The sequence below is a fragment of the Flagellimonas sp. S3867 genome, from assembly GCF_014698935.1.
Classification (GTDB): domain Bacteria; phylum Bacteroidota; class Bacteroidia; order Flavobacteriales; family Flavobacteriaceae; genus Flagellimonas.
On record NZ_JACVMN010000004.1, the window covers coordinates 57,672 to 115,342 of the forward strand.

Consider the following 57,671-nt stretch of genomic DNA (forward strand, 5'->3'; position numbering starts at 1 on the left):
TCCTATCGATTTATCCCGAACCCTTATTCTTCTTAAACTTGATATTTCAGCTCTACTAGGATACACTGGTGCAGTTTTCAAGGATTTTTTCGGGACCAACAAAGGACTTTTCATATCCTTAATCATGTTGGTACTTTGGACAGTGATTCCAGTTTGGCGATTGGTTAGCAAAGCAAAGGCCAAAGATTTTTAAAACAACCTCCATTCAACATAAAAATTGGGGTTGACTGTCCTTGTTCTAAAGTTATTAGTCTAGAAGTTCGATTAATTTCCTATTAAATTTTATATTTTGCTGAAGTAATTCAGAGCAAATGCAAATAATTGAATCCTCCCAAGAGTATGATGTCATCATTGTGGGATCAGGTGCAGGTGGTGGAATGGCCACCAAAATTCTTTCAGAAGCAGGACTTAAGGTTGCCGTTGTAGAAGCGGGACCGTTCTTTGATCCCGCAGATCCAGACCAAATGACCCAACTTAAATGGCCCTACGAATCACCGAGACGAGGTGCCAGTACAACAAGACCTTTTGGGGATTTTGATTCCGCCTACGGTGGATGGGATATTGAAGGAGAACCTTATTCCCATTCCGAAGGAACCGATTTCAAATGGTTCCGTTCACGTATGCTGGGTGGGCGAACCAATCACTGGGGAAGAATCTCCCTGAGATTTGGACCAAAAGATTTCAAAAGAAAAGATCAAGATGGTTTGGGCGACAATTGGCCCATTGGCTATGAAGATGTCAAACCCTATTACGACAAGGTCGATAAGCTGATAGGTGTTTTCGGCACCAATGAAGGTCTTCCCAATGATCCTGATGGCTTTTTCTTGCCCCCTCCAAAACCCAGACTGCATGAGCTTTATTATATAAAAGGTGCCAGAAAATCGAATGTTCCGGTATATCCTTCCCGAATGTCCATGCTTACCAAAAAAATAAATAATGAAAGGGGAGTTTGTTTTTATTGCGGTCAATGTTCAAGGGCTTGCCAGGTGTACGCAGATTTCTCGGCCGGTACCTGTCTTATCTTCCCAGCCCAGAAAAGTGGAGGGCAGATAGATCTTTTTGTGAACAGTATGGTTCGCGAAGTGACCACAAATGATGAAGGCAAAGCTACCGGGGTATCGTATATCAACAAAGAAGATAGAAAAGAATATAAACTAAAGGGAAAAGTGGTTGTTTTAGCTGCTTCTGCCTGTAGTTCTGCCCGAATATTGCTGAATTCCAAAAGCAAGCAACATCCCAACGGATTGGGCAATAGTAGCGATGTAATCGGAAAATACCTGCACGATTCCACAGGAAGCAATCTTATGGGGTTCATCCCTGATTTAATGAATCGGGAAACCTATAATGAAGATGGTGTTGGTGGCATGCATGTGTATACCCCATGGTGGTTGGAAAATAAAAATCTCGATTTTCCAAGAGGTTATCATATTGAAATGTGGGGCGGTTTGGGCATGCCCAGCTATGGCTTCGGTTTTAATCCAAATGCGATGAACCAATTTTTTGGTTTACCCGTTGGAGGTTATGGCGATAATCTTAGAAAAGATGTCAAAAAATATTACGGTTCCACAATCGGTATGGCGGGCAGAGGAGAATCAGTTCCTCAAGAGAGCAACTATTGCGAAATCGATCAAACCAGAGTGGATGAATATGGCATTCCCGTTTTAAAATTCAATTATGAGTGGACCGAGCATGAGGTAAAACAGGTTAAGCACATGCAGGACACCTTTGAAGAGATTATCCATAATATGGGTGGTCAAGTAATTGGTGAAAAAGCTGGGAAAGATAAAAATTATGGCATTTTGGCTCCAGGTGAAATTATCCACGAAGTGGGAACAACGCGCATGGGGGACAATAAGAAAACCTCCGTTGTTAACCAATATCAACAATTGCATGATGTGGACAATGTATTTATTGTCGATGCTGGACCTTTTGTGTCTCAAGCCGATAAAAACCCGACATGGACCATTTTGGCGTTGGCCTGGAGAGCCTCGGATTACATTGTTGAAGAACTTAAAAAGCAAAACATTTAGCCATGGATAGAAGGAAAAGTCTAAAATCGATTTTACTAGGTGGCGTTGCCAGCGGATTAGCTGTTCATGGATGCAAGCCAAAATCCGAATCCATAAATGAAGAAGTCGTTCCATTTAAAAGTTATGCCTACGGTAGAACCCCAAAAGAAATGGAACGCGACCAAGAACTATTTGAGGAGGTCTTTTTTAATGAACATGAAACAGAAACTATAGCCATCCTCTGTGATTTGATTCTACCGGCCACCGCAGAGCATGGTAGTGCTACAGATGCAGAAGTGCCTGATTTTATTGAATTTATGGTCAAAGACATCCCAGAATTTCAAACCCCATTGCGAGGTGGTTTAATGTGGCTGGACCATAAATGCAATACCGATTTTAATACGATATTCAAATCTGCAACTATGGAACAACAAAAGGCCATTTTGAACACCATTGCATTTCCTGACCCAGAAATTGCTGAGCAGGAACAACCTCTAGAGATACAGTTTTTTTCCACCCTGCGCAATTTAACGGTATCGGGATATTATACCACCAAAGCAGGCATTGAGGAATTAGGCTATAAAGGCAATATGCCCAATGTATGGAATGGTGTGCCAGATGATGTTCTTGCCAAACACGACGTATCCTATGATGAGGAATGGATTGCCAAATGCGTGGATCAGAGCAAAAGGGCCGTAATTGCGGAATGGGATGAAAATGGAAATCTGCTGACTTAACCCTTCCGTCATTTCAAATAGTTTGCAAAACCCTATTGGAACAAATTAAATTTTAACGATATTTGCCCGCAAATTCCGAAACGCCCACGTGGTGGAATTGGTAGACACGCTACCTTGAGGGGGTAGTGTTCGAAAGGACGTGCTGGTTCGACTCCAGTCGTGGGCACAAAACCGCAATCATTGCGGTTTTTTTTTGCTCTTTTTTATGGTGAGGGATCTCGTTCACACCAAAACTTCATCCCAATTTGCAACGCTTCTTCTTAAATTTTATGATAATAAATTAGGTCAGCTCCGATTAAATTGTAAATTTGTTTAACGTTTACACTAAAAAGATGAACAATGTAAAAGCTTCCTTTAGTATCCGTGACATGGAAAACTTGTCTGGAATAAAGGCACACACCATTCGAATCTGGGAAAAAAGATACAATCTGTTTACCCCTGAAAGAACAGATACGAACATCAGAACATATAGCATTGGGAGTCTTCAAAAGTTATTAAACGTTACCCTGCTTTACAATAATGGATATAAAATTTCCAAAATAGCCAAGATAGAGGAAGGTCAGATACCAATAATGGTGCGGGAAATTGTCTCCAATACCAGTGAAAAAAGCCATGCCATCAATGCTTTTAAACTAGCTATGGTCAATTTTGACCAGACGTTATTTTTAAATACCTATAGCAGCTTACTCTCTGAAAAATCCTTTAGAGAAATCTTTTCAGATGTTTTTATTCCATTATTAAACGAGCTAGGGCTGCTCTGGCAAACTGATACCATAAGTCCTTCGCATGAGCACTTTATCACCCATCTGATTAAACAAAAACTGTATATCAATACAGAAAAGCTTCAAATAGCGGAGCCTACTAAAAAAGATAAAGTTTTTGCTCTCTTTTTACCCGAAAATGAAATCCACGAATTGGGATTGCTTTACATAAATTATGAAATAACCCTTAGGGGTTACAAGTCCATTTACCTCGGACAGACCATGCCCATTGAAAGTTTGGAAGACTTGTTGAAATATTATGACAATCTGACCTTTCTTTCCTATTTCACGGTTTCACCCACCAAAGATAATTTGGCTTCCTATTTCGAAAAATTCTCTAAGACATTGAACGCTGCAGGAAATTCAAGTTTATACGTTTTGGGCCACCAAATACAATACATCGATGAAAGTAGTTTACCCAGCAACATTAAAGTATTCGATTCCATAGAAAAAGTTATACGTACCTTGTAAAAGCCTCCCAAATCAAAAAAATGAAAAAAGTAATTGTCATAGGTTCCGGCTTTTCTTCACTCTCGGCAGCCTGTTATTTGGCCCAGGCAGGTTTTCAAGTAGCTTTATTTGAAAAAAATACTACAATTGGCGGAAGAGCAAGGCAATTCAAAAAAGATGGATTTACCTTCGATATGGGGCCTAGCTGGTATTGGATGCCCGATATATTTGATAAGTTTTTTGCAGACTTTGGCAAAAAAACCTCTGACTACTATCAACTTGACAAGTTAGATCCGGCGTACAAAGTTTTTTTTAAGGACGATGTAATGACGATTGGTGACTGTATGGACAAAATTTGCCAAGAGTTTGAACGTATTGAAACAGGTAGTGCTGTTCAACTCAGAAAATTTATCAGCAAGGCGCAGAACAATTATGATATTGCCATAAATAAAGTGGTACTTCGTCCCGGATTGTCCCCATTAGAATTGGTAACCAAAGAAACTGTACTTCAGGTGGACCAATTTTTTAAAACCATTAGTCAAGAAGTGCGAAAGCGGTTTAAAAATCCTAAGTTGATTGCCGTATTGGAATTTCCGGTACTTTTTTTAGGGGCAAAACCTAGTAAAACGCCTTCCTTTTATAGCTTTATGAACTTTGCGGATTTTGGTCTTGGCACTTGGCACCCTAAAGGTGGAATGTACCAAATTATTAAGGCAATGACAGATTTGGCCGTAGAACTCGGGGTGCAAATGCAAACGGATAGCCCGGTTGACAAAATATTGGTAGAAAATAGCAAAGTCAAAGGAATTAAGTCCAAAGGACAGGATCACACCTCCGATATGGTTGTCAGTGGGGCAGATTATCATCATTCCGAGAATTTATTGTCCGAAAAGCATCGACAATACTCCGAAAGGTATTGGGACAATCGCACTTATGCGCCATCATCCTTACTTTTCTATATCGGTTTCAGTGAAAAACTAAAAAATGTAAAGCATCATAACTTATTTTTCGATACAGATTTTAACCAACACGCCAAAGAAATTTACGATAACCCCCAATGGCCAAGCAAACCATTGTTCTATGCTAATTTTCCATCAGTAACCGATGCTACGATGGCTCCTAAGGGCTGTGAAACAGGATTTATATTGGTTCCCATCGCTCCAGATTTACATGACACACCTCAACTCAGAGATCAATATTTTGATATTGTGATGGATAGGTTTAACCAGCATACACGTCAAGATGCCAAAAAATCCATTATCTTTAAAAAGAGCTTCTGTGTTAAAGACTTTATTGAACAATACAATTCTTATAAAGGCAATGCCTACGGTTTGGCAAATACATTAAGTCAAACAGCCTTTTTAAGACCCAACCTCAAAAGTAGCAAAGTAGAAAATTTGTTTTTTACAGGCCAGCTTACCGTTCCGGGTCCTGGAGTTCCGCCAGCATTGATTTCAGGAAAATTGGTATCTGATCTGATAACTAAAAAAACGTAAGCCATGAAATCTATTTTTGACCGTGTTTCCTATAATTGCAGTAAAATTGTAACCGAAACCTACAGTACTTCTTTTGCCCTTGCCACCAAAATGTTATCCGTATCAATTCGAAAGGACATTTACAACATTTATGGTTTTGTACGCTTTGCAGATGAAATTGTGGATACTTTTCACGATTACAACAAAAAAGAGCTGTTTGAAAATTTTGAAGCTTCTTTCGAAGCGTCCATTGAGAACAAAATCAGTTTAAATCCCATTTTGAATTCTTTTCAGCATACCTATCATAAATACGACATTCCGCATCACCTTGTGGAAGCTTTTATGAAAAGTATGCGAATGGATTTGACCAAAAAGAAGTATAACACCTATGAAGAATACAAAGAATACATTTATGGATCAGCGGATGTTGTTGGTTTGATGTGTCTTTGCGTTTTTGTCAATGGTGATAAAGAAAAGTATGAAGAATTAAAAGAGTCGGCCATGGCGTTGGGCTCTGCATTTCAGAAAGTAAATTTCTTACGGGACCTAAAGGCCGATTATGAGGGTTTGGAGCGTTCCTATTTTCCCAATACCAATTTAATGGAGCTGGATGAAGTCTCCAAAAAGAGGATTGTTGATGAAATCACTGCGGATTTTGAGCTTGGTTATTCAGGAATAGTGAAACTTCCGGAGCAAGCCAAATTTGGGGTATATACCGCATATCGATATTATAAAAAACTATTGCAAAAGTTACAGAGTACTCCACCTCTAGAAATAAAAAATACTAGAATCCGTGTTCCAAACTATCAAAAGTTTGGGCTTTTGGCAGAATCTTATGTAAACTATAAACTACAACTTCTTTAGATGAAAATTCTTGTTTGGATATTGATTTTTCTTGGCACTTTTTCCATCATGGAATTTATGGCTTGGTTTACCCATAAGTATGTAATGCATGGCTTTTTATGGAGTCTTCATAAAGACCATCACAACAAGGACCATGACTCATGGTTTGAGCGCAATGATGCTTTTTTCATTTTTTACGCGATAGTAAGTATGATTTGCTTCTATTCGGGAGCTGAAACTGATTTCTGGTACGGTTGGCCACTTGGGTTTGGCATTTTAGCTTACGGAATTGCATACTTTTTGGTGCATGATATTTTTATTCATCAGCGTTTTAAATTATTCCGAAATGCCAATAACTGGTACGCCCGGGGAGTTCGTAGAGCCCATAAAATTCATCACAAGCATTTGGGAAAACAGGAAGGGGAATGTTTTGGCATGTTGGTAGTGCCCTTTAAATATTTCAGAAAATAAATCTTAAACCTTTCCATAAAAAATATAATGTCAGGTAGAGCGGAGTCGAGACCAAATATCAACCTCTAGACTGTGCTCGAGGGGACATAAAGCTTTATTGTTCCAATAAGAGTTGATCTAGAAGTGCTCTTGTGCTTTCCGAATTCCAATTGGCTGCACCTTTTTCATCCACCACTATTTTTCCAGATTTACTGATGATATAGGTGGCAGGGATGCTCCTGGAAACCAGTTCTCCAGGAGTTTGTGACTTTTCAAAATAAACGGGTAAGTCGTATTTTTTTTTCTGAAGGAATTCTGAGACTTTCTCAGGAGATTCATTTGTGACCAACATAAACCTCACCTTGTTTCCATAATCTTTGTACAACTTTTCAATACTTGGAAGTTCAGCCACACATGGCGGACACCAGGTAGCCCAAAGGTTTACCAAAACCACCTCTCCTTGGTTCGATTCAAAATTTAAGTGGTTTCCATCCAGATTATCCAATTTCCATGCATAACTGGCCAAGGTTTTCTGTTTGCCTGTTTCAACGATATCTGCACTGGTTGCAAAAAGTTTTCCCACCAAAACGCGGGCATGAAAGCCCACTGGGGTAAACACAATTAAAATAATGGCCAATATCCAAAAGGCATTGACAAGTTGGTCCTTAGAAAATTTCATTCAATTTATTCAGCAATCAATTCATCCAAAAGATTATACACCTTGGTCGTGCTCCAGTCCGCAATCTTTCTTTTGTAAATCACAATATTTCCAGATTTATCAATGAGATAAGAAGAAGGCACCTCATTAGGATTGATCGGTGTTTTTTCACCTATGATCAAATAGGTGACCGGGAGTGTGAATCCGTTTTTAGCCATAAACTCTTCTACTGGTGGTCGATTTTCATTAGTAATGATATAGAAATCCATTTTACCCTTGTACTTGTCGTACATTTCCTGAATACTCGCCAATTCAGCTTCACTTGGCAATCGCCACGAGGCCCATAAGTTGATGAAAATGACCTTGCCCTTTGATTTTTCAAAATTGAAAAAGTCCCACTCCGCATCTTTTAGTTTCCAATCGTAATCCGTGATTTTTTCTCGTTTAGACTCTTCGATTATTGGTGGTGAGGAAGCAAAGACCCTATTTAGTAAAATTTTGCCATAATGCCCCATAGGAGTCACGAAAAAGGAGAGCACGAAAAGAATAATGACAATATTAAAAACGGTCTTCTTGCTGATTTTCATTAAGTTAGGATTTGGTTAAAACTAAAAAACTCCTGATACAATATCAGGAGTTTCTTTGAATTATCCGAAAGGTATTTTATGCATTCTCTTTTTTGATCACATTTAAGGCCGAACCTTCATTAAACCATTGAATCTGAGATTCGTTGTATGTATGATTTGCAATAATGGTATCCTTGCTTCCATCTGCATGTACTACTTCCAACGTCAACGGTTTACCAGGAGTAAACTCTGTGATGTCAACAAAATTGAAGGTATCATCTTCCTGAATTAGGTCATAATCGCTCTCATTGGCAAAAGTCAAAGCCAACATTCCCTGTTTTTTCAAGTTGGTTTCATGAATTCTGGCAAAAGATTTGACCAATACTGCTGCAACACCCAAGTGACGAGGTTGCATCGCAGCATGTTCTCTTGAAGAACCTTCTCCATAATTGTGATCTCCTACTACGATGGTTCTTATTCCTTCTTTCTTATAAGCACGCTGTGCATCTGGAACAGCTCCATATTCTCCGGTCAATTGATTTTTGACAAAATTAGTCTGTTTGTTAAAAGCATTGACGGCACCTATCAGGGTGTTGTTGGCAATATTATCTAAATGTCCACGATATCTCAACCATGGCCCAGCCATAGAAATATGGTCTGTAGTGCACTTACCAAAAGGCTTTATCAAAAGTTTTACACCTTGAAGACTTTCTGGAGAGATTGGAACAAAGGGCTCCAATAATTGAAGTCGTTCGGAAGTTGGTGAAACCACAACCTGTACTCCACTGCCATCTTCCATAGGCGCTATAAAACCAGCATCTTCTACTGCAAAACCTTCTGGAGGCAATTCGTACCCTCTAGGTTCGTCCAGCATTACTTCCTCTCCATCCTCATTTATTAGTTTATCTGTTACGGGGTTAAAGTCCAAGCGTCCCGCAATCGCGATGGCTGTAACCAACTCAGGTGAACCTACGAAAGCCAAAGTATTTGGGTTTCCATCAGCACGTTTGGCGAAATTTCTGTTGAAAGAATGCACAATGGTATTTCTTGGCCCATCTGCTGCCTTATCTCCATAACGGTCCCACATTCCAATACATGGCCCGCAAGCGTTGGCGAATACGGTAGCTCCAATAGCATCAAATGTATCAATAAATCCATCTCTATCAATGGTGTAACGAACTTGTTCTGATCCTGGAGTTATGGTAAATTTTGATTTTGTTTTTAAGTTTTTATCCGTAACCTGCTTTGCCAAAGAAGCAGCTCTGGAAATATCTTCATATGAGGAATTTGTACAAGAGCCTATTAATCCTACCTCAACGTTCAACGGCCAATCGTTTGCTTTGGCAGCTTCGCTCATTTTTGAGATTGGAGTTGACAAATCTGGTGTAAAAGGTCCATTTAGGTGTGGTTCCAAATCATTTAAGTTGATTTCTATCACTTGATCAAAGTATTGCTCAGGATTGGCATACACCTCGGCATCGGCAGTTAAATGTTCCTTTACTTCAAGTGCAGCATCGGCAACATCTGCTCTATCTGTTGCTCTAAGGTAACGATCCATGGATTCGTCATAACCAAATGTCGATGTGGTTGCGCCAACTTCGGCCCCCATATTACAAATGGTACCTTTTCCTGTGCAGGACATTGAGGTTGCTCCTTCACCAAAATATTCGATGATCGCACCTGTACCGCCTTTAGCTGTAAGGATGTCGGCCACCTTCAAAATCACATCTTTGGGTGCTGTCCAACCAGATAGTTTTCCAGTTAATTTTACCCCGATCAATTTTGGGAATTTTAATTCCCATGCCATTCCGGCCATTACATCAACGGCATCGGCACCTCCAACTCCAATGGCCACCATTCCCAATCCACCGGCATTTACGGTATGTGAATCGGTACCTATCATCATTCCCCCAGGAAAAGCGTAATTTTCAAGTACCACCTGATGGATAATTCCAGCTCCGGGTTTCCAAAAACCAATGCCATATTTGTTGGATACAGATTCTAAGAAATCGAAAACCTCATTGCTGGTTTCGTTGGCTCTTTTTAAATCAGCACTCGCACCAACTTTCGCCTGAATAAGGTGATCACAATGTACCGTTGTTGGAACTGCCACCTTGGGTTTTCCGGCGTGCATAAATTGCAAGAGTGCCATCTGGGCGGTAGCATCTTGACATGCCACTCTATCGGGTGCAAAATCAACATAGTCCTTTCCCCGAGTAAATTGATTGCTAGGAGTTCCCTCCCAAAGGTGTGAATACAATATTTTTTCTGCAAGGGTCAAGGGTTTCCCTGATAGTTCACGGGCTTTTTCGATACGCTCTCCCATTGAAGCGTAGACACCCTTGATCATGTCAATGTCAAATGCCATTCTAGATTGGATTTAAGATTTTTACAATTCCGCTAATTTACTAAAATACCTACGATTTAGTAATTAGAATTTGGCAAATAAGTCGTTAGGATTTTGTATTTATAACAATTCTGAAATAATTTTTTCTTCAGAAATGCCTTCGGCCTCGGCTTTGTAGTTTTTTAATATCCTATGTCTTAATATTCCCATGGCAATTGCTTTGACATCTTCAATGTCCGGAGAGAACTTTCCATGGATTGCTGCATGGGCCTTTGCGCCCAACACCAAATTTTGGGACGCTCTGGGTCCAGCTCCCCAATCTACATAGTTATTTACAAAATCTAGGGATCCTTCCATACCAGGTCTGGTTTTGTTTACCAGTCTTACCGCATAATCAATTACGTTGTCAGGAACGGGTATTCTGCGCACCAGGTGTTGCACCTCAATAATTTCTTCAGCGCTAAACAAGGTATTTAGTTCAACCTCCTCATCGGTCGTGGTTGATTTAACAACTTGTATTTCTTCTGCAATGGATGGGTATTTCAATTCGATGGCAAACATAAAACGGTCCAATTGTGCTTCTGGTAGAGGGTACGTTCCTTCTTGTTCAATTGGATTTTGGGTAGCCAAAACAAAATAGGGCATGCTCAACTTATATTGCTGTCCCGCAATCGTTACTGCCTTTTCTTGCATGGCTTCCAAAAGAGCAGCTTGTGTCTTTGGAGGGGTTCTGTTAATCTCATCTGCCAAAATAATATTCCCGAAAACCGGACCCTTTATGAACTTGAAGTTCCTGTTTTGATCTAGAACTTCGCTACCCAGAATATCACTGGGCATTAAATCGGGGGTAAACTGAATTCTTTTAAAGTCAAGTCCCAAGGTCTGGGCAATGGTATTTACCATCAAAGTTTTAGCCAAACCGGGCACACCTATCAACAAGGAATGTCCGCCGGTATAAATGGAAAGCAAAATCTGTTCGATTACCAAATCCTGTCCAACTATGACCTTGGCAATCTCATTTTTTAGGGTTTGATGTTTTTTTACCAGGTTTTCAACTGCACTAACGTCTGACATGCATTTAGTCCTTTACCCATTTATTTGCAAAATTGCAGCCCCTGTTTTCAGTATTAACGTGGATATATGTGTCTTCTATATGATCGTTCATCCACTCTTTAATGGCATTAAATTGCTTTTCTCTCAAGGCCAATTCTTGAATTTTGATATAGTCTTTTGCAAAATCTGCTTTATGCTCATCATAACGGTTGGAGATCTTCATGATCTTGAACTTGGGTGCCCCTCCTCTTTGATCATCCTCACGGATAGGTTTTGAAATCTCCTCATCTTTTAGGTTTCTAACCTGATTGTATAGACTTGGGTCCATTTTTGTCAACTCAAATCGTGAATCAAAGTTGATTGGATTACGAAGCAATCCTCCATCAAATTTGGTTTCTTTTTCTTCGGAAAAGTTCAACGCCGCATCCGCAAACGTGTACTTGCCATCTAAAATATGTTGACGAATACTATCAAGTTCTTTAACAGCATTTTCCATAGCAATTTGTGGTATTTCAGGGATTAAGAGGATATGTCTTAAATCTAACTCTTGTCCTCTAATCTTTTCCACATAAATGATATGGTATCCAAAATCGGTTTCAAAAGGATCAGAAATTTCTCCTTCTTGTAAACTAAAGGCCACATCTTTAAACTCTTTTACAAAGGGAGTTTCCCTGGTCATGCTATAAAATCCGCCCTTAGATTTAGAACCTGGGTCCTGAGAGTAGAGAATAGCCTTTACATTAAAACTGGCATCGTTATCTTCAACGTCCTGTTTAATTTGATTTAACCTATCAATTACTTTTCGCTTTTCTTCTTCAGGAGCTGTTGGTTGTTTCACAATTTGTGCAATTTCAAGTTCTGCACCGAATACCGGTCTTTCATTTTCCGGAATCTTATTGAAAAATTGACGTACTTCCTCAGGTGTCACTTCAATTTCCTCAACAATTTTGCCCTGCATTTTCTCGGAGAGCATACGGAGCTTATTGATTTCAAAAAGTTCGGTCCTAAAACTTTCAATATCCTGTTTTTTGTAAAACTTCAGCACCTTTTCAATAGATCCGACTTGAGCCGTAAGTTGCTGAATTTGTCTGTCACTTTGTGCATTTACCTGATCATCGGAAACCAAAAGACTGTCCTGCACTGCTTGATGGGCATACAAACGGTCTTCCATCAACTTTCCTAGAACACCACATCGGGTAAAATCTGCCGTGGAAGCTCCCTGACTTTTTAAATCAATGAATGTTTTTTCGATATCGGATTCGAGAATTACATAATCCCCTATTACTGCCGCAATACCATCCAACTTCACCTTTTTGGTAACTTTGGTGGTATCCTTTTTTTCCAACGCCACCTGATCGCTTTCTTGGGCGCTAACCACCCCAACTGTGGCAATCAATGCCATCGCAAACAGTTTCTTACTCATTTTTTTCATATACCTCAAATTCGTTCTTCTTTGTTGCTTCGTCAATAATTTCGGTTTCCAACTTTCTCACATAATCCAACCTTCGTCGATTTAAGATAAGTTGTTTGATGTCTGGTGAAATATATTCAAAAGGTGCTGTGTCATTGATTTCCAATACCTCTCTCACCCTACCCAAATATACCCCTAAGGAGTCTTCCAATTCAAAAAATTGTGATTTTTTTAAGTAGTTGGCCTCGTTCAAAGACGTTAGGGCCGATATTTCTTCCATGACCCTGGATGCACTTACCCAGATAGAGTCGTTGAAATGTATTTTATTAAACTGCACGGCAATCGAGTCAAGATATTGTTTGTCCTCGTCCTTCCAATCTTTCATTTTTGCGATTACCTGGTCCTTGTCCAAAAATTGCGGAGGTAAGGCCACAAACCTTAACTGCACCAATTTCTCGTTTAATTTAAAGTTTTCCTTCTCCTGCTCGTAATAAGACCTAAGTTGTGAAGTGGTCACCGCTGTATCTCGTGCCTGAAGTACCAAGGCCTCAACATAGGCACGGGTGTACAGGTCTGCCCGGTAATCTTCTACCAAACGGTCGAACGCGGTCAATTCTTCCTCTGGAAGGTTTATTTTGGACTTGGACAATAGTAATTGTTTTGATGCCCAATTGTTGATATAGTTATTTACAAACAATGCACTATCCTGTGCCGACATGTCATCTCTTATAAGTGCAGCAACATCATCTTTATAGAGATAAGTATCCCCAACCCTGGCCAAAGGTTCCTTTTCAGCCTTTTCCCGAAAAATGGAACCGCAAGAGCCCAGAAATGCGAGAATAATCAAGCCTAAAATGGGCTTTGTATTTTTTTGTAGCATAAGCATTCCGCAAAAATAACAATTACATCATGCCTCGCAAGTAGGTTGCATTCTCATTAACAGATTTTTAGTATGATTCTTAAATGGTGAAATTTATTACATTAGTGCAACCACAAACCAAACTAACATGGAAAAAATCTTGGACAGAAAAATAAAACTGATTTGGGATTTTCGAGGGCCAGGGGCGCGTAAAACCGCTGAGCACTATAAAAAGCACCTGGAAGAGTTCATAATTATAGAAGAATTGAAATTCGACATTACCGGAGTAAATCACTTCAGCAGTACCCACAGCATCGCTTATATGGTGGTTGCCGAATTTGAAATGGAAGAAGCCAAAGAAATTTTAAAACCGCATAGAGGTGAAGTGTATTTAGATGATCTTTTTAACGACCTGCAGTCAGATGCCTAAGTACCTTTTCATTTTTAGCATAGTTGCCGGATGTGTCTTGCTTGGGTGCCAAAAAGAGGAACATTTAAACCCCTTGGAGAAAGCTCTAGCATCGGAAAGCCCTCTGATTAGGCAGGTCATGGATAGTGTTGACCTATTCGAAGTGCAAATTCGGTATACTCAGATCAACAGAAACAATGATAGTGTTCGTTTCACGGATTTTGATTTTCAGGTTGACAAGGATAACTACTTCTACCCTGCCAGCACCGTAAAATTTCCCGCTGTGGTTGCCACCTTGGAAAAACTCAATGAAATTGATTCGCTTTCCATGAACACCCGATTTTATATTGAAGGGGATTCTGTTGAGACTACTTTTGCAAGGGTTATTTCAGAAATATTTGCTGTATCGGATAATGCAGCCAATAATCGTCTGGTGGAGTTTTTAGGTCAAGATGCACTGAATAACAGAATGTTGGATAAAGGAGTGGAACCTATTCGAATAGCACATCGCCTTTCTACACCTGATGCGGACAATGTTACCACAAAACCCTTGATCATTTATTTGAACGATTCAACTACGGCAACCAGCAGTCCAACAATTAACACCTACCCATTTGAACTTGATTTAAAAAGAACTAAAAAAGGGAAAGGGTTTTATGAAGATGAATCAATACAAAATGGGCCATTTGATTTTTCATTAAAAAATTATTACCCGGTCCAAGCACAACACGCCTTGTTAAAGCGTATTATTTTTCCTGAAGCGTTTCCTCCAAGCCAACAATTTAATTTGAGTATCGCTCAGCGTAAATTCCTTCTTGATGCCATGTATACGCTACCCAAAGATTCGGGGTATGCTAGAGAGGTGTATTATGATAGCTATGTAAAATTTTTAATGTTCGGCGATTCATCGGAGCCCATGCCGGAGCATATAAAAATTTACAACAAAGTGGGTTATGCCTATGGCACCTTAACAGATTGCGCCTACGTTCAAGATGAAAAGAACGATGTGGATTTTTTGGTCACAGCGACTCTTCTGGTCAATAAAGATGGTATCTTTAATGATAATGTGTATGAGTATGATGAAGTTGGAATACCCTTTTTAGCGGAATTGGGGAGGCAATTGTATAATCACGAATTAAATCGAAAGCGATGAGCAAACTAACTTTTGATTGTTTTACGAAGAAAATCTACATAAAAGCCACAAGAGAAAAATTGTATTGGTGTTGGGGTACCTCAGCAGGAATAACCTCTTGGTTTTTAAGTGAAGCTGATTACGTATCAACCACCGGAGAAAAAAGAGCCGTAGATGAAAACATTCAATCCGGTGACAACTATACTTGGAAGTGGCACAATTGGGATGGAATGGAGGCCGGAAAAGTCCTAAAAGCCAATGGCAAGGATTTTTTAGAGATTTCGTTCGCCGACAGCAAGGTTTCCGTTTCAATTGAAGAACACGATAATGCTGTATTGCTGATTTTAAAACAATACGAAATCGCCACAGATGAAGAAAGTAAGCTTAATATTCATCATGGTTGCAGCAACGGTTGGACATTTTGGTTGACCAACCTTAAAGCGTATTTGGAACATGGTATATTACTCAACGAAATGGACTTCGACTTACGGAATATACCACTTTCGGGCTACGAGTTCGTAAATATGTAAGGGAACGTTATCCTTCCAAAACTTCTGTAGGCACCTTCCATTTTCCATTAAAAAGCAAAACTTCATCAAAGTTTACGCCCTCAACTGGTTTCAGTACCTGATTTTCAGAATCCCATTCAATTCTTTTACCCAATTTCCATGATAATCCGGCCATATGTGCCGATATAGCTTCTTCAAAACCCTCTTTAATTCCACAGCTCACCTCACCACCATTTTTAATCACACTCAACCATTCTCTCATGTGCAAAAAGGTTGAGTCTACTCGAACCCCATCAATATAAGTCCACATTAGTCCTTTGTCCGCAAAATATTGCGAAGTGGCAGAGGATATGGCATCAGGAACATTCGCTGCCGGGTTGTATTGGTAAATGGGGATATGTGGTCTCATTTTTTCAGTTTCCAACATATCGGCATACCTTGTGGATGCAACATCTGGCCAAATGGTAAGCTTGTTCCCCAATTCCATAGTGGCATCGTGTCCCATTAAAATGGTGGGTCTATTAAACGAATTTCCAAGGGAAGCGCTATAGCAAAAGGTCATTCCCTTTTCTTTTCCCTTAGACTGGCTACTTCCTGTGGAAAATCCAGGAAATTCCATATTTACTTGAAGTACATCAGGAACATTCCTTCCATCGTTATGCGTATAAATACCTCCTGAGGCGGATACGGCATCTGGAATACCCATATTGAGTACGCAATTCAGACGGTCGTAATCGTGGGTCAACAAATCCCCTGAAAGCCCTGAACCATAGGCCCACCATTTACGCCATCTAAAAAAATGGTTTTTGTTGAATGGAACCTTGGGAGCGGACCCCAAAAATTGGTCCCAATCAATGGTTTGGGTATTTGCTTGTTCATGAATGTCATAATTCCAAGCTCCATTGTCATCATTTCTGTTGGTGTTGGTCTGAATCAGGGAAACATGACCTAAAGTCCCTTTTTCAACAATATCCCTTGCCGTTCTAAAACTTAAGGTTTGTCTATGTTGATGTCCAACTTGTAACGTAGCTTTAGAATTTTTGGCGGCCTCTCGTAATAGATAGGTTTCTTCCACTGTATGAGTCATGGGTTTTTCCACATAAACATGCACATTGTTGTTCAATGCCTCGATGGCCATGGGTGCATGCCAGTGGTCTGGAGTTGCAATAACTACAGCATCTATTTCTCCACTCATGATCATATCTTTATAAGTGGAATACCTTTTAATTTTGTTCTCTGGGGTTGAAAATGACTGAAGTGCTTTCTCAGCTCTAACATCGAAAACATCGCAGATTCCCGCCAAATTCACGTTGAGTTTGTCTTGTGCCAAAAAATCTTCCAATGCTTTGTTATTGGGGTCTTCTTCTGCTGCTAATTTCATTTCCTCTTTCCACTCCGATGTGGCAAAGCCCAATGACCTGCAAAGTTGTTCTCCTCTAATCCCAAAACCAATGATTCCAACTTTAACGGGGTCACCACCAATTCCTGGAACCGCATGAGGTAATGATGGACTAATGTTCAATTGGTTTAAAATTTCTGATCTTTTCTTTTTACGGTTGACCACTGAAGCAGCTCCTGCCCACCAAACGGCCCCTAATATGGGAAGCCCTCCTAAACCTTTCAATAAATCTCTTCTAGTCCAGTTCATAACTATTGTTTTTTGGTTAATTGTCCTTTTCTAAAATGACCAAGCCCAAAAAAGCGGGCAGTCGGATAATTGTAAATTACAATACAAGCTACTAGTTCAATCAGGTTTTTATTTACCAACCAGTAATTACCCTCTACGTTAATTTGTTGAATCCCAGGTAAGGAAGGATGGGCCAGATAGTACAGACTTAAAAGACCAATGCCGACCAGGGCTCCTTTTTTCTCAAAGATTCCAAGAATCAAGGTTATACCCACAACCAAGAGTGCCGTTACATTTAAATTATCTACCCAATCTATAAGGGATGGGCTGGTTAATGAGTGAAAAATAGATTTGAACGGCCCTTGGGCGGAGGCTAAATATCCAAATGAAGTCCATTCTGGATTGTACAATTTTACGATGCCCTCGTACAAAAAGTGCCATCCAATTAAAATTCGTAAGAGTGTAATGCTGATTTTGACCCTACGGTCGTGAACTGCAGTGACCATAATTTGGTGTTTTTGATTAGTATTGAACCCACCAAATCTACAACAAACTCAAAAATTCAAATATGACATTTGTCAAATGTATCTACCTACAGGCTAGAACCTGATGGAATACCGTATAAATCAAAATCGGAGGCATCGGTAATTTCAACGGTTGTGAACCCACCAACTTTTACGTAATGTTTGGTTGCATCGATAAGCACCTCATTATCTACATCGGGTGAATCGTATTCTGTTCGTGCCACAAAATGATTGCCTTCCTTGCGATCGACGATACATTTAAAGGTCTTGCCAATTTTTTCTTGATTGAGTTCCCATGAAATTTGGGATTGCAATTCCATAATTTCGTTGGCTCGTTCTTGCTTTATTTCCTCTGGAACATCGTCGGTAAGCGAATAGGCATGGGTATTTTCTTCATGGCTGTAGGTAAAGCATCCCAATCGCTCAAAACGCATTGCTGCAACCCAGTTTTTTAAAGTTTGAAAGTCTTCTTCGGTTTCACCAGGATATCCAACAATCAAAGTGGTGCGTATGGTCATTTCAGGTACTGCAGTTCTGAAATCTTGTAACAACTTGGTTGTTTTTGCTTTAGTGGTCCCTCTTCTCATGCTTTTTAAAATAGGGTCAGCAATATGTTGCAAAGGGATATCGATGTAATTACAAATCTTTGGTTCATTTTTCATCACATCGAGTACATCCATGGGAAAACCCGTCGGGAACGCATAGTGCAATCGAAGCCATTCTATACCTTCAACCTTTACAAGTGCTTGGAGCAATTCGGCAAGGTTTCTTTTTTTATATAAATCTAATCCGTAGTACGTTAAATCTTGCGCAATCAGAATCAATTCCTTTACACCTTTAGCAGCCAGCTTTTCAGATTCTGCCACCAATTCTTCAATAGACTTGCTTTTATGTTTGCCGCGCATTAACGGAATGGCGCAAAATGAACATGGTCTATCACAGCCCTCTGCTATTTTTAAATAGGCATAATTTTTTGGCGTAGTGGTCAAACGTTCACCTATCAATTCATGCTTATAATCCGCACCAAGTGCTTTTAGGAGATTAGGCAGGTCGCTAGTTCCAAAATACGCATCAACATTTGGAATTTCCTTTTCTAAATCTGGTTTGTAGCGCTCACTTAGGCAACCTGTCACAAAAACCTTGTCCACATCCCCAGTTTCCTTTTTCTGAACATACTCCAAAATGGTGTTGACGCTCTCTTCCTTGGCATTGGCAATAAATCCGCAGGTATTGATGACCACTACATTACCCTCTTCTTCGTGGGCCACCTCCTTGTTATTGGCCTTTAATTGACCCATAAGCACCTCCGAATCGTAAACATTTTTGCTACAACCAAGGGTAACCACGTTAATTTTGTTCTTTTTGAGGGATTTAGTCCGCATAATTCCTATAAATGGGGTGTAAAAATACAAAAGTTAATCCCATTGTGACCATAAGGTCAATCCTTATATTCTTTTGGAATTTTACGTGCTTTGGTCAATGTTTCAAATGCCTTGCCCAGCGCATATAATTTTCCTTCTTGGTATTGTTTTGCTATAAAGGTCAGATTCATCGGCTCACCAGAATCCTTATAGCCCAATGGCACCGTTAAAGCAGGGAATTCAGCCACGGCGGCAGCTCCAGCATCATAGTTGTTTATGGATAAAATGGCATCCAATCGATGCTCATTCATAGGAGTATTAAAATAAGTACGGCCGTTGTTCTTCAATCGTTGTTTAATAAGTTTTAGACCATCGGCAGATGTTGTATCTGCCAAAATACCATCAAAACGTGCTTGCCCGTATGGAATTCTAATCAAACTATCCTGCAAATTAAATTCAACTACATCTTGCACATCTTTTATACGAAGAGTGTCCCCATTTCCTATTTGGGTATTGATATAATGGGGCAAATCGTTTTTCATATCAATGTTTAGGATAGAAAGGAAACCATTAAACTCAACTTCGGGCGGTTCAAATTCAATTATTGTTGCTCCCGCTACCTTCAATTTCTCCATAGTTATCCGGTAAATGGAATCGCTTTCCATATAGTTTTTGAAAGCTCCAAACCGTTTTCCTTTCAGGTTTGTCTCCTCTGCATACCAATTTTCTGGCCAGTTAGCCTGAACTGATTTTGCATCATTTTCATCAAAACCGCGCATGGCATCCAACAAAATACCGTTGTCTGTCACATTTTTGGTCATTGGTCCCGGGGTATCCAAAGTGCTTGAAATGGGAACAATTCCTGTACGACTTAAAAGCCCGATGGTAGGTTTCAACCCCACAACCGAATTTTGTCCTGATGGGGACAATATTGAGCCAGATGTTTCTGTTCCCACAGCCGCTACGGCATAATTTGCCGCTACTGAGGTTCCACTACCCGCACTAGAGCCTCCCGTATCAAAAACACGTCGGCCATAAGGGTTCAAGGTTTGTCCGCCAACTGCACTTTGTCCATTAGGACATTCACAAATAAAATTGGCCCATTCACTCAAGTTTACCTTACCCAGAATTAACGCCCCATTTTCTTTTAGCCGTTTTACCACAAAAGCATCGTCGGTTTTATTTTCTTGCAATGCAATGGCTCCCGCAGTGGTATTCATGCCAGCGGCTCCTATATTGTCTTTCAACAATATGGGCATCCCATAAATGGGATGGTGTCCCTTGGAATTCTTGTCAAGGTTTCTTGCTTGCTGCAAAACATCCGGATTCAATGCTATAATAGTGTTAAGTGTGGTTTCATTGGGTAATTCGTAAGTATAAATGCGATGCAGATAAAAAAGGGTCAAATCCAAGTAACTGAATTTTCCTTCGGAAATATGCTTTTGAATGCTTGGAATATTCTGCTCCAAAACCAAAGGTTTCATCATTCTATAGGTTTCATCTGTAAACTTGACAACTTCGGCATGCAGCGGTCTAAAAACCTTATTCTTGTCCAAGACCTTGGATTGAATGAATTTGTAGCGCATCCGTTCCTTTTCGTGGTTAGCATTCTCAGCAATTTCTGCTGAATCATTATAAGAAATCCAAAGCGGTTCTTTCTTTTCAACTTCTTCAACATCCTTCTCTACGGCTGCCACAGATGGGCCTTTCTTTTGTTCAGGTGTACGCTCCTTTTCCAGAAAATGGCAAGATTGTAGGGTAAAAAGTAGTAAGACAGTCCCCCCAACAAATTGATTTATTTCCCTTTTCAAACCATTTCTATTTTAGTTGTTTCTCCCACTTATCAACGTTTTTTTGGTTCATCCGAACAAATTCATCTTTTCCAAGTTCATTGGCTATCTTTAATGATCTTTTGGCGGATGCGATAGCAGCTGTATATTCACCAAGTGCTGCTTCTACCAAGGACTTAACTCTATAAAAGTAATAGGTGTCACCACCCATTTCCAGGGCCTTGTTTAAATAGGTCAGCGCTATTCTATAATCGACTCCCTGTTCTTGTAGATAACGAGCCGCCTCATAATAGGTTTGTGGGGAAGGGTTTTCCGATATCTGTTTGGCTATTTCCATTTTCATGAGGAAATGGGTATCGGTTTCAAATGGGATTGTTACCATAGTGTCAGCCCAAATCAGCCTCATTTCGGCCTTGTTATGGGTGATAGAATCAAAAGTGATTAAAAAATTCTCCTGGTGACATGGTGTTTTTTGGGGTTTGACCGAAATACGAAATAAATCTTCATTCGGATTATAGTTTTTTCTGCCATCCCCCCAATGGGTTGTATTGGTATGAAATGCTATTTCCCACCTGCCAGGTTCCGGAAAGGCATATAACGCATAAGTCCCTTTCGGCAAGGTATTGCCCATAATTTTCATATCGGCATTGACCGTAATTTTTGTGCTCTCATTGGCTCCAACGCGCCAAATGCGACCATAAGGCACCAATCCGGGTTGACCATCGCTTCTATTGCCAAAAATATGTCTATCTCTGACTGCCGGTCGTGAATACTCCGCTGTGATCTTGGAAAGTCCCACTTCTTGTTCCACAACTGAAAAAGGACTTGCCTTGGGATGATTAATCTGAGCATTGCTTTGCACATAGCAGCAAACGAAAGTCAGTACCAAAAACCGTAATACCATAATTATTTTTTAAAGTCAGTCTATATTTATTTCCCAATCATCAGTTCGGAAGGCAGAAGCTGGCAAACCTTCACCGTTAAACAAATTTGGAAGTGCTTTGTCATAAAATGCAAACCTAACCGCCACAGGCTTTTTTACATTGGTTGAAAACACTTGTACCGTGTTACCTTTTATTCTGGCTTTGGCTTCATAAAACTGCTTGTCCGTTCCGGCAATATAGAACTCTTTTAATTCTTTACCCTCCATTTTTAAGCCATCGGCATGATCAAAGGTCAATATGATTTTGTTTTTTTTGATTTCCATGTCCTTATAAACCGGTCCACTATAGGGAATATCTTTTACACCATAGGTTTTAGCCAAGGCCCAAAGGGCCAATCGTTTGCCCACTTCTTGTTTGTTGGTGGGATGAATATTCTTTAAATTTCCAATATCGTTGGTAACGGCCATTCCTGTATTTGGTACGTTCAACATGGTGTACAATTGAGCATCCCGAACCACTGCAGCTTTAATGTCTTTAGTATCCTTTTCGTAATCAAAGGGGGCAATTTGGGCAAAGTAAAATGGAATGTCCTTCTTCCATAGATTTCTCCAAGATTCAATTAATAATGGAAACGATTTGTAATAGGATTTTGAATTTGCGCGATTGGATTCACCTTGATACCAAATAGCACCTGCAATATTGAATTTTAACAATGGATGGATCATGCTATTATATGTCGTTCCAGGTAGATGAGGCCACCATTCGTATTCGGAAATTTGTTTTGCTGCTTCTTTTAATTCGTTATCCTCAGTTATCGCCTCTTCTGGTATCCAAACCTCCACGGGAGTTCCTCCCCAATTGGAACTGATCAAACCAATGGGTACTGAAAGATCTTTATGTAGTTTTCTTCCGAAGAAATAGGCTACAGAACTAAAATTCTGCATGGTTTCTGGCGAACAAGAAAACCATTCTCCAGGTGTGTCATCTTGAGGTGTAAAAGATTTACGCTGCGGCACCTGAAAGAAACGGATATCTGAATAGCTGGCATTTATTATTTCTTCCTGTGCATTATCCAATCCCATATTTGGTGTCCATTGCATATTGGATTGACCGGATGCGATCCATACCTCACCTATCATGACATTGGAAAAGGTGATTTCTTCATGTCCTTTTATGGTCAGTGTATATGGGCCACCTGCCACCGGAGTCGGTAAATATGCAGACCAAACTCCTTGATGGGCCATGGCCGTAACTTCAATATTGTTCCAAGATCCAATAATTGTAATGGTCTCGCTAGTAGCAGTGGTCCAACCCCAAATCATAGCTTCAGATTGTTGTTGCAATACCATATTATCCGAAAGGATTGTAGGTGTCCATATTTTGGCAAAACTGGTATTGGCCAGTACGAAGAAAATTAAAAAGAATAGTTTTTTCATGACTTCAGGTTTTTACGGTTTGGTGATTTTTTCAAATTGTTCTCTAATATATTTTGCCCATGTTTCATATCCCATAGGTTGAAGATGGATTCCATCTCTACTGAGTTCGTCTTTTTTAAGGATTCCATCTTCGTTGCTAAAATTTTGTTCCAAATTGTGATATTGAGTATTCTTGGAATAGTCAAATGTTGCTAGTATTTTGTGTATTTCTCTGTATTTCTTTCTTCTGTCCGATGTTGGATCCAAACCTGTTGGAAGGGGGCCAAAGAAAAGTATGGTTGATCTTGGAAATTTTTTCTCCGCTATACTCAATGTTTTTTTTAGTCCTGCAACAATCTCATCAACTGAGTTATCTGTAAAATTATTTACTCCTATGGCCAAACTGACCACTTTTGGATTACAGAATTCATATTTACCTTGTTCCAACCGCCAAGCGATATGCTGTGTGCGATCTCCCGAAATTCCGGCTCCAATCCATTTTAGGCCTTTAAAATATACTTCGGTTGCTGGCTGCCCAGGTTTATGGGTAACCCAGTTTCGAGGACCACCCCAACCTTGGGTAATGGAGTTGCCAATCAACAACAAATCTATATTATCGGTAGCTTGGCACAACGAATCAATTTGTTTGGCCTGTGACCACCAGCCCTTACCTTCCGCCCATCCCGCAGCGGAACGATATTCAGAAGCGGGGGCAGAAATTGCAGCAAAATTAGTTTTATGCCCTGTTGACCGTAAAATGAAATCAACAATTACCTTCGGGTTTTCCAAACTATGCGGATGGTGACCTACTCCTTCTTTATAAATGGTTTTGATATTTCCACCTTGCTCTTTAACCTCCTTTTCAAACATCCGAGTATTTTCAGCAACCGGAACTACCTCATCTGCATCTCCGCAAACATGTAGCAGGGGTATCCCAGATGTTGCAAAAAGTTCAGATTTATGTATCGGCCATCCTTTAAAATCAGCTGGAAGTGTGTCAGAAGTCAGCCCATATTTTATTTTAACCTGTTCCCAATCATTAGGACTTCCCTTGCCTTTGCCAAATCCACCAGGCCAGCTTTGTGCATCCAACACAGGTGCATCGGCATAAATGCATGCTACTTTATCCAAATTTTCCGCAGTCCAATTGTAAACAATCAAACCTCCCCTACTCATTCCTTCGAGGGCTGGCTTGGGGTTTAGGCCTGCTGTTGTCATAAGCTCGTAGCATTTGTTCCAACGATCAACTGCTTCAGAATTGCCGAAGTAGGCTCCAACTTCACAGTACACAACATGATACCCTCTTTCCAATAAGGCAATGTCGGTCTGCGGTTCATGTCCAAAAAAACGCGCCCTCCACACCCAAGGTTTATCTTTCAACGACTTTTTGGGTTGTACAATTTTTAGTTGGAGTCCTTCAATATCAAAATCATATTGGTCAAAGCCATTAAAATTTGATTTTTCGGCATTTTCAATTTGTAGTGCATGAATCAAATCAAAAGAGTAGGCTTCTTGTTTTACCGCTTCATAAGCCCTTTTAGCTATCATTGTAGCTCCTAATGAAGAAGGGTGTATTTTATCAGGCAGCAAATCCGGATTATCAGCAAACAATTGATATAAATCAATAGTTTCCAAATTCAGGTCATAGGCTACCTGTTGGGTCTTGGGAATGATTTCACCCTTGATTATCGAATTCCAAATACTGGTACTATCATTATAGAAAGAGGGGACCGGAAGCATCAGTACAATTCTTGCGTTCGCATTTTTCTCTTTAAACGCGGCGGCTAGTGATCTATAGTCTGATTCAAATTCATCCAAGTGTTCCCGATTCTGTTGTTTGGTATCGTTGGTGCCCAACTTTATCAGAACTACATCCGCATTGTAATCTAATGCTTTTTGATATTCTTCGGTTTCCCAATAGGGAAAATCTCCTTTTTTGAGCAGGGTTCGACCGCTGACCCCAAAATTCTTCACCTCATACGCATCATCTAACATGTTTTGAAGTTGCCTTGGATAGGCATTGTTCTCCCGGTCTGCCATCCCAGCACCATAAGTAATACTGTTACCTACACAGGCTATCTTTACAATCTCCTTTTCAAGGACTTGGCTTTTTTTATCCCCTTTGCAACCAAAAATGGTCATTGCAAGGATAAAAAGGATGGTAAATCTTCTCATTGTTGCCTGTTTATTTTGGAGTTCCCAAAAGGTATAACACCACACCAGGACCAGATTTCACCCTTTCAATTTCCCAATTATAAGTGTCTTTGTTTTCCAGTTTGTTCACCAATGCATTCATTTCTGTTACAGAGTAGGTGCGCAAGGATGAAACCACACCATCCCAAAGTACAAATAGTGGGACAATGGGAATCAAATATGTAAAAATCAACCTTCCAATTTTAAAAGGTTTTATGAAAGGAGTGGTAAATACAACAGAAATGGGCGAAAAAAGCATTGCCAAAATACTGAGTACACTTCGCTCCTGGGCTTCAAAAATGCCTATAGCGCTTTTGGCATCGACCGCATTTTGCAATATCTGCCGGGCATCCTTGGGTTTAAAATGATGTAAGGATAAGAATTGGGTACGAAAGCCTTTAAGGCTTTCCGGTACTTTCCTTGCATCAATGGATGTTGCTATAAATTCAAAATTATCTGCCTGTTTCTGAGTATATACAAAAGCTTTTAGGTTAGGATAATAATCGGTCAGCACAATTTTTAAATCGGGATTGGTCTTTCTCAGTTCGGAGTTCAACCAAAGTAATCCTCCACCCCCACCTGAACCCAAATCCACAATCTGATTTGTTCCACTTTTTTTCAGACCCTTAGCGATTATGGGGACAACGGGTTTGTAGAGTTTGGTTTTGTTGGATAAAAATTGAAGGAAATCTGTACCATAGTCCCGTAGAAATCCAGGAAACCATTTTTGGTCCTCAAATTCGAACAGATGTAGTCTTCCCATGGTGTAGTGCTAGGCCGACTAAATTTAGGGAATATTTGGCTAATAGGGACAGGGTGACCCTGATGTTAAATCTTGAAGAACGAATCGACAAATTCATATTTATTGAAGACCTGAAGATCTTCAATCCCTTCACCTACCCCTATATATTTGACCGGTATTTGAAATTGGTCTGAAATACCTATGACCACTCCACCTTTTGCTGTACCGTCCAATTTGGTGACGGCCAAACTGGTTACTTCGGTGGCCTTGGTAAATTGTTTGGCCTGTTCAAAGGCGTTTTGGCCGGTAGAACCATCCAAAACCAACAAAACATCGTGCGGGGCATCGGGAATCACCTTTTGCATTACACGTTTTACCTTGGTAAGCTCGTTCATCAGGTTCACTTTGTTGTGCAATCTGCCTGCGGTATCAATCAAAACAACATCGGCATTGTCTGCCACCGCCGAATTTAATGTGTCGAAAGCCACAGAAGCCGGGTCGCTTCCCATTTTTTGCTTCACAATAGGAATATCTACCCTTTCGGCCCATACTTGCAACTGATCTATAGCGGCTGCCCTAAAGGTATCACCAGCTCCCAAAACAACTTTTAAACCTTGGTTTTTAAATTGATGGGCCAGTTTACCAATGGTGGTGGTTTTGCCCACTCCATTGACACCGACTACCATTATCACATAAGGTTTTTTATCGGATGGAATAGTAAAATCTGAATCTTCACCTACATGGGTCTCGGAAAGTAATCCTGCGATTTCCTCGCGTAGAATTGTATTGAGTTCTTCGGTGCCAAGGTATTTATCTTTGGAAACACGTTCTTCAATACGCTCAATGATTTTTAGCGTCGTATCCACGCCAACATCAGAGGTTACCAAAACTTCTTCCAAATTATCCAAAACTTCATCATCTACTTTGGATTTTCCGGCGACAGCCTTGCTTAGCTTACCAAAAAAGCTGCTTTTTGATTTTTCGAGACCTTTATCCAAGGTCTCTTTCTTGTCTGAAGAAAATATTTTTTTAAAAAGGCTCATATGCATTCGTCATCAATCGCCAAAGATAGAAAAGTAAGGGGAGTTATGTTAAACCCAGTTTAAGTTTGTTCGTATTAAGATAGGTGGTAAAACAAAAAAGCCGCTATAAAAGCGGCTTCTAATTTTGTGTAAGAAAATCTTATTTCTTGTTCAACCAGTCATTTACCCTTTCAGGGGCCATAACGGATTCTACAAATGTATAAGCTCCAGTTTTGGGAGATTTTACCATTTTGATGGCCTTGGTCAATCTTTTTGATGATGACTGAAGTGTTGCTACTGTTTTCTTTGCCATGGCTTACTATTTTGAATATTTGACATTTTCACTCAATGTGAAAATCTCTAATTACTTAATTTCTTTATGAATGGTCATACGCTTAAGGATAGGATTGAATTTTTTGATTTCCATTCTATCTGGCGTGTTCTTTTTGTTCTTAGTTGTGATGTACCTTGAAGTACCGGGCATGCCAGAGTCTTTGTGCTCTGTGCACTCTAAAATAACCTGAATTCTATTTCCTTTCTTTGCCATTGTATCGTACTTAAAATCTTATCTAACTATTTTTTGGAATTGATTTCCTTTAAAACAGCAGAGATTCCTTTTTTGTTGATGATCTTTAAACCTCTTGATGAAACGTTAAGGGTAACCCAACGGTCTTCCTCCGGAATGTAAAATCTCTTTTTGGAAATATTTACATCGAATCTTCTTTTGGTTTTATTGATAGAGAAGGAAACATTGTTTCCAAACATCACTTTTTTACCTGTTACTTCACAAATCTTAGACATCTCCCTAACTTTTGAGTGATTTTATTGAGGCTGCAAATTTATGGCAATTTAATTGGATGCACAAAATTCTTTTTTAGAAATTTAAAATTTCTTTAGCCAATAGTTCAAACGCTTTGTTTACAGACTTTTGAACAATACGTTCTCGTTGATTTCCCATAGTAAATTGCTGCGCAAAAGTATGTTCGGGTGAGCTAATGGCGATAAAGACTGTTCCTACCTCTGCATCCGAATCTCCTTTTGTGGGCCCTGCATTGCCCGTTGTGGCTATTGAAAAATCTGCTTTAAGGATTTTACGTGCGTTTTCTGCCATAGAAATGGCCACTTCCTCACTGACCACTGAATGCTTATCAATTACTTCTTTTGGAACATTCAAAAGATGTATTTTGGCTTCGGTCGCATAGCTGACCACACTTCCCTTGAAATAAGCAGAGGCTCCAGGAATAGATGCAATGCGTTGCGCTATTTTACCCCCCGTAAAACTTTCGGCCGTTCCCAGGGTCATTCCTTTCTTGGTCAATAGTTTCCCAATCTGGCCTTCAATGGAATCTTCCTCATCTTCACCATAAATGATATCTCCAATCAATGGGTACAACTTTTTTACTTCAGCATTAACGGCTTGGGTTAAAACCTCCATATCGTTCCCTTTTGCGGTCAAACGAAGTCGTACCCGACCCAAATTTGGTAAATAGGCCAATCGTACAAAATCGGGCAGTTTATCTTCCCACGTTTCAATTTTTTCTGCAATTGCACTCTCACCGAGTCCGTGGGTAAGTATTGTTTTATGCAGAATATGGGGACGTTCATATTCTGTAACAATTTTCGGAATCACCTGATCGCGAATCAAATATTTCATCTCCAATGGAACTCCGGGCAAGGAAACATAGACCGTATTCCCATTTTTAATCCATAGGCCTGGCGCCGTTCCATAGGAATTTTGTAAAACCGTTGCCTTTGAGGGTACTAATGCCTGCTTTCGGTTTAAATCTGAAATTGGGGTCGAAATATACTTTTTGAACAATTCCTCTATATGCCCAAGTACATTATTGTCCATGACCAATTCATCTTGAAAAAACTCACATAGGGAATGTTTGGTCACGTCGTCCTTGGTAGGGCCCAATCCCCCAGTGATAATAACAAGTGGTGACCGTGCACCGGAAATGGTCATTGCTTCCAAAATATGTTCACGTGTATCTTGTACCGACGTAATTTGATACACCGAAACTCCTATCTTGTTCAGTTCCTTGGAAATGAATGCAGAATTGGAATCCACTATCTGACCAATGAGAATCTCATCCCCAATGGTTATGATCTCGGCCTGCATTTACAGATTAAAGTCGTTTTTTAACTCGGACACCACTTGAAGCACATCTTTTTTGAGTAAAGGAAATTTTTTCTCAATTTCATCGATGCTAGTAGTTTTTTTTCCAAGGGTCTCAATTTCGAGTGCAGTGGCCCTTGTTTGTTCCATACCCAATAAATCCACATTGGGCTTTATCTTATGGGCTAGCTTGTAAACATTTTCATAGTCCCTAGCTTCAATCGCTTTTTCCAAGCTTTCCAAATCCGTTGGGACTTCTTCTAAAAATACCGAAACTACAGAGGTTATAAAGTCCTGGTCACCTTCTGCCATTTCATTTACTTTGTCGAGGTTGTAAATCATTATCTCACAGTAATTTCAAACATATTCTCTCCTTCCAGTGTACCTGAAAGGTAATCATTTGGTCTAACTTTACCAACCCCGGCAGGTGTACCTGTGAACAAAATATCGCCCTTTTTGAGCATAAAATAGGTAGATACATAGGCAATAAGCTCGTCTATCTTCCACAACATCAAGGAGGTATTGCCGTTTTGTACATTTTCCCCATTTTTTAACAAGGAAAATCCCAGTTTGTCTATATTTTCGTACTTATTTTTTTGCAACCACCTACCCACCACGGCCGAGCCGTCAAATCCTTTGGCTTTTTCCCATGGCAAACCTTTGGCTTTTAATTGGGCCTGAACATCTCTTGCCGTGAAATCTATTCCAAGTCCAATTTCGTCATAATAGGTATGGGCGAATTGCTTTGCAATATGTTTTCCAACTTTTTTGATTTTCACCAAGACCTCTACTTCATAATGTATGTCATTCGAAAACTCTGGAATGTAAAAATCCTGCTCTTTAGGTAAGATGGCAGAGTCTGGTTTTATAAAAACCACCGGCTCATCGGGTCGTTCATTTTCCAATTCTTCAATATGGGCAGCATAGTTTCTACCGATACATATCAGCTTCATCATCAATTATTTTAATTGTTATTAAGAAAGTTTGTTATTAAGCTTACTCAGCTTGATCTGGGTTAGCACCTTTTTTGTGTATAACGGAAAGTCGGCGTTTAATATCCATCCAAAATACCCCGGTTCCGATTTCATAACCTCATCAACGGTCTTTCCTTTGTGTTTTCCGAAAGAAAAAATGGGCTGTTGATTTTCATCCACACCTATAAATCCGGCAAAATCCAATGATTGCTTTCTTGTGGTGAACTGTGATAGCTTTTTTACATTATTTTCCAATTCAGGATAGCGGTCCAATTGAGCTTTGAGTACTTCATAGGTCGCATTTGTATCGGCTTCGGCACCGTGGGCACCTTCAAGGTCTTTATCGCAATAGAACTTATAGGCCGCTCCCAAAGTTCTTTTCTCCATTTTATGAAAAATGGTTTGCACATCTACTGCCATCATATGTTTCATGTCAAAATCAACATCTGCGCGTAACATTTCCTCTGCCAATAATGGAATATCGAACCTATCGGAATTAAACCCGGCCAAATCACTATCCTTGATCATTTTATAGATTTCCTTGGACAATTGTTTGAAGGTAGGTTCATTGGCCACTTTTTCATCGGAAATTCCATGCACTGCTATCACTTCTGGGGGAATCGGCATCTCAGGATTCACCAACCATGTCTTGCTTTCTTTGTTTCCGTTGGGGAGAATCTTTAAAATTGAAATTTCAACAATCCTATCCTTGGCAACATTGGTACCTGTTGTTTCCAAATCAAAAAAACAAATTGGTTTTGTAAGCTGTAATTCCATGTATTTTATTTCGATTTAGAGAATAACCATGCTAATAATTCTGGCTCTGCAAAGGCATTGTCCCAACTATTATGTCCAACTCCTTCATACACAGAATACTCAATATTGATTCCTTTGGCTTTCATGGCTTCCACCATTTGGGATGAATACTTTTCGGGCACCACTTGATCAGCGCTACCGTGAAAAACCCACCAATGTGGTTTTTTAAGTTTATTTGAGATTTCGGGGTTTGCTCCTCCACAAATTGGGAATGCGGCCGCAAAAACCTTAGGGTTTCTTTTGACTAGTTCAAAGGTTCCCATTCCACCCATGGAAAGTCCTCCCACGTACATTCGCTTTTTGTCCAATTTGTATGCCTTTTTCAGATGCTTCAACAGGCCTTCCAATAGAATCATATCATTAGTGGCCTCGGCATCTTTATAAAATATAAATTCCCGATTGGGGTGGTCTCCTTCAGTATCCAATTTGGCCCATGAACTTTGAGCTTTGCATTGCGGAAAAACAACAATGGCTTTGTAGTTATTCCTTACTTCATCCTTCAAGAACAAGCCAGACCCATGTACCAGTTGTGCCTCGTTATCATTTCCTCGCTCTCCCGAACCATGCAAAAACAGAATTAGGGGATACTTTTCAGCGGGGTTATAATCTTTGGGCAAAAGAATACGATAGGGCATACTTTCGCCATCTTTTTCAAAGGTTTTCTTTTGATAGTCGGAAAGGTCCTGAGCCAGCATTGAACCACTAAATAATAATAGAAAAGCCAGTTTTATAGAGGCAAAATATTTCATTTAACAATGAATTGAATTAAACCTCTAAGGTAACAATAGTGAAAAGAAAAAATCACATTTCCCTATCAGATTTCCCGATTTATATCCCAAGCTTCGAGATAATCGGCCACTGTCTTTACAAACATTCCACCCAAAGCGCCATTTACGACTCTGTGGTCATAACTGTGTGATAGGAACATTTTACTACGGATACCAATATACTCGCCTTGGTCGGTCTCAATGACCGAAGGTATTTTTCGAATAGCACCCAATGCCAGTATGCCCACTTGTGGCTGATTGATGATCGGGGTTCCGAAAACACTTCCGAAGGAACCTACGTTTGTAACCGTATATGTTCCGTCTTTGATCTCATCAGGTTTCAGTTGATTATTTCGTGATCTATTGGCCAAATCGTTCACGGTTTTGGCCATACCCACCAAATTAAGTTGATCTGCGTTTTTGATCACCGGGACAATCAGGTTGCCGTCAGGTAGAGCGGCGGCCATTCCAATATTGATATTTTTCTTTTTAATCACCTTATCACCATCCAAAGAAATATTAATCATGGGATATTTCTTCAAAGCCACTGAAACGGCTTCCATAAATATGGGTGTGAAGGTCAGTTTTTCACCTTCTCTTTGCTCAAATTCTTTTTTTACCTTATTTCTCCAGTTGACCACATTGGTCACATCAACTTCTACAAAACTCTGAACATGGGCTGAGGTAGACACACTATCAACCATATGCTGGGCGATAAGTTTACCCATTCTGGTCAACGGAATAATCTCATCTCCTTGGGTAACCGGAACCGGTGTTGACTTTGGGGCTTCTGGTGTTATTTTAACGGCTTCCGTTTTAGCGGGCGCTTGGACCGTTTTGTCCTCAGCTGGAGCAACAGTTGATGACGCACTTCCATTAGAAGAGCGGTTTTTTAGGAATGCTTTGATGTCATTTTTTGTAACCCTACCTTCTTTTCCTGTGCCGATTATAGATTCCAACTCATCCATTGAAACGCCTTCTTCTTTGGCAATATTCTTAACCAAAGGGGAATAAAAACGCTCTGAATTTGAAAAATCCTGAACTGGACTGGAAACAGATTCTGTTACCTGAGTCATTTGCTCTTCTAACACGGCAACAGGTTCCTCAACGTCTTCAATTTCCTCAACAGAGTCTGTACCATTGCTTGTAGCTTCTGGTGCATCGCCCTCCATTTGGATTACAGCTACGACCTCGCCCACTTTGATGACATCGTCGATATTAAATCGCTTTTCCAACAGCACTCCTTCTACCTCGCTGGGTACTTCGGAATCCACCTTGTCGGTTGCAATTTCAAAAACGGCTTCGTCCAACTCAATGGTATCTCCAACTTCCTTCAACCAAGTGGTCAATGTTGCTTCGGCAACACTTTCTCCCATTTGTGGTAATTTCAACTCAAACTTTGACATATTCTTATTTAACGAGGTAATATCGACTTGTATTTTGCAAAAATACTAAAGAAATCCTCTTATTTTTAATTTATATGTATTATTTCGTTCAAATTCAACTGGCCTTAATTGAATTTTCGAACGGAACCCTATTCAATATACTCCTTCCTAAAGTTACCTCATCTGCATACTCCAATTCGTCACCCACGGAAATTCCTCTGGCTATTGTGGACGTTTCCACATCCAATCCTTCCAATTGCTTATAAATGTAAAAATTGGTTGTGTCACCTTCCATGGTGGAACTCAGCGCAAAAATAAGCTCTTTAACATCTTCTTCCTTTACGCGCCTAACTAGTGAACCTATATTTAAATCTTGCGGGCCTACACCTTCCATTGGCGATATTTTACCGCCCAACACATGGTAAAGTCCATTATACTGCGAAGTATTCTCAATGGCCATAACATCCCTGATATCCTCCACAACGCACACCAAGTTCCGGTCTCTTTTGGTATTGGCGCAAATCTCACAAATCTCCGTATCGGAAATATTGGAACAGGTTTTACAAAAATTGATTTCGCTTCTCAGTTTCAAGAGGGCCTCAGCAAGTAAATTGGTACGTTCTTCCGGCTGTTTAAGTAGGTGCAACACCAATCTTAATGCTGTGCGTTTGCCTATACCCGGCAATTGCGACATTTCATAAACAGCATTTTCCAAAATTTTCGATGAAAACTCCATACCTCCGATTGTTTGGCAAAATTACGATTTTAGAGTTACCGATTAACTTTTGTATTTTGCAAATCAAATACAATCTATGTCTGCCACTCAGATTCTTTTGCTCATCGGCGCTTATTTTTTGGTGTTGATGATCATTTCCTATTTCACGGGAAAGAATGATTCCAATTCAGATTTTTTTAAAGCAGGTAAACAGTCACCCTGGTATTTGGTGGCCTTTGGAATGGTGGGTGCTTCCCTTTCGGGAGTTACTTTTATTTCGGTTCCGGGATGGGTCGAAGCTTCACAATTTGGGTATATGCAAGTGGTTTTGGGTTACTTGGTAGGCTATTTTGTGGTAGCTTATGTACTCTTACCCTTATACTATAAGTATAACCTTACCTCAATTTACGAGTATTTATTGGACCGGTTCGGTACCGTAAGTCATAAAACAGGGGCTTTTTTCTTTTTTGTTTCAAGGGTATTGGGAGCAGCATTTCGGTTATATCTCGTCGCCATAGTGTTGCAACAGTTTGTTTTTGATGATTTGGGTATTCGATTTGAATTTACCGTAATCATTTCCATAGCCCTTATATGGGTTTATACCAACCGTGGAGGGATAAAAACGATTGTTTGGACAGATACTTTGCAAACCTTGTTCATGATTCTTGCTGTTGTTTTGTCGATAATTTTAATCAATAGAGAGCTTGACTGGAGTTTTGGTGAGTTTTTGGCTTCGGAAGAATTAAAGACCTACAACAAATTTCTTTTTACAGATAGTTTTCTTGACAGAAACCATTTTATAAAATCTTTTGTTGGAGGGATGTTCGTAACCATATGCATGACAGGATTGGATCAGGATATGATGCAAAAGAACCTTACCTGCAAAACCTTGAAAGATGCACAGAAAAACATGGTGTCCTTTAGTTTGGTGTTGGTGGGCGTGACCTTCCTTTTTATGTTGTTGGGGGCCTTATTGTTTATTTATGCCGGTCAAAATGGCATTTCCATTCCTTTGATGGATGGCTCGCCAAAATCTGACCTTCTGTTTCCTGAAATTGCATTGAACAGTGGTCTTGGACTTACTTTGGCCGTTACATTTATGTTGGGACTTATTGCAGCCGCATATAGTAGCGCTGATAGCGCTTTGACTTCTTTGACAACATCTTTTTGTGTGGATTTTTTAAATGTGGAAAAACAAGCAGAAGAAAAACAAAAGAAAACCAGAAAGCGAACCCATATTATAATGAGTTTAATGCTCATCTTGGTTATTATTTCTTTTAAATATATTTTGAACAGCAATGTGATAGACAGTCTTTTGACCGTAGCCGGATATACTTACGGTCCACTTTTAGGCTTGTTTGCATTTGGAATTTTCACTAAGCATCAAATAAAAGATAAATATGTTTGGATAGTGGGACTACTTTCGGTGCTTATTATCTGGACGATAGCCAATATTCCGTCAGAATACATAGGAGGTTATGTGATGGGATACGAACTACTCCCTTTGAATGGGGTATTGACATTTTTCGGGGTATGGTTAATTCGGACCAAAAACAATAGTCTTAATACTGCCCAGTAGCCAACAAAACTAAAGTGCAAGCATTCTCGACCTTAATGCCTGCATTTGAAAGTATTTCTGCGAATTCTGGATTCTCGGTTCCAGGATTGAAAATGACCCTTTCTGGTTTAAGCTCAAGAATTTTATCGTAGTATTCTTTTTGTCGTTGCGGATTCAAATACAAAGTAATGGTGTGTATATTTTGAATATCAGCAAGGTTGTTCGTAATTTGTATACCAGAAACAGTTCCCTCGCGTACCCCAAACGCAACGGTTTCCTTTTGGTTTTCAACCAATCTGTGTATTGCCAGATTACTGTATCTACCTGGATTTAATGATGCTCCAAAAACAAGTGTGTATAACATTTGTTAATTTATGTGTTAAACTAAATCAAAGATTGTAACTATTCAAAAAAAAAACCGTCTATTGTACATAGAAAATTAATCATTGGTAAGTCTGTATTTTTTATAGTTAATGGTTAGTGTTTAGTATAGCTTATCAATGTAAAAACCCTGGCGTTTCGATTATTATCGGGAGTCAGGGTTTATCTTTTGTACGTCTTTTCCCCGTTATCTTACACAGCAAGGTTTAGAAGACCTTTGTTAAAAAATGTTAAAGGGCATTTCAGATGTAACATTTTAGAAATACCATCGTCTTGTAGACAACATCAATCAATCAAAAAACGATCTCATGAAAAGAGTAATTCTACTTTTCGCGCTGTTCTTATGTGGCGCACATTCTACAATTTTAGCAACAACAAATGATAATGAGCCTCCAATAGGATCCATTTCTGGAGTTGTTTTGGACAATGCTTTAAAACAACCTGTTGCCTACGCAGCAATTGTAATAAAATCTGAAGATGGTACCCAAACCATTACAGGGGGCATAACTAATGATGACGGTACTTTTGAAATCAAAAAATTGCCGGAAGGTTCTTTTGTGCTGGAAGTTCAATTTATTGGTTATAAGACACATTCACAAAAACTGGTCATAACAAAAAGGAACCGCAAAGTAAATGTGGGCACTATCACACTAATGGAAGAAACTTCGGAACTTGAGGGGGTTGAAGTGGTTGCTGAACGTACCACAATAGAGCAACGCGTAGACCGTAAAGTTATCAATGTGGGCAAAGATTTGACCACAGCTGGCGCTACGGCATCTGATATCATGAACAACATTCCTTCAGTTAATGTCGATTCTCAAACTGGAGATATTTCAATGCGTGGTAACTCCAATGTGCGGGTCATGGTCGACGGAAAGCTATCCAACGTGCCAGTAGCACAATTGTTAAGACAAATACCTTCAACATCCATTAAATCCATTGAGTTGATCACCAATCCTTCCGCCAAATACAATCCGGAAGGAATGAGCGGAATCATCAATATAGTCTTGTACAAAAATGCCAATATCGGTTTCAATGGAAGCATTACAACAGGGCTTACCAAAGGTATTGAAGCTAAGTTCAACTCTTCTATCGACATGAACTACCGTAACGGAAAATTCAATTTTTATGGAAATTATGGCAACAACATTGGTAAATATGTAAACGATGGTACCATTTTGAGGTTGGATGAAAACTCGCTTCAAAAATTTGACTTTTTCAATAACAATAAATCGCACTTGTATAAAGCCGGTGTTGATTTTTATTTGAATGATAAAAACACCATTTCAGTATTCACCAATCAGAACATATTTGATGGAGATGGAGACGGTATAACAGCAGTTACATATAATAATGATCCAGCAAGAAATGTGACCCAGTTCTTTAACGATGTTAGTGACAACCGCAGCGAGCAGTATAACTTTGATTATAAGTTAGATTTTGAAAAAGAGGGCCACAACATTGAGCTTGAAGTGGACCACAACCAGTTTAAAAGTGGTCAGGATGCCAATTTTAGAACCTCAGGAGCGTCATTATTCCCAGATTATATGGATTTTGTGGATACCGAGCGCACACAGACCATTGCCAACCTGGATTACGTAAACCCTCTTGACAGTATTTCCAAAATTGAAGTTGGCTTGGAAACCAGAAACTTTGAGACCGATGTGGATTATTCGTCCACAGGTCTCTCATTTAACTCCGTAGGAGATTTAATTCCAACACCGAGTACTGATTTTATCTACAACATGGATATTTATTCCGCTTATGCCACTTTCAGCCAAAAAAGAAATAAGTGGTCATATCAAATCGGTGTACGTGTCGAAGATGTCGAGGTCAAAGCTGATACCAATACCGTAAGGTCGTTTACCGACAAATATACTCAGGTATACCCATCTGCCTTTCTTACGTATGACCCAAATGAAAAGGATCAATGGCAGGTTAGTTATAGCAAGCGGGTAGATAGACCTGGTTTAGGTCAGGTTAATCCCATTAGGGAATGGGCCACACCACTGATTTCCTCTTTCGGAAATCCAAGCTTGGTGCCTCAGTTCACAAATTCATATGAGGTTAACTATACCAGAAGAATCAAAAATGGAAGTATTACGACCGGAGTTTTCTATAGATCCATATCTGATGAGATCAACAGGGCTGTTTATGTAGATAGATTGGATTTCAACAAGCTGATTTTAACTTTTGATAATTTCGATAACACCTCCGCCTATGGTTTTGAACTTTCCACAAATTATAAGGCCACAAAGTGGTGGAGCATCAATGGAAGTTTTGATTTTTATTCACAGACACAGCGCGGAATCACTGAAAGCTTAGATCCGGATGCTATAAATCCCACCGAGGATGATATCACCGTCGAAAATGTAGAAGTAGATAACACTGCATGGAATTTACGGATGAACAATAGCTTCAAAGTAAATAAGAAGCTCACACTTCAAGCATTCGGTTTTTATCGAGGCCAAAACAGAACCCTTCAGTTTGAAATAAGACCTATGTATTTTGTAAATCTTGGTGCACGATACAGTTTTGCCCAAGGTAAGGGAACATTGAGTTTTAACTACAATGATATTTTCAACACCATGCGATTTGGATTTGATGGTCAGCGCCCATATCTACAAGAAGGTGGATTCAACTGGGAGAGCAACAATGTATATGTTGGGATGAACTATCGCTTTGGAGGCGGTAAATACAGAGCAAAACAACGTAAGAGAAGAGATAGCAACACCAAGCAATCTAGTGGAGGAATCCTATAAATTGTATTTGATATTCCTTGAATAGAGTGTTGGTTGGTTAGTCTTTCAAGGTTTGTCATTTAAAAACCCCGATCCTTAAAGGATCGGGGTTTTAGTTTATTCTCAATTTTCAATGGGAAGGCCATCCAAGCTAGTGCTGTTTCTGGTCTTCCAATATTTTTCTAGTCCATCGCCGCCTTGTTTTTCGGCCCAATCTAGCAGCTCTTGCCGTTGATGTTTGTATTCCATGATTGGTACGCCCATTCCACAAGAAATTTGTACCATCTCAATTTTAATATCAATTAACTGTCTTCCTCCTTTTATATTCGGGAACAAATCGATGTGCTCCTTCCAAAATGTAGATGCAAAGGAGTACGTTTTTGCGGTACCATACAGCCTAAGAATTATAGGGTCACCTTCAAACGCACAAAACATAAGGGTAATTCGGTCTTTATGGTTTAAATGAGCCGCTGTCTCGTTGCCACTTCCAGTCAAATTCAACCAGACCACCCTATTTTCATCCAAAATACGTAACGAATCCAATCCTTTTGGTGATAGGTTGATAGAACCTTCTTCCATAGCGGTGGCAACAAAAAACACTTTTTGTTTCTGAATAAAATCGATCAGAAGTTCATTCAGTTTATCCAGTTTTCTGGCCATACATTACCATTTTATGATTACACTACCCCAGGTAAACCCACTTCCAAAAGCAGCCAGCACCACAACATCTCCTTCCTTGATTTTTCCTGATTCCCAAGCTTCCGTTAAAGCTATTGGGATTGAAGCAGCCGTAGTGTTTCCATATTTCATTATGTTGTTGAATACCTGATCATCGGAAAGTCCAAACTTTTTTTGCACAAACTGGGAGATACGCAAATTGGCCTGATGAGGAATAAGCATATCAATATCTTGTGGACCTAAATTATTGGTTTGTAAGCCTTCCATAATTACTTCACTGAATCGAACAACCGCATTTTTAAATACAAATTGACCATTCATATATGGAAAATACGAAGTATCCTCAGGGTCTTCGTCATTGATAATATCGGTCACCCATCTTTTTCCCATTCCTGGCGCAATCAACGAAAGCTCCTCGGCATGTTGCCCTTCTGAATGTAAGTGGGATGATAAAATTCCTTTTGAGGTATCTTCTTCTCGCGTAAGCACGGCTGCGCCAGCACCATCACCAAAAATAACTGAGACTCCCCTACCCCTAGTGGTCATATCCAACCCATGCGAATGCAGTTCGGAGCCAATCACCAAAACGTTTTTATACATTCCACTTTTTATGTATTGGTCGGCCACGGAAACTCCATAAACAAAACCGGAACATTGGTTTCTAACATCCAATGCTCCTACCGTTTTAAGACCCAAATCGCGCTGAACCAAAACGCCTGGCCCTGGAAAGTAATAATCGGGACTCAGGGTAGCGAAAACTATAAAATCAATATCATCTTTGTCAATGCCTGCTCGTTCAATGGCAATCTTTGCTGCCTTGACCCCCATAGAGGTAGTGGTGTCGGTTCCTTTGACAACATGTCTTCTTTCCTTAATTCCCGTTCGTTCCTGAATCCATTCATCACTCGTTTCCATTTTCTTGGACAAGTCATCATTGGTAACCACATTTTCAGGTACGTAAAACCCTAGACCTGTTATTTTTGAATTGTACATATTAATTGCTTTAGGTAATTACTTACAAGCCTTCGGCTATACATTGGAAAAGTAAAAAATAAATTCAACTAAGTATGAAGATAGCATAAAAATAGTTCAATTGACTTTCTGTCTGGTGGTCTCATTTGATGAATACATTTGCCCCAACATATTGGTTTATTAGTTCCCACAACTCGGTTAAATTCAAATTTTTGTTTAAAAATAATGAAATCTGTCTAAACAATGATACAACCAAAAAATAGAAAACGCATTTTCGAGTGAAAATGCGTTTTCAACAACCTAACCAATAAATAAACAAACTTGTTGTAGCATGATTCAATTTCATAGCAATTTCTACAACACTTCAAATATATTCATTTTGTTTAATTTATTCTATTTTTTAATAAACAAAATATTGTTAAAATTTGGATTCAGCCATTTTAAGCATGTAAAATGCCAGTTTGTCATATAATTGACTCTGGTATTTTTTTTGTCATTACATAGAAAAACAAAAGAAAACTAGTAAACCATGGCAACAGGTAAAATCAATGTTTCTGTAGAGAACATATTTCCTTTGATCAAAAAATTTCTATATAGTGATCACGAAATCTTTTTGCGTGAGCTTATTTCCAATGCAACAGATGCAACCCTAAAACTCAAGCACCTAACCTCTATTGGTGAGGCCAAGGTTGAATATGGTAATCCATTGATAGAGGTCAAAGTGGATAAAGACAAAAAGCGAATCCATATAATTGACCACGGTATTGGAATGACGGAGGAAGAGGTAAAAAAATATATTAACGAAGTTGCCTTTTCTGGAGCTGAAGAATTCTTGGATAAATACAAGGATAGTGGCAAAGATGCAGGAATCATAGGTCATTTTGGACTTGGGTTCTATTCCGCATTTATGGTTGCAGACAAAGTAGAGATCATTACCAAGAGTTTTAAAGATGAACCTGCGGTGCATTGGTCTTGTGATGGTTCACCTGAGTTCAGTTTAAAAGAAGCCAAGAAAAAGGACAGAGGTACTGAAATCATACTTCATGTAGCGGATGACTCCACCGAATTTTTGGAAGATGCTAAAATCAAGGAGCTTTTGACCAAATACAACAAGTTCATGCCAATCCCTATAAAGTTTGGCACTAAAACTGAAACACTTGAGAAGCCTGAAGGAGCAAAAGAAGATGACCCAGCCCCAACTCAAGAAGTGGATGACATCATCAACAATCCTACCCCAGCATGGACAAAGCAACCAGCAGACTTAAAAGATGACGACTATAAAGCATTTTACAAGGAATTATATCCCATGCAGTTTGAGGAGCCCTTGTTCAATATTCATTTGAATGTGGATTATCCGTTCAATCTTACGGGAATTCTATATTTCCCAAAGTTGACCCATGACCTCAACATTCAAAAAGATAGGATTCAACTTTATCAAAACCAGGTTTTTGTCACTGATAATGTAGAAGGTATTGTACCAGAATTTTTGACCATGCTTCGTGGAGTAATCGACTCACCGGACATTCCATTGAATGTGTCAAGGTCTTATTTGCAGGCAGATGGTGCGGTAAAAAAGATTTCTTCCTATATCTCCAGAAAGGTAGCTGACAAATTGAATTCCTTGTTCAAGAACAATCGCGAAGATTTCGAACAAAAATGGAATGATATCAAAGTAGTTATCGAATATGGTATGCTCTCTGAGGATAAATTCTTTGAGAAGGCTGACAAATTTGCACTTTACCCTACGGTTGATGGTAACTATTACACCTACGAAGAACTGGAAAACAAAATAAAGGACAACCAAACCGACAAGGACGACAAATTGGTAGTGCTTTATGCATCGGACAAAGAAGCACAGCACAGTTATATTGAAGCGGCCAAGGCCAAAGGTTACGAAGTACTCTTGCTCGATTCGCCCATTGTACCACATTTGATGCAAAAACTGGAGACATCAAAAGAAAAATTGTCGTTTGCCCGGGTAGATGCAGACCATGTTGACAATCTTATCAAAAAAGAAGATGAGGCCATTTCGAAGCTTTCAGATGAAGAAAAAGAAAAGCTCAAAGTCAATATTGAAGAGGTAATCCAAGAGAAAGGTTTTACCATTCAACTGGAGGCCATGGATAGTTCCGCATCACCATTTATTATTACCGAACCGGAATTTATGCGCAGAATGAAAGAAATGCAGCAGACCGGGGGTGGCGGTATGTTTGGAATGGGCAATATGCCAGAAATGTACAATCTGATCGTGAACACCAATCACGAGTTGGTAAGTGAAATATTGAACACAAAAACTGCTAAAAAGCGTGAGCGATTAATCAATCAATCATTGGATTTGGCGCGATTATCAAAAGGGCTTCTCAAAGGAGAGGAATTGACCAGCTTTATAGCACGTAGCTATGAAATGATCAAATAAAAACACCTGATTTAATAAAAAAGGCCGGTTATTTACCGGCCTTTTTTATTTGCTGAATTTAAAGACTTAAATAACCTGTCGATTGAAGAAACGTTTTAGCAACATGGCTTGGAAATATATCATAATTACAAAAGCACCGGTCATATAAATTATTTTTCTGGATAATTGAAATTGGGGTAATTTATCAGAAAACCAGCTGTTTGCTTCGGAAATCGCAGATAAATAATTTCCAATATTAGCATTGAACGAACTATCCAACGAGGCCAGATAAAAAGTTAAACCTCCTAAAATAACGGCCCATAACAAAAACGTTTTTTTGGTAATCAACGGTCTGAACATCAGTTTGGAACTTTTCAATTCTTCGACCCTTGCAACAACCATATCTGTAAAGTTGTCGGAAGGAGTTTCTAATGGAGCCTCTTCCATTAAACTATTGATCAGTTTTTCTAAATCTTTATCCTCATTCATAACTTCTTATGGTTTCGGGTTTCAATTGTTCTTTCAAAATTACGGCCAACTTCTTCCTGGCCCTAAATAATTTAACTTTTGCTGTGCTGACACTCAATTTTAAAGCGCTGGCCAACTCAATCAAACTTTGTTCTTCAAAATAAAAGAGCGTAAGAATTGCTGCATCAATCGCAGGCAATTTTTGAATACACTCTTGTATCATTGCTGATTTTTCTTTTTGCATCATTAGGTCCAAGGCGTTGTCCATTTCTGCTATATGATAACTCCCGACCTCTTCTATCTGTTTCGTTTGTTGGTCCTTCTTATACTTTTTTATTCTGTCCAAACACGTATTATACGCTATTCTGTATATCCATGTGGACAATTTGGAACCACCTTGAAAGCTTTTAAGCGACCTAAATATTTTAATAAAAGAATCTTGGGCGACCTCTTCGGCCTCCTCCTTGTTTTTAAGCATTCGCAAAGCAATGGTAAACACCAAATCCTTATAGTCATCCACAAGTTTTGAAAATTCTTGTGAATCACCACTGACGATTGCAGCTATATCAGGTTGGTTTGCTCTGTGCTCCATTTTATGGTTAGACGATTACATCCTTTTCAAGGTTACATTAAAAATAAAAAATATGATACAAGTGTAACCTAAATGAAAAAACCGTCGTCTTAGTTAGCAAAGAGTTTATTAATCAATTAAAAAACAATCGAAAATGGCAGAAGCAATATTAATTCCAATCAGTTTTTTCTTGGTAATCTTTGCAATTACCTATTTATATTTTTCAACCCGAAACAAGGAACGTCTTGCTCTAATAGAAAAAGGCGTGGATGCAAGTATCTTTTTCAAGGGTAAAGGGGAGCACAACATCCCTACATGGAAGATTATTTTAATAAACTTTGCTGTATTATTGATGAGCGTAGGTACAGCAATATTTGTAGCATCCGTGTTGGTAAATGCCTTTAATTTAGACGAAGAAGTTGCTTATCCTGGCACTATTTTCCTAATGGCGGGAGCAGGTCTTCTTGTGGGTTTCAACATGACAAAGCGATTGGAGAAGCAAGATTAGAAAAACTTTAAAATCTTCAAGGAAACCACCTTTTTCAAGGTGGTTTTTTTTAGTTTTATACCATGAAGATTATCTCCACCAACATAGGCAAACCCACCGCTATAACCTGGAACGGGCAAGAAACCACAACAGGAATTTATAAATATCCGGTCAGCGAACCCCTAACCTTGGAAACGGAAAGCGTTTCAAACGATAACATAAGCGATAGAAAAGTACATGGTGGTATCTATAAGGCCTGTTACCTTTTTTCTTCGGCCCAATATCCATACTGGAAGGAAAAATATTCAAATTTGGAATGGGATTGGGGCATGTTCGGTGAAAACCTCACTGTAGAGGGATTAGATGAAACCAAATTGAAAATTGGTAGTATTTATAAATTGGGTACAGCCTTGGTTCAAATTACCCAACCCAGGGAACCGTGTTTTAAGCTTGGAATCAGATTTAACAATCAAGACATATTAAAAGAATTCATAGACCATGGCTTTCCCGGCACTTATGTTAAAGTATTGGAGGTTGGTCAAGTTGAGAAAGGTAATGTTCTTGAATTGGTAGAAGAGTCGTCAAATACTCTAACAACCCAACAGTTTTATCAGCTATTATTCTCAAGGACAAAAGCTAAGGACATACTGGAAATGGCTATTAAAAATGAGGCTTTGCCTCCGCATAAAAGAGAACGGTTGAAAAAATTCCTTTAAAAACTTCCATGCAACTCTTTTCCGAAAAAATAAATATGGATTTACCGGATTGTGATATCTCCTACTTTCCGAATTTATACTCCATAGAAACGGCAGAGGGGTATTTTCAATCCCTAAAAAATTCTATTCCTTGGCAACAGGATAAAATCAAGGTTTTTGGGAAAATCTATAATCAACCTAGACTTACCGCCCTGTTTGCCGATAATTTAAATTCTTATTCTTATTCAGGTTTAACTATGCATCCCCACCCATTTACTGGGGATTTAATTCATATAAAAAAGTTGGTTGAAAAGACGGTAGATATAAAATTCACCACATGTCTGCTAAACTATTATCGCGATGGAAAGGACAGCAATGGTTGGCATTCTGATGATGAAAAAGAACTTGGAATGAACCCAATGATTGCATCAGTTTCTTTTGGTGCCGAACGTTTTTTCCACTTAAGAAACAAAGCGGATAAAACACAAAAACATAAAATTTTGCTTGAAAATGGCAGTTTGTTGCTTATGAAAGGAGAAACCCAACACTTTTGGCAGCATCAAGTACCCAAGACCTCAAAACCCATTGGAGGTCGTATAAATCTCACTTTTCGAATTCTTCAATAATCAATCAAAAAGGTCGTTCAACACTTTGGCCAAACGTAAGCCACCCTTTTGCAACTGACTAAAAAGCACCTTGTTGTATTTGTAGCTGTACTGATAGCCCAACTTTTCACCAATTTCTGCCGACCCATAGATTTCCCCACATATTTCATGCGATTCTTGAACCCAGTCGTAAATGGTACCTTCTTGAATTTTTTTGCGTTCTTTTCTTGAGACCTGGTCCAATTCATCAGCTAGTTCTGTATAGGTCATTCCATAAGATAGTATCAAGTTTTTGTCCCATATCCTATGCAGATTTGTGCCTTCTCCAAACCATTGCACTTGGATATCATTACCCCCTTTGTCCTCCACCCTGCTGGCGTGCATGGGCTGGTGTAAATCTCCTATCAAATGAATGAGCATTTTAAGATAAAAAACCCTGTCTTCTCGTGAACTCTTTTTGTCTTTTATGATTCGGATACATTCCTCAATACCCATAACAACATCACCAAATTTGCTTTTCTTCGAATCCTCGTAGCGAACATCCAATGGATAATTCACAAAATGCCATGAAAAAAATTTAGAGAACGATCTATCTGCTTTGATTTCATCCGCAAAAGTGGACGCAAATGCAAGACTGTGCCCGTCCAATAGGTCTTTCAGCGCTCGCTTTGCCTTTCCGGTCAAATGGTTTTCCGCTATATGCCCAGTAACTCTATGGCCGGTTTTTCCCCAGTAATTTGCCGAGACAAAAAAGGGTACAAGCAAAAATAACAATAGGGTTTTTCTCATAATTTAGGATTTGTTCAAAAGTAGAAAACTGACCTCATATACGGTATATATTTCATCTCAAATTATCAATAAGATGTTTGGAGAAAAATGATGAATTTATTAGCATCTTTTGGGATTTTTTTAACGAATCTTAACCTTAAATTTGGACAGCTAACTCAAATTTACCCATGACGAAACTTCGTTTTGTACTCGCTGCATCACTATTTCCATTCTTGTTTTTTGCGCAATCACCCAAGAAGTCCTTCGTAGTCAAGTATATAGACCAACCTATCACCGTAGATGGGGTACTTGATGAATCCGTTTGGGAAACTGCAGGAAGTGCGCATGATTTTCAACAAAACTTTCCATCCGATTCAATTTTGGCTACTCAAAAAACAGAAATCAAAATGCTTTTTGACGATACCACACTCTATATCGGTATTCGACAAGATGCCGAAGGAAAAGATTACCTCACCCCCTCTTTACGACGTGATTATAGAGCGGGTAACAGTGATAACATAAGCTTGCTTTTTGACACCTTTAACGATGGCACAAATGCATTTTTATTTGGAATAAACCCGCTTGGAGTTCGAAGAGAAGCGCTTATTTCGGGAGGTGGTAACGACATCAGTGGTTTTGTAACCTCTTGGGACGTTAAATGGCGGGGTGAATCAAAGATTCATGACAACTACTACATATCGGAATTGGCTATTCCACTAACCTCTTTTAAATTCCGGGAAGGTGAGACCAAATGGAGATTCAACAGCTATCGATTTGATATGCAGACCAATGAGCGTAGCACCTGGATCAGGATACCACAGAATCAGTTTATTGTAAGCTTGGCCTTTATGGGTGATATGGTTTTTGAGAAGCCATTGGGCAAATCGCGAACCCCATTGGCCATTATACCATACGTAAACGGGATTTCTGGAAGGGATTTTGAAAATGATATTACCACCAATAATGTAAAGGTAGGGGGTGATGCTAAAATAGCCGTGGGCAATGGAATGAACCTTGATATTACCCTTAATCCCGATTTTTCACAGGTCGAAGTAGACAATTTCATTACAAACCTTACCCGTTTTGAAGTTTCCCTACCCGAGCGACGTCAGTTTTTTATTGACAATAATGACCTTTTTGGAAATTTCGGTGGACGCAGGGATGCCAATCCTTTCTTTTCCAGAAGAATTGGGATTGCAAAGGATACAGCCGATAACACTATTGAAAATAGAATTATTGGAGGTGTTCGTTTGAGTGGGAAGCTAAATAATAACCTTCGACTTGGGTTTTTAAATATTCAAACCGAGGAAGATTCAGCCAATGAAATAGCGTCCAATAATAATATGATGTTCTCATTGCAGCAGAAAGTATTCTCAAGGTCAAACATCGGGATGTTCTTTATTAATAGGCAGTCTTTTAACTCTCCCGATTTTCTCGATGAAAGTGAGGAGTACAATCGTGTGGTCGGGATAGATTACAATTTGTCCTCTGCAAATAACGTCTGGCAAGGCAAGGCATATGGGCATAAATCATTTCAACCTGGAGATAAGCAAGGAAATTTTTCAGGTGGTGCCACACTGGGGTTTAATACCAGAAATTATGGCTCGTTTATAGATGCTGTTTTCATCGATGAAGAATTTCAATCGGATCTTGGTTTTATTCCGAGAACAGATATTTTTAAAATTGCAGGAAATATTAGACGTAGCTTTTGGCCAAAGAAAGGCGCCGTTAACAATCATGGTTTAGAAGTATTTTCCATTTTCACATGGCGACCAAATCTAGATTATCAAAACACGGATCATATGATCAACGTTGAATGGGGTGCTGAGCTCAATAATCTTTCAGAACTCCAAGCCTCCTATACCAATCAATTCATCTTTTTAACCGATGAATTTGAACCCACTGGTAAGGATGATGCGCTTGCTTTACCGGGCAACACCGGATATTACTTCAATTCTTTTGAATTGGAATACAGATCTGATCGCAGAAAAGTATTTTCATATGGTCTTGAGCCCTCTTTTGGAGGTTTCTTTAACGGAACCAGATATTCTATGGAAGCATTTTTCAATCTAAGGTTACAGCCCAAGGTCAACATGTCCATGAATATGAATTATGACCGAATAGAACTTCCCGCGCCATATGCACAGGCCGATATTTTACTGATAGCACCACGGGTAGACATCACATTTAGTAAATCCATATTTTGGTCAACCTTGGTGCAATACAGTAACCAACGTGATAATTTGGGCTTTAATTCGCGCTTACAATGGCGTTTTGCCCCACTTTCAGATTTGTTTTTGGTCTACAACGATAATTATTTTGTGAATACCTTTATGCCAAGAAATAGGTCCATCAATTTAAAGCTGACCTATTGGCTAAACATCTAGGATGAATTTTAAAATTCTTTGTTCAGATTTGGACGGAACCCTACTGTCCACAAAAAACGATGTTTCCGAATTTACCATTTCCCAAATCAATCGAATAAAGCATCGAACCCGTGTTATTCTGGTTTCCGCAAGAATGCCAAAGTCCATTACTTACCTTCAAAAACGAATGGGTATTGAAGAACATCCCATAATCTCGTATAATGGAGCGTTAATATTAGAAAAAGGCAAAGTACTTCACAATACCACTATTCCCATAGCAAAAACCTTAGCACTACATACGATTTGCATGGACCAAAATATTCGGTTGGGACTTTACAGGCATGACGATTGGTTTGTTTCAGAAACATCTGAAAGGGTGGAAAAAGAAATCTTTAACACCAAAGTCAAACCCACTTTTGAACCGACTCAGATCACATTAAAAAAGTGGCAAAACGAAAATTTAGGAGTACATAAAATTATGCTCATGGGCAGTAAGGAGAATATTGATGGACTAAGTTTAATTTTGGATACCGATTTTTCATCTGAGATGAATTCTTACCGGTCCAATGACACCTTGATTGAAATTGCTCCAAAGTCTTCCTCAAAATTATCTGGTATAAAGTCAATTTTAAAACCAGAGGAAACCTTAAAAGAGGTAATCGCCTTTGGCGATAATTATAACGATGTTGAAATGCTGCGGAGTGTAGGTTTTGGTGTAGCAGTGTCCAATGCCCGCAAAGAGGCCAAAGAAGCTGCAAACAAAGTAACCTTAAGCAACAAAGAACACGGCGTGGCCCAATTTATCAAAGACCATCTGTGATTTTCCTATATTTGAAGCTACCGCTATTTAAAATTTTATGAACCAACTACCATTTACCGAAGACACCGTAATCTTCGGTCTCCTTTGTCTTTGTTTAGGTTTTGTTTTTTATACTTCTTCCATAAAAAGAGGTTTTTGGAAAAAGTTTTACGCCATTGTTCCCACGGTGCTCATGTGTTACTTATTGCCGGCAATCCTTGCAAGCACAGGGATTGTAGATGAAACCAAATCCCAAACCTATTATATTGCGAGTCGATATTTACTGCCTGCGGCTCTTATTCTAATGACGCTGAGTATCGATTTAAAAGCCATTGCGAACCTTGGTTCCAAAGCTTTGATCATGTTTTTGACCGGTACGGCTGGAATTATTATTGGAGGTCCAGTTGCTATTCTCATTGTTTCCATTTTTTCTCCGGAAACAGTCGGGGGAAATGGTTTCGATGCTGTTTGGCGCGGACTTTCCACAATCGCTGGTAGCTGGATAGGTGGCGGGGCAAATCAAGCGGCCATGTTAGAAGTCTTCCAATACAACCCAAAAGAATTCTCAAAAATGGTGCTGGTCGATATTGTAATGGCCAATCTATGGATGGCCATTCTTTTGTTGGGAATAGGTAAGACCAAAAAGATTGATCGTTGGCTCAAGGCCGACACCTCTTCTATTGAAGAATTAAAGGAAAAAGTGTCTACCCATACAGCAAAAATTGCCAGGGTAACTTCGCTCCATGATTTTATGATGATGCTTCTATATGCTTTTGCAGGAGTAGGAATTGCGCATTTTTTAGGGCATCACTTTGCTGGATTTCTGGAAAACAATTTTGAGGTTATCCGAAACAAAGAAAAAATATTGTCATCCTTAGGCTCTAAATTTCTATGGATGGTTGTGTTTGCTACTGCCATTGGTATTGGACTTTCCTTTACAAAGGCTAAAAACTACGAAGGAGCTGGAGCCAGTAAAGTTGGCGGCATGTTCATTTATATTCTTGTGGCGACCATCGGAATGAAAATGGATTTAGGCCGGGTGATGGAAAACCCAGGTTTAATAGTGGTCGGACTTATTTGGATTACTATACATGCAGGTCTTTTGATTTTGGTTGCCAAACTCATAAAAGCACCTTACTTCTTTCTTGCCGTCGGAAGTCAGGCCAATGTTGGAGGTGCAGCTTCAGCGCCTGTTGTAGCAGCCGAGTTTCACCCGTCTTTGACATCCGTGGGCATATTGCTTGCAGTATTTGGTTACGTGGTTGGTACGGCCGGGGCCTATTTATGTGCTTTACTGATGGAAGTGGCTTCAACAATGTAGATGTAACGGCAAATACTTATCATTTTCGTCGATTCATCAACCCAAAACCGGCTTACATAAAACGGCCGCCTATATGAATTGAGTCTTGCCATACCTTGGTCAATAATGACAAATTGCAGCTAAACGTTTTAGCAACGGCAATTTCCAATATTGGTCCATGGAAAGCGGCAAATTCATATCAAATAATAACAAAGGAATAAGTTTGCTTTTATTTTTGTTCTATGTTCTGTCTTGTGTGATTTATTATCTATTTTCAACAAACACCTCTCCAACGGATAATACTTGGATAGATTTTTATAACATGTCCTCCAAAAATTCCCTCACCTATACCCATGCAGAAGATTTGTTGAAATTGGCACTTGATCATAATCCAAATAATGAGCAATTACATTCCAATTTAGAAGCGCTGCAAAACCTACAGCGGGCCTCACAAGTTTTGGAGCACCATCTTAGAACTGCTTGCCAACAAGAACCGAACAATCTGCAATATCTAAACAATCATGCAAGGTTTTTGCTTACAGAAGGCAAGTATTCAGAAGCTGAAGAACATTTGATAAAAGCAATTGCTATTTCTCCCGCTTTTGGTGAATCCGAAAGTTTATTGATGGAGGTCTATCATCAAACACAGCATTGGGAGCAACTTGAAAAACTGGCGAAAGAGGTAATACGAAGTAAAACCAATATCGACCATTCCCTAAAGTATTTAGAGATTGCGCAGAGAAAGAAAACCGTTCTCACAATCTTAGAGGAAGAAACCAGAAACAATCCTTCAGCCACAAATCATCTTAAGTTAAGTAAGGAGCTCTACGTTCAAAAAAGATATGCCCAAGCTTTTCATCATACGAGCACGGCAATTCAAAAGCAAGAAAACCTTCCGGATGCCCAGCTACAATTAGGATTGACCTATTATAAACTTGGTGAATCGCAAAAAGCCATTAAAACCATAAAAACTGGATTGCATTTGGATTCAGATTTCCAATCAATTCGAAAAAGTTTGGCTCTTTTGGAAGATTATCAATTGGAATCTGAAATAGCATACCATCCTTTATAGGCGAAAAAACAATTATGAAATATCTTTTTATCTTTTTAATGGTCACTACCCAAATTTGGTTTGTAACCGATAACACTTATAACCAATTTGCAGGAAAGTGGGTTGCAGAAGATCATGTAAAAATTGAATATTTCCTTTTTGACGATAATGGATATGCCGAATTTGCAGCAAATGGGCAGATTTTTGGGGGAAAAGAGTTTCTTTTTCGTGGAGAAAAAGGAAAAATGACTTATGAAATTTCCCATAACATTGATGACACTTATTATCTTGATTTTATAATTACAAATATTGAAACTGAGGAGAACGCCAAATTGCTATGTATATTAAAGCTAATAGATAGGGACACAATACTGATAGGCACCAACTTTGAAAATATCAGACCAGAGGAGTTCAACTCAAAAAATTCGATAACACTAAAAAGAGAAAAATGAGACACATAGCATAAAAGAGATTCCTAAAACATAAGAGTCTCTTAAAAGTATAAGCTAATAAAAACACTAGATTTTCCTTATTGGAATTATTTTCGGTTATATAATCCATAAATATTTTTGATATTTGCCTCGCTAAAATTATAAAATGAAGAGGATTTTATTTCTATTGGGTATCACAATATTTGTTGCTTCATGTGATTCAAACACTGGCAATACCATGACCGTGTCAGGTAATATCAAAGGGCTTAAAAAAGGTACTTTGTTTTTACAGCATTTTCAAGATTCTGCATTGGTTGCCTTGGATTCGTTGGAGATTGAAGGTGATGGCAACTTTGCTTTTTCCGAAGAAGTGGAAAGTCCTGAAGTATTTTACCTCTACCTAAAAAAACAGGACAATAACGACATCAATGATCGTATTATCTTTTTCGGGGAATCAGGGGAAATTACCATCAACACATCCTGGAATACCTTTGATATTGATCCTGAAATATATGGTTCTGAAAGTCATGAAAAGTTTGAGGAATTCAATGCTATGATTTCCAACTTCAATATCAAGGAATTGGAGCTTATCCAACAAGCTCAGTCTACAGAGAATCCGGAAGAATCAATTTCACTGGATTCATTGCAAAAAACAATAGATCGCAACATTATCTCACGATATCGATACATCCTCAATTTTGGTTTAAACAATGGAGATTCTCATGTGACGCCTTATGTGTTATTGACACAGGCTAATGATGCCAATCCGAAATACTTGGATTCGATTTATGGAACCCTGTCCACAGAAGTAGCTGCTTCCAAATATGGAAAAGCCCTTAAAAATTACTTAGGTAAATAAATTGAACTTAGTTGGAAAGCTTGTTCAGCTGTTCAATTAGCTTCGTGGCTTTGTCTTCCAGTTGAACCCGTATATCCTTAAAATGCGCTTTACTGTTGTCCACATCCTTCTGGTGTATTTTACCCATAAGATCATCAAAAACGGAAATGGCTTTGTCTATAAGAGCATTCCCTTCTTTTGAGTTAACATTATTGGAGCCTGCTTCCCAAAGGTAAACCGCTTCAATGATATCTCCCAAAACAAAATTGACGTCTTTTTTTAGATCACGAATACTTGCCATACTGAAATTTTTTTCAAAGGTAATATTAAATGGTAACTTCTAAAAGTTTTGCACCATTGGTGCTTATTTCAATGAAGGTGCTTGAAGCAGCCACCAAAACGGTTTGACCTTTTTTAATCAACGTTTTGCCCCAATCGTTTTTAATTTCGGCTTCTCCTCCCACACACATGAAAATTGTAAATGAATCACGCTCAGATATATCTTGGTATATGGATCTTGTAAGGTCTAAAATATTGGTTTTAAAATACGGGCAGTCTACCATGGTATTGACCTGGTCACTTTCGGTGGAGTATTTTACCTTGAAGTCGTCCTTTTTAGAATAATCTATAGCATCTATCGCAAGCTGCGTATGCAATTCGCGCAAATTACCCTCCTTGTCACGACGATTAAAATCGAATACTCTATACGTAATATCGGAAGTCTGTTGAATCTCCGCCAACAAAACCCCAGCACCAATAGCATGAATTTTACCTGTGTTGATGAAAAAAGTATCCCCTTCGATAACTTCTTCATAGTTTAAAAGGTTGAGCAGGCTGTCATTTTCCAAACTCTCCACATATTCTTTTTTGTCAACATCCTTATTGAAGCCAACAATCAGTTGTGCCCCAGGGTCTGCATCCATTACATACCACATTTCAGTTTTTCCAAAGGAATCGTGCCTGGTCTTGGCCAATTTATCATTTGGATGAAGTTGTATGGAAAGGTCTTGTTTGGCATCTATAAACTTGATAAGAATTGGAAAATTGCTTCCAAAACGTTCCACTACGCTTTTTCCCAATAAATTTTCTGCTTCAGTTGCTATCAAAGTTTTTAATGAAGTTCCTTTGAGCTCACCTTCCGAGACCTCAGAAATATCACCACTCACTCCTGAAAGCTCCCAACTTTCGCCGGTAATATCACTTTCTATTGGTTTTCCAAGAACATCTTTAAGTTTGGTTCCTCCCCAAAGGCGTTCCTTTAGGATAGGTTGAAATTTTAATGGATATAGGGTCATTTTTTAGCCGGAATAGGTTACAAAGTTACGAGGTGTTTCATAAAGCACCACCTCCAATTTATTGGTTTGTTCAATATGGGGTCTAAGTTTATCCCAGATGACCACAGCAATATTTTCTGCAGTCGGATTTAAATTCTTAAACTCGGGAACATCCGTATTAAGATTTTTATGATCTAATGCTTCCTCCACATGTTCCTTGATCAAGTCCTTGAGTACTTTCAAATCCATCACAAATCCGGTTTCCTTATCTATCTCTCCCTCTACGCTTACAATAAGATCGTAATTATGACCATGGTAGTTGGGATAACTGCATTTTCCAAACACCTGTTGGTTTTTTTCTTCATCCCAATCTCTTCGGAATAACCTGTGCGCGGCGTTAAAACTCGCCTTTCTGCTAACCTTTATGCTCATATTTTCGAATTGGCGTTGGTTATGTGATCATAAAAGCGGTCAAAAATAATTTTGAACCAAGCGGTATACTGATTTGGATTTACGGTAATGTCGTTTTTAATATCCGATGGATACATCCACTTCCATGCCTCAACCTCTTCTATGTTTATCTTTGGAGAATCTTCATAACTCCCTAGCATTACATGATCCAGTTCATGTTCGGTAAGACCATTATCAAAAGGTGCTTTGTAGATAAAAGAAAATAATTCTTTAAGTTCGGTTTGAAAGCCCATTTCTTCTTGTAACCGTCTTTTTCCTGCTTCAATATTGTTTTCTCCTTCTCTTTGGTGACTACAACAGGTATTGGTCCATAACAAAGGGGAGTGATATTTATCTTTCGCTCTCTGTTGTAACATGGTCTGCCCTTTGTGGTTCATAATAAACACGGAAAAAGCTCTATGCAAAACCGCTTTTTCATGGGCTTCCAGTTTTGGCATTACACCAATGGGCTCATCGGCTTCGTTGACCAAAATCACATTTTCCTCTTCCATGGAGCAAAAATATGACGTTTGTCAGGAATTATTTGGATGTGTAGGCTAAAATGTTCTTAAACTTGGGAATTCTAAAAGAATCGAGGAGATTTTAAATTACCCACATTCTTAAGAAAATCGTATCTCAATATAATTTCAAAAGACCCATCGTTGAAGGTTGCTGCTCCTAAATCCGTGATTTCACGATCATAGGCAATACCAATGAACATTTCGTCGGATAATCGGAACCCAACTAGACCACTAAATGCAGCATCCCAACGGTAAGCAACTCCCCCGACGAACTTTTCGTTGAGCATAAAATTGGCAGATATATCTGCCTGCAAAGGAGCTCCTTTCACCATTTTTGTCAATATCGTGGGCTTAAATTTCAAGAACGGATTCAAATCCCACACATATCCCGTAATAAAATATAAATTTATCTGCTCTGTCGCTGTAGATATGGAAGCTTCATCAAAATGCGTGGTTTCCAGTAATCGTGGCACCGAAATTCCGGTATAAAATCGTTCAGCGTGATAATAGACTCCTGCTCCAATATTTGGAGAAAACTTGTTTTGAATATCCTGTTGTGACTGCAATTGTGGATCTATATCAAATTCATCGAGTTCAGAGTATCGGATATCCAGCATATGAGCGCTTCCTTTTAATCCGAAACTAAGTTTCCCATCTACTGAAGTGCGGATGGTATATGAAAAATCAACATCAAAGTAAGTCTCAGAAGTTGGTCCTATCTTATCATTTACCACAGAAATCCCCAAACCAACACCTCTATAACCCAAAGGAGTATGTATGTTCAAGGTCTGCGTTTCAGGAGCTCCATCCAATCCCAACCATTGGTTGCGATATAACCCTGCAATGCTTAAATGCCCTCTTGAACCGGCATAGGCCGGATTCACACTTACGGTATTGTACATATACTGGGTATATTGGGCATCTTGCTGTGCTTGGACCATAATTCCAAAACCAAATACCACTATTGATATCAGTAATCTAATTTTCTTTGCCATATCCCTTCTTTCCACAGTGCAGTAATCTTTATCTGTTAATGTATAGGTAACCAGAAAGTTGTTTCATGTTTCCGTTGGGGTCTTCATAATCTATAATATAGAAATATGTACCCACCGGAAGCTTGTTGTCTTTGTTAACCGTTACCCTTCCTTCGGAAGTGCCGTCAAAGACATTTCCGCTGGTGTTGTAGGCCTTGGTCATATAGACCTGCACACCCCACCTGTTATAAATTTTTACTGTGTTGTTTGGATAATCTTCTAAATTTCTGATGGTGAGCACATCGTGTATGCCATCACCATTTGGCGTTATTACATTTATAACATCGATTGGATCTACTTGCGTTGGCCCTAGGTCTGGATCTAGATAGTTTGGTATTCCATCTTCGTCAGAATCATCATTGGCGTAGTTTCCATCGAGATCTATGTCTTCGTCTATAGTTTCAATACCGTCATCATCGTCATCTGAGTCTCTATAATCCAATTCACCATCGGAGTCAGTATCCATTAAGTTGGTGCTTGGGTCATCAATCTCATCATTGACATCTATGTCGATTACAGTACTGCCTTCATAGGCGTCATCAAGACCGTCATTATCTTTATCCGAGCCAATAATAGTTACATCTGCTATTCCATCTTGATTTTGGTCATGTCCTTCTATATTATCAGGAATATTGTCATCATCACTGTCTAGATCAACATAATCTGGAATCCCATCACCTTCGGTATCAACTGGAATCAAACCAATATTTCCACCATTTTCATAAGCATCGTCAAGTCCATTATCATTGGTATCCACCAAACTTGGTGCAATATATCCGATTGTGGGTTGAGCTTCCACATTATCGGGGATACCGTCATTATCGCTATCAATATCCAGGTAATCAGGAATTCCATCTACATCGGTATCGGTAGGGTTGGTCGACGGATCATTGTCGTTATCAGTATTTAAATCTTCAAAACTGTCAACAATACCATCGTTATCGGCATCCAAGTTGACTGACGGAACGTTCACCAATATGGTTACCGTAGCTGTACTGCAATTTCCACTAGTATCACAAATCGTATAGTCAAAGGAATCCGGTCCTAAATACCCAGGATCCGGAGTATATGTTATAAAATCGTCAGATGGATTGCCCGGCGTGCCATTATCATTGATTACCAAAACACCATTTGTTGGTGTAGTTGATGTCAATGTTCCAGCAGTAGGAAGGTCATTATCGTTGGCCAAAATATCGATATCTATTGGAACATCTTGATCTGTGGCCACTGAGTCATCCAATGCATCCACTATAGGAAGTACATCAACTGTTACCGTTGCTGTGCT

General features: G+C 39.2%; 59 protein-coding genes and 1 tRNA gene (2 of these 60 cut by a window edge). 23 read left to right on the forward strand and 37 right to left on the reverse strand.

Annotated elements, in window-relative coordinates:
- From IAG46_RS16365 to IAG46_RS16400, 8 genes are all read left to right on the forward strand, one after another.
- A protein-coding gene (locus IAG46_RS16365) for an ABC transporter permease (protein ID WP_190811476.1) crosses the window boundary here: on the forward strand, positions 1-193 show its 3' end. The gene continues 590 nt to the left of window position 1, outside the view; the window shows 193 of its 783 coding nt (coding positions 591-783); its start codon lies beyond the left edge, outside the window; the stop codon is at positions 191-193.
- A gap of 118 nt (positions 194-311) precedes the next feature.
- Positions 312-2,030: a GMC family oxidoreductase gene (locus tag IAG46_RS16370; RefSeq protein WP_190811477.1), complete on the forward strand. Its 1,719-nt coding sequence runs from the start codon at positions 312-314 to the stop codon at positions 2,028-2,030.
- Between the two features lie 2 nt (positions 2,031-2,032).
- The gene (locus IAG46_RS16375; protein ID WP_190811478.1) at positions 2,033-2,746 is read left to right on the forward strand and encodes a gluconate 2-dehydrogenase subunit 3 family protein; all 714 of its coding nucleotides are present in this window, start codon (positions 2,033-2,035) and stop codon (positions 2,744-2,746) included.
- 82 nt (positions 2,747-2,828) lie between these two features.
- Positions 2,829-2,912, forward strand: a tRNA-Leu gene (locus IAG46_RS16380).
- A gap of 166 nt (positions 2,913-3,078) precedes the next feature.
- Positions 3,079-3,978 carry a MerR family transcriptional regulator gene (locus IAG46_RS16385; protein ID WP_190811479.1) on the forward strand — a complete coding sequence of 300 codons (900 nt, stop codon included), beginning with the start codon at positions 3,079-3,081 and terminating at the stop codon, positions 3,976-3,978.
- 20 nt (positions 3,979-3,998) lie between these two features.
- Positions 3,999-5,453, forward strand: a complete 1,455-nt coding sequence (locus tag IAG46_RS16390; protein ID WP_190811480.1) for an NAD(P)/FAD-dependent oxidoreductase — start codon at positions 3,999-4,001, stop codon at positions 5,451-5,453.
- Between the two features lie 3 nt (positions 5,454-5,456).
- Positions 5,457-6,296: a phytoene/squalene synthase family protein gene (locus IAG46_RS16395; RefSeq protein WP_190811481.1), complete on the forward strand. Its 840-nt coding sequence runs from the start codon at positions 5,457-5,459 to the stop codon at positions 6,294-6,296.
- The gene (locus tag IAG46_RS16400) at positions 6,297-6,746 is read left to right on the forward strand and encodes a sterol desaturase family protein (RefSeq protein WP_190811482.1); all 450 of its coding nucleotides are present in this window, start codon (positions 6,297-6,299) and stop codon (positions 6,744-6,746) included.
- A 94-nt stretch (positions 6,747-6,840) separates the two neighbouring features.
- On the opposite strand, the gene IAG46_RS16405 is transcribed toward IAG46_RS16400, so the two are convergent.
- The 6 genes from IAG46_RS16405 to IAG46_RS16430 all read right to left on the reverse strand — a co-directional run bounded on the left by IAG46_RS16405 (position 6,841) and on the right by IAG46_RS16430 (position 13,646).
- Complete coding sequence (locus tag IAG46_RS16405; RefSeq protein WP_190811483.1) at positions 6,841-7,404, reverse strand: TlpA disulfide reductase family protein; 564 nt, start codon at positions 7,402-7,404, stop codon at positions 6,841-6,843.
- 5 nt (positions 7,405-7,409) lie between these two features.
- Positions 7,410-7,970, reverse strand: coding sequence for a TlpA disulfide reductase family protein (locus IAG46_RS16410; RefSeq protein ID WP_190811484.1), 561 nt, complete (start codon positions 7,968-7,970; stop codon positions 7,410-7,412).
- 76 nt (positions 7,971-8,046) lie between these two features.
- Entirely contained in the window at positions 8,047-10,317 is a 2,271-nt protein-coding gene (locus IAG46_RS16415) for an aconitate hydratase (protein WP_190811485.1), read from the reverse strand.
- Positions 10,318-10,416: 99 nt separating this feature from the next.
- Positions 10,417-11,370 (reverse strand): MoxR family ATPase, encoded by a 954-nt coding sequence (locus tag IAG46_RS16420; RefSeq protein ID WP_190811486.1) that lies wholly within the window; start codon positions 11,368-11,370, stop codon positions 10,417-10,419.
- Positions 11,371-11,374: 4 nt separating this feature from the next.
- Positions 11,375-12,781, reverse strand: a complete 1,407-nt coding sequence (locus tag IAG46_RS16425; protein ID WP_190811487.1) for a peptidylprolyl isomerase — start codon at positions 12,779-12,781, stop codon at positions 11,375-11,377.
- Complete coding sequence (locus tag IAG46_RS16430; RefSeq protein WP_190811488.1) at positions 12,765-13,646, reverse strand: peptidyl-prolyl cis-trans isomerase; 882 nt, start codon at positions 13,644-13,646, stop codon at positions 12,765-12,767. The genes IAG46_RS16425 and IAG46_RS16430 overlap by 17 nt, the downstream gene beginning before the upstream one ends.
- Positions 13,647-13,767: 121 nt before the next feature.
- On the opposite strand from IAG46_RS16430, the gene IAG46_RS16435 reads away from it, so the two are divergent.
- From IAG46_RS16435 to IAG46_RS16445, 3 genes are read left to right on the forward strand one after another with little or no spacing between them, the layout of a single operon-like run.
- A complete protein-coding gene (locus IAG46_RS16435) occupies positions 13,768-14,049 on the forward strand; it encodes a hypothetical protein (protein ID WP_190811489.1) in 282 nt (93 codons plus the stop codon).
- The gene (locus IAG46_RS16440; protein WP_190811490.1) at positions 14,042-15,181 is read left to right on the forward strand and encodes a serine hydrolase; all 1,140 of its coding nucleotides are present in this window, start codon (positions 14,042-14,044) and stop codon (positions 15,179-15,181) included. The genes IAG46_RS16435 and IAG46_RS16440 overlap by 8 nt, the downstream gene beginning before the upstream one ends.
- A complete protein-coding gene (locus IAG46_RS16445) occupies positions 15,178-15,690 on the forward strand; it encodes an SRPBCC domain-containing protein (protein WP_190811491.1) in 513 nt (170 codons plus the stop codon). Before IAG46_RS16440 ends, IAG46_RS16445 begins: the two co-directional genes overlap by 4 nt.
- Positions 15,691-15,697: 7 nt before the next feature.
- On the opposite strand, the gene IAG46_RS16450 is transcribed toward IAG46_RS16445, so the two are convergent.
- From IAG46_RS16450 to recR, 19 genes are all read right to left on the reverse strand, one after another.
- The gene (locus tag IAG46_RS16450) at positions 15,698-17,317 is read right to left on the reverse strand and encodes a Gfo/Idh/MocA family protein (protein ID WP_190811492.1); all 1,620 of its coding nucleotides are present in this window, start codon (positions 17,315-17,317) and stop codon (positions 15,698-15,700) included.
- A gap of 2 nt (positions 17,318-17,319) precedes the next feature.
- On the reverse strand, positions 17,320-17,802 hold the full coding sequence (locus IAG46_RS16455; protein WP_190811493.1) for a DoxX family membrane protein: 483 nt from the start codon (positions 17,800-17,802) through the stop codon (positions 17,320-17,322).
- A gap of 86 nt (positions 17,803-17,888) precedes the next feature.
- Complete coding sequence (gene rimO, locus IAG46_RS16460) at positions 17,889-19,202, reverse strand: 30S ribosomal protein S12 methylthiotransferase RimO (RefSeq protein ID WP_190811494.1); 1,314 nt, start codon at positions 19,200-19,202, stop codon at positions 17,889-17,891.
- Between the two features lie 56 nt (positions 19,203-19,258).
- The gene (locus tag IAG46_RS16465) at positions 19,259-20,992 is read right to left on the reverse strand and encodes an amidase family protein (protein ID WP_223826741.1); all 1,734 of its coding nucleotides are present in this window, start codon (positions 20,990-20,992) and stop codon (positions 19,259-19,261) included.
- Between the two features lie 7 nt (positions 20,993-20,999).
- Entirely contained in the window at positions 21,000-21,875 is an 876-nt protein-coding gene (locus IAG46_RS16470) for a DUF2911 domain-containing protein (protein WP_190811495.1), read from the reverse strand.
- Positions 21,876-21,890: 15 nt separating this feature from the next.
- Complete coding sequence (locus tag IAG46_RS16475) at positions 21,891-23,291, reverse strand: sialate O-acetylesterase (protein ID WP_190811496.1); 1,401 nt, start codon at positions 23,289-23,291, stop codon at positions 21,891-21,893.
- Positions 23,292-23,303: 12 nt separating this feature from the next.
- On the reverse strand, positions 23,304-25,445 hold the full coding sequence (locus IAG46_RS16480) for a GDSL-type esterase/lipase family protein (protein ID WP_190811497.1): 2,142 nt from the start codon (positions 25,443-25,445) through the stop codon (positions 23,304-23,306).
- A gap of 10 nt (positions 25,446-25,455) precedes the next feature.
- Positions 25,456-26,226: a hypothetical protein gene (locus IAG46_RS16485; RefSeq protein ID WP_190811498.1), complete on the reverse strand. Its 771-nt coding sequence runs from the start codon at positions 26,224-26,226 to the stop codon at positions 25,456-25,458.
- Between the two features lie 65 nt (positions 26,227-26,291).
- On the reverse strand, positions 26,292-27,248 hold the full coding sequence (ftsY, locus tag IAG46_RS16490) for a signal recognition particle-docking protein FtsY (RefSeq protein ID WP_190811499.1): 957 nt from the start codon (positions 27,246-27,248) through the stop codon (positions 26,292-26,294).
- Between the two features lie 139 nt (positions 27,249-27,387).
- Positions 27,388-27,540 (reverse strand): DUF4295 domain-containing protein, encoded by a 153-nt coding sequence (locus IAG46_RS16495; RefSeq protein ID WP_190811500.1) that lies wholly within the window; start codon positions 27,538-27,540, stop codon positions 27,388-27,390.
- Positions 27,541-27,591: 51 nt separating this feature from the next.
- Positions 27,592-27,774 carry a 50S ribosomal protein L33 gene (rpmG, locus tag IAG46_RS16500; RefSeq protein WP_073181589.1) on the reverse strand — a complete coding sequence of 61 codons (183 nt, stop codon included), beginning with the start codon at positions 27,772-27,774 and terminating at the stop codon, positions 27,592-27,594.
- Positions 27,775-27,800: 26 nt separating this feature from the next.
- A complete protein-coding gene (rpmB, locus tag IAG46_RS16505) occupies positions 27,801-28,028 on the reverse strand; it encodes a 50S ribosomal protein L28 (RefSeq protein WP_097047503.1) in 228 nt (75 codons plus the stop codon).
- 73 nt (positions 28,029-28,101) lie between these two features.
- The gene (locus IAG46_RS16510) at positions 28,102-29,349 is read right to left on the reverse strand and encodes a competence/damage-inducible protein A (RefSeq protein ID WP_190811501.1); all 1,248 of its coding nucleotides are present in this window, start codon (positions 29,347-29,349) and stop codon (positions 28,102-28,104) included.
- Positions 29,350-29,688 (reverse strand): Hpt domain-containing protein, encoded by a 339-nt coding sequence (locus IAG46_RS16515; protein ID WP_190811502.1) that lies wholly within the window; start codon positions 29,686-29,688, stop codon positions 29,350-29,352. It lies immediately after the preceding gene.
- The gene (locus IAG46_RS16520; RefSeq protein ID WP_190811637.1) at positions 29,688-30,299 is read right to left on the reverse strand and encodes a fumarylacetoacetate hydrolase family protein; all 612 of its coding nucleotides are present in this window, start codon (positions 30,297-30,299) and stop codon (positions 29,688-29,690) included. The genes IAG46_RS16515 and IAG46_RS16520 overlap by 1 nt, the downstream gene beginning before the upstream one ends.
- A 21-nt stretch (positions 30,300-30,320) precedes the next feature.
- Positions 30,321-31,097 carry a 3'-5' exonuclease gene (locus IAG46_RS16525; RefSeq protein ID WP_190811503.1) on the reverse strand — a complete coding sequence of 259 codons (777 nt, stop codon included), beginning with the start codon at positions 31,095-31,097 and terminating at the stop codon, positions 30,321-30,323.
- Positions 31,098-31,102: 5 nt separating this feature from the next.
- Entirely contained in the window at positions 31,103-31,885 is a 783-nt protein-coding gene (locus IAG46_RS16530; RefSeq protein WP_190811504.1) for a prolyl oligopeptidase family serine peptidase, read from the reverse strand.
- 65 nt (positions 31,886-31,950) lie between these two features.
- Positions 31,951-33,309: a dihydrolipoamide acetyltransferase family protein gene (locus IAG46_RS16535; RefSeq protein WP_190811505.1), complete on the reverse strand. Its 1,359-nt coding sequence runs from the start codon at positions 33,307-33,309 to the stop codon at positions 31,951-31,953.
- Between the two features lie 94 nt (positions 33,310-33,403).
- The gene (recR, locus tag IAG46_RS16540; RefSeq protein WP_190811506.1) at positions 33,404-34,024 is read right to left on the reverse strand and encodes a recombination mediator RecR; all 621 of its coding nucleotides are present in this window, start codon (positions 34,022-34,024) and stop codon (positions 33,404-33,406) included.
- Positions 34,025-34,100: 76 nt separating this feature from the next.
- Here recR and IAG46_RS16545 point away from each other — a divergent pair, with 76 nt between their 5' ends.
- The gene (locus tag IAG46_RS16545) at positions 34,101-35,582 is read left to right on the forward strand and encodes a sodium:solute symporter (RefSeq protein WP_190811507.1); all 1,482 of its coding nucleotides are present in this window, start codon (positions 34,101-34,103) and stop codon (positions 35,580-35,582) included.
- Here the strand turns inward: IAG46_RS16545 and IAG46_RS16550 are convergent.
- A complete protein-coding gene (locus IAG46_RS16550; protein ID WP_190811508.1) occupies positions 35,566-35,925 on the reverse strand; it encodes a CoA-binding protein in 360 nt (119 codons plus the stop codon). The genes IAG46_RS16545 and IAG46_RS16550 overlap by 17 nt on opposite strands.
- Positions 35,926-36,250: 325 nt before the next feature.
- On the opposite strand from IAG46_RS16550, the gene IAG46_RS16555 reads away from it, so the two are divergent.
- The gene (locus IAG46_RS16555) at positions 36,251-38,704 is read left to right on the forward strand and encodes a TonB-dependent receptor (RefSeq protein WP_190811509.1); all 2,454 of its coding nucleotides are present in this window, start codon (positions 36,251-36,253) and stop codon (positions 38,702-38,704) included.
- A gap of 102 nt (positions 38,705-38,806) precedes the next feature.
- Here IAG46_RS16555 and IAG46_RS16560 read toward each other — a convergent pair whose 3' ends face one another.
- Positions 38,807-39,343 (reverse strand): pyridoxamine 5'-phosphate oxidase family protein, encoded by a 537-nt coding sequence (locus IAG46_RS16560; protein ID WP_190811510.1) that lies wholly within the window; start codon positions 39,341-39,343, stop codon positions 38,807-38,809.
- Positions 39,344-39,346: 3 nt separating this feature from the next.
- A complete protein-coding gene (locus IAG46_RS16565) occupies positions 39,347-40,354 on the reverse strand; it encodes a 3-oxoacyl-ACP synthase III family protein (RefSeq protein WP_190811511.1) in 1,008 nt (335 codons plus the stop codon).
- Positions 40,355-40,862: 508 nt separating this feature from the next.
- Between IAG46_RS16565 and htpG the strand changes: the two genes are divergently transcribed.
- Positions 40,863-42,749, forward strand: a complete 1,887-nt coding sequence (htpG, locus tag IAG46_RS16570) for a molecular chaperone HtpG (protein ID WP_190811512.1) — start codon at positions 40,863-40,865, stop codon at positions 42,747-42,749.
- Between the two features lie 66 nt (positions 42,750-42,815).
- On the opposite strand, the gene IAG46_RS16575 is transcribed toward htpG, so the two are convergent.
- Together IAG46_RS16575 and IAG46_RS16580 are read right to left on the reverse strand one after the other, a co-directional pair.
- Positions 42,816-43,217 carry a hypothetical protein gene (locus IAG46_RS16575; protein WP_190811513.1) on the reverse strand — a complete coding sequence of 134 codons (402 nt, stop codon included), beginning with the start codon at positions 43,215-43,217 and terminating at the stop codon, positions 42,816-42,818.
- Positions 43,210-43,788 (reverse strand): RNA polymerase sigma factor, encoded by a 579-nt coding sequence (locus tag IAG46_RS16580; RefSeq protein WP_190811514.1) that lies wholly within the window; start codon positions 43,786-43,788, stop codon positions 43,210-43,212. The genes IAG46_RS16575 and IAG46_RS16580 overlap by 8 nt, the downstream gene beginning before the upstream one ends.
- Positions 43,789-43,921: 133 nt before the next feature.
- Here IAG46_RS16580 and IAG46_RS16585 point away from each other — a divergent pair, with 133 nt between their 5' ends.
- The 3 genes from IAG46_RS16585 to IAG46_RS16595 all read left to right on the forward strand — a co-directional run bounded on the left by IAG46_RS16585 (position 43,922) and on the right by IAG46_RS16595 (position 45,575).
- A complete protein-coding gene (locus tag IAG46_RS16585) occupies positions 43,922-44,275 on the forward strand; it encodes a DUF6249 domain-containing protein (protein ID WP_190811515.1) in 354 nt (117 codons plus the stop codon).
- 62 nt (positions 44,276-44,337) lie between these two features.
- Positions 44,338-44,970: an MOSC domain-containing protein gene (locus IAG46_RS16590; RefSeq protein ID WP_190811516.1), complete on the forward strand. Its 633-nt coding sequence runs from the start codon at positions 44,338-44,340 to the stop codon at positions 44,968-44,970.
- 8 nt (positions 44,971-44,978) lie between these two features.
- Positions 44,979-45,575: an alpha-ketoglutarate-dependent dioxygenase AlkB gene (locus tag IAG46_RS16595; protein WP_190811517.1), complete on the forward strand. Its 597-nt coding sequence runs from the start codon at positions 44,979-44,981 to the stop codon at positions 45,573-45,575.
- On the opposite strand, the gene IAG46_RS16600 is transcribed toward IAG46_RS16595, so the two are convergent.
- Complete coding sequence (locus tag IAG46_RS16600; RefSeq protein WP_190811518.1) at positions 45,576-46,343, reverse strand: S1/P1 nuclease; 768 nt, start codon at positions 46,341-46,343, stop codon at positions 45,576-45,578.
- Positions 46,344-46,510: 167 nt separating this feature from the next.
- Here IAG46_RS16600 and IAG46_RS16605 point away from each other — a divergent pair, with 167 nt between their 5' ends.
- The 6 genes from IAG46_RS16605 (at position 46,511) to IAG46_RS16630 (ending at position 53,128) form a co-directional block, all read left to right on the forward strand.
- Positions 46,511-48,709: a DUF5916 domain-containing protein gene (locus tag IAG46_RS16605; protein ID WP_190811519.1), complete on the forward strand. Its 2,199-nt coding sequence runs from the start codon at positions 46,511-46,513 to the stop codon at positions 48,707-48,709.
- Position 48,710: 1 nt separating this feature from the next.
- Complete coding sequence (locus IAG46_RS16610; RefSeq protein WP_190811520.1) at positions 48,711-49,508, forward strand: HAD family hydrolase; 798 nt, start codon at positions 48,711-48,713, stop codon at positions 49,506-49,508.
- 37 nt (positions 49,509-49,545) lie between these two features.
- The gene (locus tag IAG46_RS16615; RefSeq protein WP_190811521.1) at positions 49,546-50,808 is read left to right on the forward strand and encodes a DUF819 domain-containing protein; all 1,263 of its coding nucleotides are present in this window, start codon (positions 49,546-49,548) and stop codon (positions 50,806-50,808) included.
- A gap of 301 nt (positions 50,809-51,109) precedes the next feature.
- Positions 51,110-51,859, forward strand: coding sequence for a lipopolysaccharide assembly protein LapB (locus tag IAG46_RS16620; RefSeq protein WP_223826742.1), 750 nt, complete (start codon positions 51,110-51,112; stop codon positions 51,857-51,859).
- Between the two features lie 14 nt (positions 51,860-51,873).
- Entirely contained in the window at positions 51,874-52,290 is a 417-nt protein-coding gene (locus IAG46_RS16625; RefSeq protein WP_190811523.1) for a hypothetical protein, read from the forward strand.
- Between the two features lie 145 nt (positions 52,291-52,435).
- Positions 52,436-53,128, forward strand: coding sequence for a DUF4369 domain-containing protein (locus tag IAG46_RS16630; RefSeq protein WP_190811524.1), 693 nt, complete (start codon positions 52,436-52,438; stop codon positions 53,126-53,128).
- A gap of 7 nt (positions 53,129-53,135) precedes the next feature.
- Here IAG46_RS16630 and IAG46_RS16635 read toward each other — a convergent pair whose 3' ends face one another.
- The 6 genes from IAG46_RS16635 to IAG46_RS16660 all read right to left on the reverse strand — a co-directional run.
- Positions 53,136-53,408, reverse strand: a complete 273-nt coding sequence (locus IAG46_RS16635) for a hypothetical protein (protein WP_190811525.1) — start codon at positions 53,406-53,408, stop codon at positions 53,136-53,138.
- Between the two features lie 25 nt (positions 53,409-53,433).
- Positions 53,434-54,402, reverse strand: coding sequence for a type I phosphomannose isomerase catalytic subunit (locus IAG46_RS16640; protein ID WP_190811526.1), 969 nt, complete (start codon positions 54,400-54,402; stop codon positions 53,434-53,436).
- Positions 54,403-54,405: 3 nt separating this feature from the next.
- Complete coding sequence (locus IAG46_RS16645) at positions 54,406-54,813, reverse strand: 6-carboxytetrahydropterin synthase (protein ID WP_190811527.1); 408 nt, start codon at positions 54,811-54,813, stop codon at positions 54,406-54,408.
- Positions 54,810-55,343, reverse strand: a complete 534-nt coding sequence (gene idi, locus IAG46_RS16650) for an isopentenyl-diphosphate Delta-isomerase (protein WP_190811528.1) — start codon at positions 55,341-55,343, stop codon at positions 54,810-54,812. The genes IAG46_RS16645 and idi overlap by 4 nt, the downstream gene beginning before the upstream one ends.
- A gap of 71 nt (positions 55,344-55,414) precedes the next feature.
- Positions 55,415-56,347 carry a type IX secretion system membrane protein PorP/SprF gene (locus IAG46_RS16655; protein ID WP_190811529.1) on the reverse strand — a complete coding sequence of 311 codons (933 nt, stop codon included), beginning with the start codon at positions 56,345-56,347 and terminating at the stop codon, positions 55,415-55,417.
- Between the two features lie 28 nt (positions 56,348-56,375).
- Positions 56,376-57,671 carry the 3' portion of a gliding motility-associated C-terminal domain-containing protein gene (locus IAG46_RS16660; RefSeq protein ID WP_190811530.1) on the reverse strand. The gene runs 666 nt beyond the window's last position, so the window shows 1,296 of its 1,962 coding nt (coding positions 667-1,962); the start codon falls outside the window, past its right edge — the gene reads right to left on this strand; it ends in the stop codon at positions 56,376-56,378.

Bases quoted from the DNA above. Each gene is read 5' to 3' on its own strand.
- IAG46_RS16405 (WP_190811483.1), bottom strand. From the start codon at position 7,404: ATGAAATTTTCTAAGGACCAACTTGTCAATGCCTTTTGGATATTGGCC.
- IAG46_RS16595 (WP_190811517.1), top strand. From the start codon at position 44,979: ATGCAACTCTTTTCCGAAAAAATAAATATGGATTTACCGGATTGTGAT.
- IAG46_RS16545 (WP_190811507.1), top strand. From the start codon at position 34,101: ATGTCTGCCACTCAGATTCTTTTGCTCATCGGCGCTTATTTTTTGGTG.
- IAG46_RS16420 (WP_190811486.1), bottom strand. From the start codon at position 11,370: ATGTCAGACGTTAGTGCAGTTGAAAACCTGGTAAAAAAACATCAAACC.
- IAG46_RS16585 (WP_190811515.1), top strand. From the start codon at position 43,922: ATGGCAGAAGCAATATTAATTCCAATCAGTTTTTTCTTGGTAATCTTT.
- IAG46_RS16520 (WP_190811637.1), bottom strand. From the start codon at position 30,299: ATGAAGCTGATATGTATCGGTAGAAACTATGCTGCCCATATTGAAGAA.
- idi (WP_190811528.1), bottom strand. From the start codon at position 55,343: ATGGAAGAGGAAAATGTGATTTTGGTCAACGAAGCCGATGAGCCCATT.
- IAG46_RS16625 (WP_190811523.1), top strand. From the start codon at position 51,874: ATGAAATATCTTTTTATCTTTTTAATGGTCACTACCCAAATTTGGTTT.
- IAG46_RS16435 (WP_190811489.1), top strand. From the start codon at position 13,768: ATGGAAAAAATCTTGGACAGAAAAATAAAACTGATTTGGGATTTTCGA.
- rpmG (WP_073181589.1), bottom strand. From the start codon at position 27,774: ATGGCAAAGAAAGGAAATAGAATTCAGGTTATTTTAGAGTGCACAGAG.
- IAG46_RS16605 (WP_190811519.1), top strand. From the start codon at position 46,511: ATGACGAAACTTCGTTTTGTACTCGCTGCATCACTATTTCCATTCTTG.
- IAG46_RS16620 (WP_223826742.1), top strand. From the start codon at position 51,110: ATGTCCTCCAAAAATTCCCTCACCTATACCCATGCAGAAGATTTGTTG.
- IAG46_RS16655 (WP_190811529.1), bottom strand. From the start codon at position 56,347: ATGGCAAAGAAAATTAGATTACTGATATCAATAGTGGTATTTGGTTTT.
- IAG46_RS16425 (WP_190811487.1), bottom strand. From the start codon at position 12,781: ATGAAAAAAATGAGTAAGAAACTGTTTGCGATGGCATTGATTGCCACA.
- IAG46_RS16615 (WP_190811521.1), top strand. From the start codon at position 49,546: ATGAACCAACTACCATTTACCGAAGACACCGTAATCTTCGGTCTCCTT.
- IAG46_RS16555 (WP_190811509.1), top strand. From the start codon at position 36,251: ATGAAAAGAGTAATTCTACTTTTCGCGCTGTTCTTATGTGGCGCACAT.
- IAG46_RS16395 (WP_190811481.1), top strand. From the start codon at position 5,457: ATGAAATCTATTTTTGACCGTGTTTCCTATAATTGCAGTAAAATTGTA.
- IAG46_RS16575 (WP_190811513.1), bottom strand. From the start codon at position 43,217: ATGAATGAGGATAAAGATTTAGAAAAACTGATCAATAGTTTAATGGAA.
- IAG46_RS16600 (WP_190811518.1), bottom strand. From the start codon at position 46,343: ATGAGAAAAACCCTATTGTTATTTTTGCTTGTACCCTTTTTTGTCTCG.
- IAG46_RS16560 (WP_190811510.1), bottom strand. From the start codon at position 39,343: ATGGCCAGAAAACTGGATAAACTGAATGAACTTCTGATCGATTTTATT.
- IAG46_RS16450 (WP_190811492.1), bottom strand. From the start codon at position 17,317: ATGAACTGGACTAGAAGAGATTTATTGAAAGGTTTAGGAGGGCTTCCC.
- IAG46_RS16525 (WP_190811503.1), bottom strand. From the start codon at position 31,097: ATGGAATTACAGCTTACAAAACCAATTTGTTTTTTTGATTTGGAAACA.
- IAG46_RS16565 (WP_190811511.1), bottom strand. From the start codon at position 40,354: ATGTACAATTCAAAAATAACAGGTCTAGGGTTTTACGTACCTGAAAAT.
- IAG46_RS16530 (WP_190811504.1), bottom strand. From the start codon at position 31,885: ATGAAATATTTTGCCTCTATAAAACTGGCTTTTCTATTATTATTTAGT.
- IAG46_RS16640 (WP_190811526.1), bottom strand. From the start codon at position 54,402: ATGACCCTATATCCATTAAAATTTCAACCTATCCTAAAGGAACGCCTT.
- IAG46_RS16445 (WP_190811491.1), top strand. From the start codon at position 15,178: ATGAGCAAACTAACTTTTGATTGTTTTACGAAGAAAATCTACATAAAA.
- IAG46_RS16440 (WP_190811490.1), top strand. From the start codon at position 14,042: ATGCCTAAGTACCTTTTCATTTTTAGCATAGTTGCCGGATGTGTCTTG.
- IAG46_RS16385 (WP_190811479.1), top strand. From the start codon at position 3,079: ATGAACAATGTAAAAGCTTCCTTTAGTATCCGTGACATGGAAAACTTG.
- IAG46_RS16550 (WP_190811508.1), bottom strand. From the start codon at position 35,925: ATGTTATACACACTTGTTTTTGGAGCATCATTAAATCCAGGTAGATAC.
- rimO (WP_190811494.1), bottom strand. From the start codon at position 19,202: ATGCGGACTAAATCCCTCAAAAAGAACAAAATTAACGTGGTTACCCTT.
- IAG46_RS16370 (WP_190811477.1), top strand. From the start codon at position 312: ATGCAAATAATTGAATCCTCCCAAGAGTATGATGTCATCATTGTGGGA.
- IAG46_RS16475 (WP_190811496.1), bottom strand. From the start codon at position 23,291: ATGAAAAAACTATTCTTTTTAATTTTCTTCGTACTGGCCAATACCAGT.
- IAG46_RS16415 (WP_190811485.1), bottom strand. From the start codon at position 10,317: ATGGCATTTGACATTGACATGATCAAGGGTGTCTACGCTTCAATGGGA.
- IAG46_RS16535 (WP_190811505.1), bottom strand. From the start codon at position 33,309: ATGTCAAAGTTTGAGTTGAAATTACCACAAATGGGAGAAAGTGTTGCC.
- IAG46_RS16390 (WP_190811480.1), top strand. From the start codon at position 3,999: ATGAAAAAAGTAATTGTCATAGGTTCCGGCTTTTCTTCACTCTCGGCA.
- IAG46_RS16510 (WP_190811501.1), bottom strand. From the start codon at position 29,349: ATGCAGGCCGAGATCATAACCATTGGGGATGAGATTCTCATTGGTCAG.
- IAG46_RS16430 (WP_190811488.1), bottom strand. From the start codon at position 13,646: ATGCTTATGCTACAAAAAAATACAAAGCCCATTTTAGGCTTGATTATT.
- ftsY (WP_190811499.1), bottom strand. From the start codon at position 27,248: ATGAGCCTTTTTAAAAAAATATTTTCTTCAGACAAGAAAGAGACCTTG.
- IAG46_RS16515 (WP_190811502.1), bottom strand. From the start codon at position 29,688: ATGATTTACAACCTCGACAAAGTAAATGAAATGGCAGAAGGTGACCAG.
- IAG46_RS16635 (WP_190811525.1), bottom strand. From the start codon at position 53,408: ATGGCAAGTATTCGTGATCTAAAAAAAGACGTCAATTTTGTTTTGGGA.
- IAG46_RS16470 (WP_190811495.1), bottom strand. From the start codon at position 21,875: ATGGTATTACGGTTTTTGGTACTGACTTTCGTTTGCTGCTATGTGCAA.
- IAG46_RS16495 (WP_190811500.1), bottom strand. From the start codon at position 27,540: ATGGCAAAGAAAACAGTAGCAACACTTCAGTCATCATCAAAAAGATTG.
- IAG46_RS16455 (WP_190811493.1), bottom strand. From the start codon at position 17,802: ATGGTCACTGCAGTTCACGACCGTAGGGTCAAAATCAGCATTACACTC.
- IAG46_RS16410 (WP_190811484.1), bottom strand. From the start codon at position 7,970: ATGAAAATCAGCAAGAAGACCGTTTTTAATATTGTCATTATTCTTTTC.
- IAG46_RS16590 (WP_190811516.1), top strand. From the start codon at position 44,338: ATGAAGATTATCTCCACCAACATAGGCAAACCCACCGCTATAACCTGG.
- IAG46_RS16480 (WP_190811497.1), bottom strand. From the start codon at position 25,445: ATGAGAAGATTTACCATCCTTTTTATCCTTGCAATGACCATTTTTGGT.
- recR (WP_190811506.1), bottom strand. From the start codon at position 34,024: ATGGAGTTTTCATCGAAAATTTTGGAAAATGCTGTTTATGAAATGTCG.
- IAG46_RS16630 (WP_190811524.1), top strand. From the start codon at position 52,436: ATGAAGAGGATTTTATTTCTATTGGGTATCACAATATTTGTTGCTTCA.
- IAG46_RS16485 (WP_190811498.1), bottom strand. From the start codon at position 26,226: ATGGGAAGACTACATCTGTTCGAATTTGAGGACCAAAAATGGTTTCCT.
- htpG (WP_190811512.1), top strand. From the start codon at position 40,863: ATGGCAACAGGTAAAATCAATGTTTCTGTAGAGAACATATTTCCTTTG.
- IAG46_RS16610 (WP_190811520.1), top strand. From the start codon at position 48,711: ATGAATTTTAAAATTCTTTGTTCAGATTTGGACGGAACCCTACTGTCC.
- IAG46_RS16400 (WP_190811482.1), top strand. From the start codon at position 6,297: ATGAAAATTCTTGTTTGGATATTGATTTTTCTTGGCACTTTTTCCATC.
- IAG46_RS16580 (WP_190811514.1), bottom strand. From the start codon at position 43,788: ATGGAGCACAGAGCAAACCAACCTGATATAGCTGCAATCGTCAGTGGT.
- IAG46_RS16375 (WP_190811478.1), top strand. From the start codon at position 2,033: ATGGATAGAAGGAAAAGTCTAAAATCGATTTTACTAGGTGGCGTTGCC.
- IAG46_RS16645 (WP_190811527.1), bottom strand. From the start codon at position 54,813: ATGAGCATAAAGGTTAGCAGAAAGGCGAGTTTTAACGCCGCGCACAGG.
- rpmB (WP_097047503.1), bottom strand. From the start codon at position 28,028: ATGTCTAAGATTTGTGAAGTAACAGGTAAAAAAGTGATGTTTGGAAAC.